The sequence below is a fragment of the Spiroplasma endosymbiont of Glossina fuscipes fuscipes genome (genome assembly GCF_049669535.1).
Lineage (GTDB): Bacteria > Bacillota_I > Bacilli_A > Mycoplasmatales > Mycoplasmataceae > Spiroplasma.
Genome location: NZ_CP187162.1, coordinates 1095759 through 1153429, shown reverse-complemented (window position 1 = coordinate 1153429; position 57671 = coordinate 1095759). Strand labels below are relative to the sequence as shown.

Annotated in this window: 73 protein-coding genes, 1 other RNA gene and 8 pseudogenes (2 of these 82 cut by a window edge); 45 read left to right on the top strand and 37 right to left on the bottom strand. The window is 26.2% G+C overall.

Features of this window, described 5'->3' with window-relative positions; translation table 4 throughout:
- Window positions 1-254 carry the 3' end of a phosphate acetyltransferase gene (gene pta / locus ACOBWH_RS06910; RefSeq protein ID WP_424526265.1) on the top strand. Its footprint begins 715 nt before the window's first position, so the window shows 254 of its 969 coding nt (coding positions 716-969); the start codon falls outside the window, past its left edge; it ends in the stop codon at window positions 252-254.
- A gap of 32 nt (window positions 255-286) precedes the next feature.
- Window positions 287-1474, top strand: coding sequence for an acetate kinase (locus ACOBWH_RS06905; protein ID WP_424526264.1), 1188 nt, complete (start codon window positions 287-289; stop codon window positions 1472-1474).
- Between the two features lie 40 nt (window positions 1475-1514).
- On the opposite strand, the gene ACOBWH_RS06900 is transcribed toward ACOBWH_RS06905, so the two are convergent.
- Both ACOBWH_RS06900 and ACOBWH_RS06895 read right to left on the bottom strand, forming a co-directional pair.
- On the bottom strand, window positions 1515-2117 hold the full coding sequence (locus ACOBWH_RS06900) for a phosphatase PAP2 family protein (RefSeq protein ID WP_424526263.1): 603 nt from the start codon (window positions 2115-2117) through the stop codon (window positions 1515-1517).
- A 174-nt stretch (window positions 2118-2291) separates the two neighbouring features.
- On the bottom strand, window positions 2292-2654 hold the full coding sequence (locus ACOBWH_RS06895) for a hypothetical protein (RefSeq protein WP_424526262.1): 363 nt from the start codon (window positions 2652-2654) through the stop codon (window positions 2292-2294).
- A gap of 251 nt (window positions 2655-2905) precedes the next feature.
- Between ACOBWH_RS06895 and ACOBWH_RS06890 the strand changes: the two genes are divergently transcribed.
- From ACOBWH_RS06890 to ACOBWH_RS06825, 14 genes and pseudogenes are all read left to right on the top strand, one after another.
- Window positions 2906-3625, top strand: coding sequence for a hypothetical protein (locus ACOBWH_RS06890; protein ID WP_424526261.1), 720 nt, complete (start codon window positions 2906-2908; stop codon window positions 3623-3625).
- A 96-nt stretch (window positions 3626-3721) separates the two neighbouring features.
- On the top strand, window positions 3722-4873 hold the full coding sequence (locus tag ACOBWH_RS06885) for a Vmc-like lipoprotein signal peptide domain-containing protein (protein WP_424526260.1): 1152 nt from the start codon (window positions 3722-3724) through the stop codon (window positions 4871-4873).
- A 106-nt stretch (window positions 4874-4979) separates the two neighbouring features.
- Complete coding sequence (gene rmuC, locus ACOBWH_RS06880) at window positions 4980-6149, top strand: DNA recombination protein RmuC (RefSeq protein WP_424526259.1); 1170 nt, start codon at window positions 4980-4982, stop codon at window positions 6147-6149.
- Window positions 6139-6414 (top strand): hypothetical protein, encoded by a 276-nt coding sequence (locus ACOBWH_RS06875; RefSeq protein WP_424526258.1) that lies wholly within the window; start codon window positions 6139-6141, stop codon window positions 6412-6414. Before rmuC ends, ACOBWH_RS06875 begins: the two co-directional genes overlap by 11 nt.
- Entirely contained in the window at window positions 6408-6899 is a 492-nt protein-coding gene (locus ACOBWH_RS06870) for an alanine racemase (RefSeq protein WP_424526257.1), read from the top strand. The genes ACOBWH_RS06875 and ACOBWH_RS06870 overlap by 7 nt, the downstream gene beginning before the upstream one ends.
- A gap of 182 nt (window positions 6900-7081) precedes the next feature.
- Window positions 7082-7234, top strand: coding sequence for a hypothetical protein (locus tag ACOBWH_RS06865; RefSeq protein ID WP_424526256.1), 153 nt, complete (start codon window positions 7082-7084; stop codon window positions 7232-7234).
- A 495-nt stretch (window positions 7235-7729) separates the two neighbouring features.
- The gene (locus ACOBWH_RS06860; RefSeq protein WP_424526255.1) at window positions 7730-7879 is read left to right on the top strand and encodes a hypothetical protein; all 150 of its coding nucleotides are present in this window, start codon (window positions 7730-7732) and stop codon (window positions 7877-7879) included.
- On the top strand, window positions 7879-8130 hold the full coding sequence (locus ACOBWH_RS06855; protein WP_424526254.1) for a hypothetical protein: 252 nt from the start codon (window positions 7879-7881) through the stop codon (window positions 8128-8130). Before ACOBWH_RS06860 ends, ACOBWH_RS06855 begins: the two co-directional genes overlap by 1 nt.
- Before the next feature lie 544 nt (window positions 8131-8674).
- Window positions 8675-9115: pseudogene (locus ACOBWH_RS06850) on the top strand (DUF3627 domain-containing protein).
- A gap of 152 nt (window positions 9116-9267) precedes the next feature.
- Window positions 9268-9471 carry a DUF2649 family protein gene (locus tag ACOBWH_RS06845; protein ID WP_424526253.1) on the top strand — a complete coding sequence of 68 codons (204 nt, stop codon included), beginning with the start codon at window positions 9268-9270 and terminating at the stop codon, window positions 9469-9471.
- Window positions 9471-9827: pseudogene (locus ACOBWH_RS06840) on the top strand (hypothetical protein); the annotation flags it as partial. The gene ACOBWH_RS06845 and the pseudogene ACOBWH_RS06840, both read left to right, overlap by 1 nt.
- Before the next feature lie 402 nt (window positions 9828-10229).
- Window positions 10230-10631 carry a Panacea domain-containing protein gene (locus ACOBWH_RS06835; protein WP_424526252.1) on the top strand — a complete coding sequence of 134 codons (402 nt, stop codon included), beginning with the start codon at window positions 10230-10232 and terminating at the stop codon, window positions 10629-10631.
- Between the two features lie 19 nt (window positions 10632-10650).
- The gene (locus ACOBWH_RS06830; RefSeq protein ID WP_424526251.1) at window positions 10651-11046 is read left to right on the top strand and encodes a hypothetical protein; all 396 of its coding nucleotides are present in this window, start codon (window positions 10651-10653) and stop codon (window positions 11044-11046) included.
- 68 nt (window positions 11047-11114) lie between these two features.
- Window positions 11115-11615, top strand: coding sequence for a lipoprotein (locus ACOBWH_RS06825; protein WP_424526250.1), 501 nt, complete (start codon window positions 11115-11117; stop codon window positions 11613-11615).
- A 17-nt stretch (window positions 11616-11632) separates the two neighbouring features.
- On the opposite strand, the gene ACOBWH_RS06820 is transcribed toward ACOBWH_RS06825, so the two are convergent.
- The 3 genes from ACOBWH_RS06820 to ACOBWH_RS06810 are packed head-to-tail and all read right to left on the bottom strand — an operon-like array spanning window position 11633 to window position 15967.
- Window positions 11633-14551, bottom strand: a complete 2919-nt coding sequence (locus ACOBWH_RS06820) for a hypothetical protein (RefSeq protein WP_424526249.1) — start codon at window positions 14549-14551, stop codon at window positions 11633-11635.
- Window positions 14551-14943, bottom strand: coding sequence for a hypothetical protein (locus ACOBWH_RS06815; protein WP_424526248.1), 393 nt, complete (start codon window positions 14941-14943; stop codon window positions 14551-14553). Before ACOBWH_RS06815 ends, ACOBWH_RS06820 begins: the two co-directional genes overlap by 1 nt.
- Window positions 14918-15967 carry a hypothetical protein gene (locus ACOBWH_RS06810; RefSeq protein ID WP_424526247.1) on the bottom strand — a complete coding sequence of 350 codons (1050 nt, stop codon included), beginning with the start codon at window positions 15965-15967 and terminating at the stop codon, window positions 14918-14920. Before ACOBWH_RS06810 ends, ACOBWH_RS06815 begins: the two co-directional genes overlap by 26 nt.
- A gap of 59 nt (window positions 15968-16026) precedes the next feature.
- Here ACOBWH_RS06810 and ACOBWH_RS06805 point away from each other — a divergent pair, with 59 nt between their 5' ends.
- Window positions 16027-16932: a hypothetical protein gene (locus ACOBWH_RS06805; protein ID WP_424526246.1), complete on the top strand. Its 906-nt coding sequence runs from the start codon at window positions 16027-16029 to the stop codon at window positions 16930-16932.
- Between the two features lie 22 nt (window positions 16933-16954).
- On the opposite strand, the gene ACOBWH_RS06800 is transcribed toward ACOBWH_RS06805, so the two are convergent.
- From ACOBWH_RS06800 to ACOBWH_RS06765, 8 genes are all read right to left on the bottom strand, one after another.
- Window positions 16955-18877 carry a hypothetical protein gene (locus tag ACOBWH_RS06800; RefSeq protein ID WP_424526245.1) on the bottom strand — a complete coding sequence of 641 codons (1923 nt, stop codon included), beginning with the start codon at window positions 18875-18877 and terminating at the stop codon, window positions 16955-16957.
- Window positions 18878-18880: 3 nt separating this feature from the next.
- Window positions 18881-19351, bottom strand: coding sequence for a hypothetical protein (locus tag ACOBWH_RS06795; RefSeq protein WP_424526131.1), 471 nt, complete (start codon window positions 19349-19351; stop codon window positions 18881-18883).
- A gap of 66 nt (window positions 19352-19417) precedes the next feature.
- Window positions 19418-19717, bottom strand: coding sequence for a hypothetical protein (locus ACOBWH_RS06790; protein WP_424526244.1), 300 nt, complete (start codon window positions 19715-19717; stop codon window positions 19418-19420).
- Window positions 19698-20012, bottom strand: a complete 315-nt coding sequence (locus ACOBWH_RS06785) for a hypothetical protein (protein ID WP_424526243.1) — start codon at window positions 20010-20012, stop codon at window positions 19698-19700. The genes ACOBWH_RS06790 and ACOBWH_RS06785 overlap by 20 nt, the downstream gene beginning before the upstream one ends.
- 27 nt (window positions 20013-20039) lie before the next feature.
- On the bottom strand, window positions 20040-20324 hold the full coding sequence (locus ACOBWH_RS06780; RefSeq protein WP_424526242.1) for a hypothetical protein: 285 nt from the start codon (window positions 20322-20324) through the stop codon (window positions 20040-20042).
- 5 nt (window positions 20325-20329) lie between these two features.
- Complete coding sequence (locus tag ACOBWH_RS06775) at window positions 20330-20503, bottom strand: hypothetical protein (RefSeq protein WP_252156700.1); 174 nt, start codon at window positions 20501-20503, stop codon at window positions 20330-20332.
- Between the two features lie 2 nt (window positions 20504-20505).
- Window positions 20506-21852 carry a phage terminase large subunit gene (locus tag ACOBWH_RS06770; RefSeq protein ID WP_424526241.1) on the bottom strand — a complete coding sequence of 449 codons (1347 nt, stop codon included), beginning with the start codon at window positions 21850-21852 and terminating at the stop codon, window positions 20506-20508.
- Entirely contained in the window at window positions 21852-22211 is a 360-nt protein-coding gene (locus ACOBWH_RS06765) for a hypothetical protein (RefSeq protein WP_424526240.1), read from the bottom strand. Before ACOBWH_RS06765 ends, ACOBWH_RS06770 begins: the two co-directional genes overlap by 1 nt.
- 224 nt (window positions 22212-22435) lie before the next feature.
- Here ACOBWH_RS06765 and ACOBWH_RS06760 point away from each other — a divergent pair.
- Window positions 22436-22672 (top strand): annotated as a pseudogene (locus ACOBWH_RS06760) (IS30 family transposase); the annotation flags it as partial.
- Between the two features lie 260 nt (window positions 22673-22932).
- Here ACOBWH_RS06760 and ACOBWH_RS06755 read toward each other — a convergent pair.
- Both ACOBWH_RS06755 and ACOBWH_RS06750 read right to left on the bottom strand, forming a co-directional pair.
- A pseudogene (locus ACOBWH_RS06755) lies at window positions 22933-23604 on the bottom strand (IS30 family transposase); the annotation flags it as partial.
- Between the two features lie 172 nt (window positions 23605-23776).
- Window positions 23777-24760: pseudogene (locus ACOBWH_RS06750) on the bottom strand (IS30 family transposase).
- Window positions 24761-24894: 134 nt separating this feature from the next.
- On the opposite strand from ACOBWH_RS06750, the gene ACOBWH_RS06745 reads away from it, so the two are divergent.
- The 6 genes and pseudogenes from ACOBWH_RS06745 (at window position 24895) to ACOBWH_RS06720 (ending at window position 28440) form a co-directional block, all read left to right on the top strand.
- Entirely contained in the window at window positions 24895-25185 is a 291-nt protein-coding gene (locus tag ACOBWH_RS06745) for a transposase (protein ID WP_424526239.1), read from the top strand.
- Complete coding sequence (locus tag ACOBWH_RS06740; RefSeq protein ID WP_424527439.1) at window positions 25166-25915, top strand: IS3 family transposase; 750 nt, start codon at window positions 25166-25168, stop codon at window positions 25913-25915. Before ACOBWH_RS06745 ends, ACOBWH_RS06740 begins: the two co-directional genes overlap by 20 nt.
- Before the next feature lie 76 nt (window positions 25916-25991).
- Complete coding sequence (locus tag ACOBWH_RS06735; protein ID WP_424526145.1) at window positions 25992-26267, top strand: transposase; 276 nt, start codon at window positions 25992-25994, stop codon at window positions 26265-26267.
- Between the two features lie 41 nt (window positions 26268-26308).
- Window positions 26309-26914: a DDE-type integrase/transposase/recombinase gene (locus ACOBWH_RS06730; protein WP_424526238.1), complete on the top strand. Its 606-nt coding sequence runs from the start codon at window positions 26309-26311 to the stop codon at window positions 26912-26914.
- Window positions 26892-27098, top strand: a pseudogene (locus ACOBWH_RS06725) (IS3 family transposase). The gene ACOBWH_RS06730 and the pseudogene ACOBWH_RS06725 overlap by 23 nt, the downstream one beginning before the upstream one ends.
- A gap of 466 nt (window positions 27099-27564) precedes the next feature.
- A complete protein-coding gene (locus ACOBWH_RS06720; protein WP_424526237.1) occupies window positions 27565-28440 on the top strand; it encodes a lipoprotein in 876 nt (291 codons plus the stop codon).
- Between the two features lie 16 nt (window positions 28441-28456).
- Here ACOBWH_RS06720 and trpS read toward each other — a convergent pair whose 3' ends face one another.
- Complete coding sequence (trpS, locus tag ACOBWH_RS06715) at window positions 28457-29479, bottom strand: tryptophan--tRNA ligase (RefSeq protein ID WP_424527437.1); 1023 nt, start codon at window positions 29477-29479, stop codon at window positions 28457-28459.
- A gap of 182 nt (window positions 29480-29661) precedes the next feature.
- Between trpS and eno the strand changes: the two genes are divergently transcribed.
- A complete protein-coding gene (eno, locus tag ACOBWH_RS06710) occupies window positions 29662-31038 on the top strand; it encodes a phosphopyruvate hydratase (protein ID WP_424526236.1) in 1377 nt (458 codons plus the stop codon).
- Window positions 31039-31053: 15 nt separating this feature from the next.
- Here the strand turns inward: eno and glpK are convergent, their stop codons facing one another.
- From glpK to ACOBWH_RS06620, 18 genes and pseudogenes are all read right to left on the bottom strand, one after another.
- Window positions 31054-32565, bottom strand: a complete 1512-nt coding sequence (gene glpK / locus ACOBWH_RS06705; protein WP_424526235.1) for a glycerol kinase GlpK — start codon at window positions 32563-32565, stop codon at window positions 31054-31056.
- An 18-nt stretch (window positions 32566-32583) separates the two neighbouring features.
- Window positions 32584-32961 carry an FAD-dependent oxidoreductase gene (locus ACOBWH_RS06700; RefSeq protein ID WP_424526234.1) on the bottom strand — a complete coding sequence of 126 codons (378 nt, stop codon included), beginning with the start codon at window positions 32959-32961 and terminating at the stop codon, window positions 32584-32586.
- Window positions 32849-33664 (bottom strand): FAD-dependent oxidoreductase, encoded by an 816-nt coding sequence (locus ACOBWH_RS06695; protein WP_424526233.1) that lies wholly within the window; start codon window positions 33662-33664, stop codon window positions 32849-32851. Before ACOBWH_RS06695 ends, ACOBWH_RS06700 begins: the two co-directional genes overlap by 113 nt.
- Window positions 33665-33797: 133 nt before the next feature.
- Window positions 33798-34545: pseudogene (locus ACOBWH_RS06690) on the bottom strand (MIP/aquaporin family protein).
- A 377-nt stretch (window positions 34546-34922) separates the two neighbouring features.
- Window positions 34923-36344, bottom strand: a complete 1422-nt coding sequence (locus tag ACOBWH_RS06685) for a spiroplasma phage ORF1-like family protein (RefSeq protein WP_424526232.1) — start codon at window positions 36342-36344, stop codon at window positions 34923-34925.
- A gap of 16 nt (window positions 36345-36360) precedes the next feature.
- Window positions 36361-36600: a hypothetical protein gene (locus ACOBWH_RS06680; RefSeq protein WP_004027929.1), complete on the bottom strand. Its 240-nt coding sequence runs from the start codon at window positions 36598-36600 to the stop codon at window positions 36361-36363.
- The gene (locus tag ACOBWH_RS06675; RefSeq protein WP_424526231.1) at window positions 36600-36884 is read right to left on the bottom strand and encodes a hypothetical protein; all 285 of its coding nucleotides are present in this window, start codon (window positions 36882-36884) and stop codon (window positions 36600-36602) included. Before ACOBWH_RS06675 ends, ACOBWH_RS06680 begins: the two co-directional genes overlap by 1 nt.
- Before the next feature lie 2 nt (window positions 36885-36886).
- Window positions 36887-37093, bottom strand: a complete 207-nt coding sequence (locus tag ACOBWH_RS06670; protein WP_424526230.1) for a hypothetical protein — start codon at window positions 37091-37093, stop codon at window positions 36887-36889.
- On the bottom strand, window positions 37086-37895 hold the full coding sequence (locus ACOBWH_RS06665) for a hypothetical protein (protein WP_424526229.1): 810 nt from the start codon (window positions 37893-37895) through the stop codon (window positions 37086-37088). Before ACOBWH_RS06665 ends, ACOBWH_RS06670 begins: the two co-directional genes overlap by 8 nt.
- 1 nt (window position 37896) lies before the next feature.
- Window positions 37897-38094, bottom strand: a complete 198-nt coding sequence (locus tag ACOBWH_RS06660) for a hypothetical protein (RefSeq protein WP_004027932.1) — start codon at window positions 38092-38094, stop codon at window positions 37897-37899.
- Window positions 38095-38273: 179 nt separating this feature from the next.
- On the bottom strand, window positions 38274-38480 hold the full coding sequence (locus ACOBWH_RS06655) for a hypothetical protein (RefSeq protein WP_101519332.1): 207 nt from the start codon (window positions 38478-38480) through the stop codon (window positions 38274-38276).
- Window positions 38481-38569: 89 nt separating this feature from the next.
- Window positions 38570-38743, bottom strand: coding sequence for a hypothetical protein (locus tag ACOBWH_RS06650; RefSeq protein WP_424526228.1), 174 nt, complete (start codon window positions 38741-38743; stop codon window positions 38570-38572).
- 1 nt (window position 38744) lies between these two features.
- A complete protein-coding gene (locus ACOBWH_RS06645; protein ID WP_424526199.1) occupies window positions 38745-38933 on the bottom strand; it encodes a hypothetical protein in 189 nt (62 codons plus the stop codon).
- On the bottom strand, window positions 38926-39102 hold the full coding sequence (locus ACOBWH_RS06640) for a hypothetical protein (RefSeq protein ID WP_424526227.1): 177 nt from the start codon (window positions 39100-39102) through the stop codon (window positions 38926-38928). Before ACOBWH_RS06640 ends, ACOBWH_RS06645 begins: the two co-directional genes overlap by 8 nt.
- A gap of 3 nt (window positions 39103-39105) precedes the next feature.
- Window positions 39106-39327, bottom strand: a complete 222-nt coding sequence (locus ACOBWH_RS06635) for a hypothetical protein (protein ID WP_424526226.1) — start codon at window positions 39325-39327, stop codon at window positions 39106-39108.
- Between the two features lie 125 nt (window positions 39328-39452).
- Window positions 39453-39800: a hypothetical protein gene (locus ACOBWH_RS06630; protein ID WP_424526202.1), complete on the bottom strand. Its 348-nt coding sequence runs from the start codon at window positions 39798-39800 to the stop codon at window positions 39453-39455.
- 403 nt (window positions 39801-40203) lie between these two features.
- On the bottom strand, window positions 40204-41133 hold the full coding sequence (locus ACOBWH_RS06625; protein ID WP_424526225.1) for a rolling circle replication-associated protein: 930 nt from the start codon (window positions 41131-41133) through the stop codon (window positions 40204-40206).
- A 153-nt stretch (window positions 41134-41286) separates the two neighbouring features.
- A complete protein-coding gene (locus ACOBWH_RS06620; RefSeq protein WP_424526224.1) occupies window positions 41287-41490 on the bottom strand; it encodes a hypothetical protein in 204 nt (67 codons plus the stop codon).
- A gap of 235 nt (window positions 41491-41725) precedes the next feature.
- Between ACOBWH_RS06620 and ACOBWH_RS06615 the strand changes: the two genes are divergently transcribed.
- Both ACOBWH_RS06615 and ACOBWH_RS06610 read left to right on the top strand, forming a co-directional pair.
- On the top strand, window positions 41726-41869 hold the full coding sequence (locus ACOBWH_RS06615) for a hypothetical protein (RefSeq protein WP_424526223.1): 144 nt from the start codon (window positions 41726-41728) through the stop codon (window positions 41867-41869).
- A 230-nt stretch (window positions 41870-42099) separates the two neighbouring features.
- Window positions 42100-42618, top strand: coding sequence for a hypothetical protein (locus ACOBWH_RS06610; RefSeq protein WP_424526222.1), 519 nt, complete (start codon window positions 42100-42102; stop codon window positions 42616-42618).
- 44 nt (window positions 42619-42662) lie between these two features.
- Here the strand turns inward: ACOBWH_RS06610 and ACOBWH_RS06605 are convergent, their stop codons facing one another.
- Window positions 42663-42857: a R3H domain-containing nucleic acid-binding protein gene (locus tag ACOBWH_RS06605; protein WP_424526221.1), complete on the bottom strand. Its 195-nt coding sequence runs from the start codon at window positions 42855-42857 to the stop codon at window positions 42663-42665.
- 111 nt (window positions 42858-42968) lie between these two features.
- Here ACOBWH_RS06605 and hpt point away from each other — a divergent pair, with 111 nt between their 5' ends.
- The 11 genes from hpt to ACOBWH_RS06550 all read left to right on the top strand — a co-directional run bounded on the left by hpt (window position 42969) and on the right by ACOBWH_RS06550 (window position 50612).
- A complete protein-coding gene (gene hpt, locus ACOBWH_RS06600; RefSeq protein WP_424526220.1) occupies window positions 42969-43556 on the top strand; it encodes a hypoxanthine phosphoribosyltransferase in 588 nt (195 codons plus the stop codon).
- Window positions 43557-43599: 43 nt separating this feature from the next.
- Window positions 43600-44250: an ECF transporter S component gene (locus ACOBWH_RS06595; protein WP_424526219.1), complete on the top strand. Its 651-nt coding sequence runs from the start codon at window positions 43600-43602 to the stop codon at window positions 44248-44250.
- A 482-nt stretch (window positions 44251-44732) separates the two neighbouring features.
- Window positions 44733-45419 (top strand): SGNH/GDSL hydrolase family protein, encoded by a 687-nt coding sequence (locus ACOBWH_RS06590; RefSeq protein ID WP_424526218.1) that lies wholly within the window; start codon window positions 44733-44735, stop codon window positions 45417-45419.
- A 38-nt stretch (window positions 45420-45457) separates the two neighbouring features.
- Window positions 45458-46033 (top strand): dephospho-CoA kinase, encoded by a 576-nt coding sequence (gene coaE, locus ACOBWH_RS06585; protein WP_424526217.1) that lies wholly within the window; start codon window positions 45458-45460, stop codon window positions 46031-46033.
- Window positions 46033-46755, top strand: a complete 723-nt coding sequence (locus tag ACOBWH_RS06580) for an RsmE family RNA methyltransferase (protein WP_424526216.1) — start codon at window positions 46033-46035, stop codon at window positions 46753-46755. Before coaE ends, ACOBWH_RS06580 begins: the two co-directional genes overlap by 1 nt.
- Before the next feature lie 12 nt (window positions 46756-46767).
- A complete protein-coding gene (locus ACOBWH_RS06575) occupies window positions 46768-47340 on the top strand; it encodes a hypothetical protein (protein ID WP_424526215.1) in 573 nt (190 codons plus the stop codon).
- Window positions 47341-47383: 43 nt separating this feature from the next.
- Window positions 47384-48043: a lipoprotein gene (locus ACOBWH_RS06570; RefSeq protein ID WP_424526214.1), complete on the top strand. Its 660-nt coding sequence runs from the start codon at window positions 47384-47386 to the stop codon at window positions 48041-48043.
- Between the two features lie 52 nt (window positions 48044-48095).
- Complete coding sequence (locus ACOBWH_RS06565) at window positions 48096-49091, top strand: Gfo/Idh/MocA family protein (RefSeq protein WP_424526213.1); 996 nt, start codon at window positions 48096-48098, stop codon at window positions 49089-49091.
- Window positions 49078-49740: a deoxyribose-phosphate aldolase gene (deoC, locus tag ACOBWH_RS06560; RefSeq protein ID WP_424526212.1), complete on the top strand. Its 663-nt coding sequence runs from the start codon at window positions 49078-49080 to the stop codon at window positions 49738-49740. The genes ACOBWH_RS06565 and deoC overlap by 14 nt, the downstream gene beginning before the upstream one ends.
- A gap of 31 nt (window positions 49741-49771) precedes the next feature.
- Window positions 49772-50278, top strand: coding sequence for a hypothetical protein (locus ACOBWH_RS06555; protein ID WP_424526211.1), 507 nt, complete (start codon window positions 49772-49774; stop codon window positions 50276-50278).
- Between the two features lie 67 nt (window positions 50279-50345).
- Window positions 50346-50612 (top strand): hypothetical protein, encoded by a 267-nt coding sequence (locus tag ACOBWH_RS06550; RefSeq protein WP_424526210.1) that lies wholly within the window; start codon window positions 50346-50348, stop codon window positions 50610-50612.
- A 525-nt stretch (window positions 50613-51137) separates the two neighbouring features.
- On the opposite strand, the gene ACOBWH_RS06545 is transcribed toward ACOBWH_RS06550, so the two are convergent.
- On the bottom strand, window positions 51138-51929 hold the full coding sequence (locus ACOBWH_RS06545; protein WP_424526209.1) for a Pr6Pr family membrane protein: 792 nt from the start codon (window positions 51927-51929) through the stop codon (window positions 51138-51140).
- A 230-nt stretch (window positions 51930-52159) separates the two neighbouring features.
- Here ACOBWH_RS06545 and ACOBWH_RS06540 point away from each other — a divergent pair, with 230 nt between their 5' ends.
- Together ACOBWH_RS06540 and ACOBWH_RS06535 are read left to right on the top strand one after the other, a co-directional pair.
- On the top strand, window positions 52160-52432 hold the full coding sequence (locus tag ACOBWH_RS06540) for an HU family DNA-binding protein (protein WP_424527435.1): 273 nt from the start codon (window positions 52160-52162) through the stop codon (window positions 52430-52432).
- A 27-nt stretch (window positions 52433-52459) separates the two neighbouring features.
- Window positions 52460-53020 (top strand): DnaD family protein, encoded by a 561-nt coding sequence (locus ACOBWH_RS06535; protein WP_070407013.1) that lies wholly within the window; start codon window positions 52460-52462, stop codon window positions 53018-53020.
- Here the strand turns inward: ACOBWH_RS06535 and ACOBWH_RS06530 are convergent.
- Window positions 52995-53478 (bottom strand): annotated as a pseudogene (locus tag ACOBWH_RS06530) (Holliday junction resolvase RecU). The gene ACOBWH_RS06535 and the pseudogene ACOBWH_RS06530 sit on opposite strands and share 26 nt — an antisense overlap.
- Window positions 53479-53568: 90 nt before the next feature.
- Here ACOBWH_RS06530 and ACOBWH_RS06525 point away from each other — a divergent pair.
- The 5 genes from ACOBWH_RS06525 to ACOBWH_RS06505 all read left to right on the top strand — a co-directional run.
- The gene (locus tag ACOBWH_RS06525) at window positions 53569-53895 is read left to right on the top strand and encodes a DivIVA domain-containing protein (protein ID WP_424526208.1); all 327 of its coding nucleotides are present in this window, start codon (window positions 53569-53571) and stop codon (window positions 53893-53895) included.
- A gap of 69 nt (window positions 53896-53964) precedes the next feature.
- An RNA gene (gene rnpB, locus ACOBWH_RS06520) (RNase P RNA component class B) lies at window positions 53965-54333 on the top strand.
- A 149-nt stretch (window positions 54334-54482) separates the two neighbouring features.
- Complete coding sequence (locus ACOBWH_RS06515) at window positions 54483-55409, top strand: hypothetical protein (protein ID WP_424526207.1); 927 nt, start codon at window positions 54483-54485, stop codon at window positions 55407-55409.
- A gap of 98 nt (window positions 55410-55507) precedes the next feature.
- Window positions 55508-57415, top strand: a complete 1908-nt coding sequence (locus tag ACOBWH_RS06510; RefSeq protein WP_424526206.1) for an ABC transporter ATP-binding protein — start codon at window positions 55508-55510, stop codon at window positions 57413-57415.
- A gap of 135 nt (window positions 57416-57550) precedes the next feature.
- Window positions 57551-57671 carry the start of an alpha/beta fold hydrolase gene (locus ACOBWH_RS06505; RefSeq protein WP_424526205.1) on the top strand. Its footprint extends 815 nt past the window's final position, so 121 of the gene's 936 nt are visible here — the first part of the coding sequence; its start codon is at window positions 57551-57553; its stop codon lies beyond the right edge, outside the window.

Genomic DNA, 57671 nt, shown 5'->3' with positions numbered 1-57671 from the left:
CATGAGATGATACGATTCGTAATAAGAAAGCACCAACATCAGCTTTAACAGCTCCAGCCGATATTTTTGTTTTTCCAAATTTAGATGCTGGGAATATTGGATATAAAATTGCACAACGCTTAGGGGGATTTGAAGCAGTTGGTCCAATTGTGATTGGATTAGATCGTCCGGTTAATGATTTATCACGGGGAGCAACAATTAATGATATTTATAATACTGTTCTTGTTACAGCATATTTATGTGTGCATAAATAATAAAAATAATTAAGTGAAGGAGAAAAAATAGTATGATTTTAGTAATAAATGCTGGAAGTAGTTCAATGAAATTCCAACTGTATAAAGTAATTAATAATAATTATGAAGTAATTTGTAAAGGTTTAGCAGAACGAATTAATATTGATGGAATTTTTGCAATTAAATTTAATGGCCAAGAGTTTCAAACAAATGAAGATTTACCAGACCATAGTGCAACAGCAAAGGTTTTAATTGCTAAGTTAAAAGAGCATAAGATTATTCAAGATTTTGCTGATATTCAAGGAATTGGACACCGTATTGTTCATGGCGGGGAAAAGTTTACACAATCAACAGTTATTACTGACGAGGTGTTTGGTGAAATTAAACGAATGGTTACTTTAGCACCATTGCATAATCCACCTGCAATTGCGGCAATTGAAGCGTTCCGTAATATTGTTTCAGTGCCAAATGTGGCTGTTTTTGATACATCGTTTCATACCACAATTCCAAAGGAAAACTACTTATATTCAGTGCCATACGAATGATATACTGAACATCAAGTTCGTCGTTATGGTTTTCATGGAATTTCATATCGTTACATTACAAAACGTTTAGGAGAGGTTTTACAAAAACCTGCTGCTAACCTTAATACAATTATTTGTCATTTAGGGAATGGGGCTTCTGTTTGTGCGGTTAAAAATGGAAAAAGTTTCAATACTTCAATGGGATTAACACCATTAGAGGGGTTAATTATGGGAACACGTAGTGGGGATATTGACCCTTCAATTCATCAGTTTATTACCAACCAAACTGGTACTACATTAGATGACATTACTAATACGTTAAATAAAAAATCTGGTTTATTAGGAATTTCAGGGGTATCTTCAGATTTACGCGATGTTTTTAAAAGTAGCAAAGATAATAACCGTAGTCAGTTAGCTTTAACAATGAGTGCAAAACGAATTGCAAAGTATATTGTTGCTTATGCTAATGATTTAGGAACTAATCTTGATGCAGTTGTTTTTACGGCCGGAATTGGTGAAAACTCAAGTGATATGCGACAATTGGTAATTAATGAAGTTAAACTTTTAAATTTAGAATTATCAGCGCAAGCAAATCAAAGTTCATATGAAAATGAAAATTTAATTTCAACACCACAAGCAAGTTGTCTAGTGTATGCAATGCGAACAAATGAAGAAGTGATGATTTGTGAAGATACATATCATTTAATTAATAAATAAAAAATTAAAAAGGGTTTAAAATTTTAAACCCTTTTTCTTATTACAAAATAAGATGTTTAGCAAAGATTTTATTAATGCTAAAATGAATAATAATAATTATGAGCGTTGAGAAAATAAAAGTAAAAGCAGTGTCTGAAATTCAGTGAAATCTCTCAACAATAAGGGCAAAATTCATTGATAAAATATGGCTTAATCATAAGACAAAGCATAGTTTTATTTTTCAATTAATTTTATTATTATCCTTATTTTTTAAAAATAAGAGCATTATTGAACCACTGCAGTATGTTGCATTAATATGGCCACTAGGAAAAGCATATTCTCACGGTGTTTTAAATGTTGGCATATTTGGGTTATTAAATAAGGAAAATGCTGGTTTTCATCATGGATATTGTCATTCTGGGGGAATATTATTAAGATATCCATTTCCAAGATTATAACCATAATGAAAAGATGATTGTAAATAGTGGTCTAAAAAGAGAGGGTGTTCTTGTATTAAATCACCAAAAATAGCATTATAATAGTAAATTCGATGGGTTGCCCCCTTCATAATAACAATGACAAAATAAGACACAATTAAAAAACTCAAGGCTTTTACTGCCTTTAATCAATGTTGTTCAATTAATAATCGTTGTTTTTTGACCAAGCAATAACGAATATAGTATAAACCAAGACTTAAGAGAATTGTTTGATAAAAGAAAACTAAAATTGCACTTGTTAATTTATAATGGTAATTATCAAATAAGATAAAATCAATTCCAGGACCAAATCCTTCATCAGTACTAGGAATTAATGTTAAATTTACGATATTCCCGATTATTTAGGCGCTTAAGCCAAAAAGATAATAAGTAGTTGTTATTCAATAGTATTTTTCAAATTTCATCTTTTTTTGATTAATTTTTAACAAAAACCATGTTTCAATTAAAATGGCAAGGTAAATAATTACAACTACAATTAATTCTGTATTTCCTAATTGATCATAAAAACGGACTCAATATTTTGCAAGCTCATTTGTTAAACCTTTTGCAAATTCTTTGGCAATTTGATAATCAATAGTATATCATCCTGTTGCAACTAAAACACCAATACTAACAACAACAACAATAATAATTAATAATGGGATGGCAAAAAATAAAAAAATACCACGTTTCTTTATAAAAAAACTTATTTGTTTTTGGTGCATATATTGGCTCCATTCTTTTTTAGGAAAAAGTTATCATTATTATCTTTTCCATTATATGTCAAAAAAGCATCATAAAAAATTATTTTTTTCGTTTATTTTAAAAATTTTCACGGTATAATTATTCTGAACATTATTATTAATAAGTAAAATAATTGTTAATTGGTTTTAACTATTAGTTTACAAGGGTTTTTTAATTAAATAAAGTTAGATATAATAAATATTAATTATGCAACGTTATATAGGTGATTAAAATGAAAACAAATTTTAAAAAGTATTTTCAAACATTTTTTAATATATATTCAATATTATTTATTTTATATTTTGCAATTTCATTTTTTTTAACTCGTTTTATTCGTCATTATGCTAATTGGGCTTTTATTAATGTGACCTTAAATTTAACTTATATTATTTTAATAACGAGTGCTTTTTTATTTTTCTTAGCAATTTTAATTCAAGTTTTACAAAATTTTAAGCATTATAAACGAATTATTTTGCAATGAGATAATATTTTGAAAATCAATATTATTGTACTATTATTATGAATAGCTAATATTTTATTATTATCATATAAGGTTTATGTTAATACTTCTGCAACAGTTTTGTTTAATCGATTCACAAAATTTTGCTATCAGTTTTATCAATTAATTTTAATTTCATTTTATTTCTTTTATGCTTTATTTGTTATTACCTTTTTTGTTACTTTGATTATCTTTCGAGTTTATTTAGTTTATTGATATAAAATTAATGATTTAATTTATTTTAATCCGTTGATGGATTTAACATTGTTTTTTATTGTTTTAGGGTCATATGCTTTTGTTAAGTATCGATTTAATGATTTAATTATTTTTTTATTAAAGAAATTAATAATTATATCGCTTTTAATTGCCAATATAATTAAAAGTTATCGTTTACTTATTTTTAAAAAGGAAACAACCCCACCACAAATGTTAATACTTAATCTGATTTTATAAAGGGAAATATTTTTATTAAAACTTGATTTATTATTTATGTTAGTTAATAGTTATAATTAAATTTATTAAAATGAAAACAAAGGAGAGATAAAGAAAATGAAAAAATTAATGATAGTTTTAACTTCTTTAGCATTAACAGCACCAATTGCGGGGGCTGTAGTTGCTTGCAAGGATGTTAACAATAAAGGTGGGCAAACGGACGGAACTTTTCCAACAGTTTCTAATATTAAAGCAAAATTAAAACAAGAAGGTTACAATGTTGATAATTTAGATGTTGATTTAGCACCAGGAATGAAAACAGCAACGATTCGTTTCATGCCAGATGCACCAAACAAGCCATATTTAACAAAAAAAATGGATTTAACATGACCAACCAATGATATTACTAAAATTATTACAGTGACATCAATGCCATATGATGCTGCAATGGGAAAAACTTTGCCAGCCCAAACTGTATTAGCTGCTGTTAATGGTTTAAATGGAACAAAATTTACGCTTAATGATGTTGACGTTAAAGTTGATCAAACTAGTTATAATTCAACAATTACGCCAAAAGCGGGTGGAAATTTTACGGGAGAAGCAATAGCAATTGTTAATGAACCAATTACCTTTTCAGAAGCATTTCCTTTAACAAATATTGGTGATATTTATATTGCTGAAGAATTATGAAATGCTTATAAAAGCAAACCGAGCGATGAGGGAATAAGAACAAAATTGACAGCTGCTATTATGGAATTTGTTGGTGATCGTAACCGTTTTGCCGCTTTATATAAAGGTACAATGATGGCAGTAATGGTGGATGCAATGAGTAATAAAGGAATTAGTTTAACAATTAATACAAATAATGGGGTCGGAAGTTTAAAAATTGAAGCAAGTGCGGCAGGAGTTATTAATAAGTCAGTATTAACAGCTAATTTTACAATTCATTCAACACCACGAAAATTTTTAAATACCAATGATGCTAAACCGACAAATGGTAGCACAATTAATGTGACATTAGATAAGAGTTATAGTGCAGAAACAGTTGATAACTTACGTTATGATCTTGTGGCAAAATTATTAGGACAACAATTTGCAGATCAATATAAAGATATCTGATATGATGAAATTTGAGTAATCTTTAAAGAAGATAAGTCTGGGGCAACGGTTAATGCTAAGCCAGGATCAAAAATTTTGGCAGCATCAGATTCATTAGCATCATTGATGACAGAGATTCCATCGTATACTTTAAATGTAACTTTTTCTTAAAAGAAAAAAAGAAACGCATGTGTTAATGAGTTTCTTTTTTTGTTAAGACAGTTTATAATTAAAAGGACATATTAATGATCGTTTGTAAAATTAAAGGGGGAGCATAATGACAACAATTTCGTATGTTTTATTAGGAATTATTTTATTTATTTTAGTTGTTTTTTTAGGGATTTATTTGTTTAAATCAAGTAAAAAAACAATGGCCAATAATGATTCAGCATTATTACAAAAAGATATTCAAGCATCAAAAGAAATTTTAGAAAAACAAGTAACAATGTTACAAACACAACTTATAGAACAAAAACAGGAGTTATTAAAATTAATTAGTGAGTTTCAACGCTCTTCAACAGACAATGATAGCCAGTTTAATCGTAATATTGCAATTTTAAATGAGGGTTTAAATAGTTTTAAAAGCAATTTGTCAAAGCAAGACAGTGATTTAAAAAATAACTTAGATAATCAGGGTCAATTTATTTCAAGATCGTTTAGTGATGTTTTATCAAATCTAAATGTTCTAAAAGAATCCTCAGCAACTTTAAAAGAAGTGGAAGAAAAAGTTAAAGCATTAAATGATATTTTTTTAAATAATAAAAAACGAGGTAATTTAGGAGAATATTTGTTAGAAAAAGTATTGAGTGATATGTATGGTGAAGGGCACCAAGGGTGAGAACGTCAGTATCGTTTACCAACAGGGACCCTAGTTGATGCGTTAGTTAAAACTGGTGGGGCAAAGGAAAATATTGCGATTGATGCTAAGTTTCCGTTAACAAATTATAATAAATATTTAGAAGCTAGTGAAAAAACAATTAAAGATAAATTTTTGAATTTATTTAAACAGGATTTAAAGGATCGTGTTAATGAAGTTGCAAAATATATTAACTTAGAAAACGAAATTTCAAGTGCAATTATGTTTGTTCCCTCAGAAGATTTATTTGCTTTTATTTATGGGCAATTTCCAGAAGAAATTATTACTTTTGCCTTTCGAAAGAAAGTATGAGTTACTTCACCAACAACTTTGTCGGCTATTTTATTTGTGCTCGAAAAACATATGCGTGAAGTTACTTTTAATAAAAACCTAGAAGTTATTAAAAATAATTTATTACGAATAAAAGGTGAATTTGATCGGTGAGTTGAACGATGAGAAGAATTTACAAAAAACTTTATAAAATTAAATGGTAATATTGATCAGTTGAATACTACTCATCATAAAATTCATAGTCAATATAACAAAATTTTAAATGACCAACAATTAGAACAACCGCTTGATGAAAACTAAAATAAAAGAAAGAATAGAAACTATGTATCCAAAACTAATATGAAATTTAGCCCGTATTAAAACAAATTATCAGATAATGGTGCAAGAATGTTCCGCTAGGAACTTGGACCTTGTTGGCGTTGTTAAATTAGGGGCAGGCCAACAAAAAATTGTATCAACATTAATAGAAAGTGGAATTAAAACAATTGCAGATTCTCGAATTTTAAACTTACAGCAATTTGCTTATTTGCCAGTTAAAAAATGTTGTTGCGATTACCAATGTTAAGTGAAGTTTCAACGGTTGTTAACAATGCTGATTGTGCTTTGGTTTCTGAAATTGTGACAATTAAGGCTTTAAATCAAGCAGCACAAGTTATTAATAAGAAATTTGAAATAATCTTAATGATTGAAACTGGTGATATTCGAGAAGGATTTTGAGATGAAGGATTAATTTTTCAAACAGTTGCAACGGTATTATCGTTATCACATATTAAGTTAACTGGCTTAGGAACTAATTTTGCTTGTTTCGGTGCAACAGTTCCCACCGTTCAAAAATTAAATCAATTGGTACAATTAAAACAACAATTAGAACAATATTTTAATATTAAATTACCAATTATTAGCTGTGGTAACTCAAGCCATATTACAATTTGAGATAATCCGCAATTGAATCCAGCAATTAATCAAATTCGGAGTGGGACAGCTTTATTAATGGGTTTAGGATTAAATGATGAACCAATTCTTTTTTACAACAAAATAATTTATGACTAGAAGCTGAAATTATTGAATTATAAACAAAACCAAGTGCATCAATTGGTGAGCGAGGATTAGATGCTTTTGGTCGGATAAAAGAATTTGATGATATTGGTGAACGGGTAAAAGCAATCATTGCATTAGGACGACAAGATTGTCCTTTTGAAGAATTAACACCTTTTGAAAAAGGTATTACTATTTTGGGACAATCAAGTGATCATACTATTTTAGATGTTACTGATTATCATGCAGAATTAACCGTTGGTAGCGTTATTAAATTTAAAACAACGTATTTAGCGAATTTAATGTTGGGAACTAGTTGTTATGTTCAAAAAGAATTTTTAGAATCATAATAGTTTAGGTAACTAGTACAAGGCAAAGGATACAAAATAGGTATTATTTAGGACGACAATTTTCAAGTTAATTAATTAAAGGGACAATATTTCTTAATTAATTTAATTGTGTTTACTTACGTATGGTAAAATGATATTACTAAATCAAAGAAGGTTTAGGTTGTTTTAGTGTAAATTGTAAATGCCAAACCATAAAAAGTTAACTATCAATTTAGTTAACTTTTTTAAGTTAGTTTTAAGGAGTTGAAATTATGCAAACAAAGCAATATTTTATTTTGTGGTCGTTAGTGAAAAAGTATGGGAAAGATAATGTTATTAATACTGTCAATAAGATTACAAATGATATTGAAATTAAAAAGTAAAAGAATAAATTATTCCGCGTAATTTATTAGCGGGGTAATTTATTCAATAATGTTTTTTAAGTGGAGCAAAGCGACAACGAGCGGAGCGAGTTTGCAAATTTCAATTTTTTAATTTATTGAAAGGAGATATATTATGCCAGTTTGATTAACGACAATATTTAGTGTTGTTATTATATTAGGTATTTTTGCGTGAATTGGTTTGTCAATTTATCAAAAAATTTGCCAAATTCGAGGTAAGAAAAAAGATAAAAAAGAAATTGAAAACAAGGAGGATAAGAAATAATGTTAGGGATGTATTTAACAACAGCAATTAATTTTTTAACAGCAGATACGCCACCTACTATTTCAGATGGAATGGGTTCTATTTGAAGTGGTTTAGGACAAGCAATGATGAAAGTTAAAGATGCTGTTTATGTTGTATTACCACAATTAATGACCTTTTTAGGTGATGCATGAATTATTTTAATTCCATTTGGTATTTTTGTTATTGTTAAGATATTAAACTTTTTCCGTGTTATGGTTAAAGGATTTTAATATTTATTACAACTAATCATATATTTTAGCTGTGGCACACTAGCTTTTATGTGAGTTGAATAAATAATTTTGTTGTTTATTTTTGCACTATACACTGTCTACAAATTTATTTTTAAATAAATTTAATTATTTTGGTTATTATTGATAATGTTGACTGAAATAAATATGACTATATCGCCAATAGTAGTTACATTTATATTGTTTATTGCTCATAATATTGAGTTTATTAGTAGGATTTAATATAAATAATGTTGTAAAAAATATTTCTTTTTCTAAAAACTTGTAGGCAGTATATAGTGTAAAAATATCGACTTAATTATAAATTATTAATTTTATATTTTAATAACTATTAGTTATAAATTAAATAGTATTTTTTAGTGTGTCAATTTTTATTATTTTATATATTTAACAATGTTTATTACAATATATAAACATTATTAAACATCAGATATAACAATGTTTATTTAACAATAGATAAGCAATATTTTAACAATATTTATAACATTGTTAATTAGAAACAATGTTTATTAAGGAGTTGATAAAATTGAGTAATTTTGTTAAGAAAAATCAGAATATAGCAAATTATTTTATTGGTAAGGAATTTATCCCTTTTAAGACAGATAAAGCAAGCTTTATAAATTTATCTAATCATAATCGCCATATTGGTTTTTGACTGAGTAATAAGTTTATTTATCCGAGTGAAAAACATTCAGAACAAGTATCAATCGGTTTGATTTATGATAATTCTTATCTTATTGTAAAATATAATGAAAATTTAAAACGTTGTGTGTAAAAATATTTAACTGGAACAGAATTGATTAATTTGTATAATCAATATAAACAAAATTATTTTAACAGTATACACAAAGCATTATTTTTAAATGAACCTAAAAAAGTAAAAGCAAATAATAACAATAATAATTTAACAAATTGAAGTGTTGAAAAAGAGCAAGAATTAATTAATGATTTAGAAAGTTTAAATTAAATGAGTTTATATAATTATTGAGTTCAATTTGTTAGTTATATTATTGGTTCAAATGCCCCTGAATTTTTATATGTTATATCGTTTGTATTATTTATCGTTTTATTTTTGGGTATGTTTTTTAAACTTATTCAAAAAATGTGGAGTTTTTAAATATGCAAAATGATTGAGAAAAACTAAAAGAGTTTTTTATTCATATATTTTTGTTTATAGATAAAATAAATGTTGAAACTATTACAACTTGGACTTTGACACAGAATGAATATTTAACTTTGATGGTTGGTGTTTGAATTGTTATTTTATTTTTAACTTGGTTTTTGTTATGAATGATTTTTAAAATAGTTGGGTATTTTAAATAATGAAAAAGTTTGTATTTTTCTTAAAAAATTATTGTTATATTAATGGTTCAATGATTTTGTTTAGTTTAATTGATTTGTTATTTTGAATAATTTCATTAAATTATACTGGTTTAGTATTCTGATTATTGTTTGCTTTGCAATGTGTTTATTTTGTATGATGAGTTTGAAAAAACATATTTTATCAGTTAAATGCTTTTCGGTTAGTAAGTTTTGTTTGAGATAATCCGTTATCAGTTATTATTGGTAAATTAGGAACCGGAAAAACTTTACTTTTAACTTATTTATCACAAACTATGAAATTATTAACAGATAAAATTTATAGTAATTATCCGTTAGAAGATACTAAACTTAATATATTTTATTGCTAATTTAGTCCTTAAAACAATTAATAAAGGTATTTACAAATATTTATATTTATATATAATTTAATTACAGATAAGTCAAAAATTAATAACATTTCTGTTCTTTTTATATCATTTAAAGAGTTAAATATAGACTTGTCAAATTGTCGGCCAGAGTCTAGTCGGTAAATACTTCTAGAAACAAAGTTGCTGGTGTGTTCTTAGAGAGCAGGCAAGCTGCCCGACAAAAAAGAGATTTAATTATCTCTTTTTTATTTTTTATTATATAATTTAGTAAAGAAATAAAAGAGGGAACGGAAAATATGAAAAGTTTAAATAAAAAAAATAAATAATGAAATTATTTTTTCTATATCAAAATATTTAGTTGAAAAATACGATATTAAACAATCAACTAAGTTGCAAAAGATTTTATATTTTTTATATTTAGATTATTTAAAACAATATGGTAAAAAATTATTTGAAGATGAATTTGAAGCATGAGTTTATGGGCCAGTTATAAGAAAAATTTTTAACCATATGAAAAATAACGGTTGCATTTTTTCACTAATTGAAGAATATGATAAATATGAATTAACTGAAATAAAAGAATTGGATGATGAAGATATTAAAAATTTTATTGATGAAGATATTAAAAAATATTTATCATTATCACCAATAGAGTTAGTAGAAAAAAGTCATAATACATTACCGTGAAAAGAAACCCGTGGAGAATTAGAATATGATGAGCCATCTGATAAAGTTATTTCATTTGAGTTAATAAAAAAATTTGTAAAAAGTGAAAAATTTAATAAACTATAACAATTTTATTTATGGTTGTATGGATTTTAAAAAATATGGTATTAGATATACATACAAAACAGATAAAAATTTAATTAAAAAAATTATTAAAACATATTTTGATAACTTTATAACAATTTCTAAAAACAATCGTTTTCATAGTGAACTTTCTAAGGGAAATCATAATCATTTTGTATCTGACTTACAAAAAGAAAATTTAAGTTATATTTTTAAAGAATTTAATTATAATGATGAATGAATATCTCAAAATATAATTAGCGCAAATATATTTCAATGTGGTTTATCTGGGAATAAACCTAGATTATTTTTTAGTACAATTAACGATAACAATTTAGGTATTTTTATTATTACTCCCTTATTTTTAGATCTAAATCATGCTATTTATAAGAGTAAAAATAAAAACTTATGACAATAAATACGATATTTGTTTAATATGCAACGAAAAAAGATGTGAATAAAATAGATAAAAGAGGGAGAATACATATGAAAAAATTATTAAGCATTTTAGGAGCAATCGGATTAATAGCAACAAGCTCTACAAGTTTAGTTGCTTGTAATAAAACACAACAAGAATATACAAAGGAAGAATTAGAACATTTAAAAAAAGAAAACAAAATAAATACAAAAGACCAAACTATTAAAGATAATTTAGAATGAATAGCACCACAAGAAAAACCATTTAATACAGTTGATAATAAATGATATTATGTTGTATGACGTGGTGATAAAAATAGTGATTGAAGAATTATTAAATTTAAACATTTTGAACAAAAAGAAAAATTTTTAGATAAATATGATGAATATGAACTTAAAACATCTCATTTTGGCGGTGATTTATTTATTTATAAAAATGGATTTGTAAGTTATGATTGAAATAAAGATGATGGAACTTATTTTAAATCAGTTTATCGTTGAAATTTAGATACAAATGAACCTGATTTAATTATTGAGAAAAACGGTAATGTAAAAGTTAAAGGTGAATAAAAAATAGGATTTTACTCCTATTTTTCTTTTAATTTAATATATGCTAGTGGATTAATTTCAATTTTAAAATATCCAACCATATCTTCAAAATAAGAGGGAGGTCTAGCTCTATTACCACATCTTAAAAATAGTTCATAAAAAACTCGCATTTTTAATTTAACACCCTCATTATAAAATATAATTTGAGTTTTAAAATGATAACCTGAAAACCTTTCAATTCAAGGGTAATCTTTTTCTTCTAAATAATTAAAAACATTAAATCCAGAATTATCAATATCTTTAATTTTCATTTCACGATTTACTCCCAACACTGTATTAATATAATCTTTATCTTGTCCACTACTTTGACTTGTATCTCCTCATATTCTTACTTTTCCAGATTTTGTGCTAATTGTAAAACTATCATAATTATCTTGTACTTGTTTTCATTCGGTTGCACCAAATTGTGAAAAATCAAATAATAAAATATTTTGTGAATATGTTTTATATTCAGGAATTAGTTCTCCAGTTCATGTTGCTTGACTTTTCATATTAAATTCAGTATTTGCTTTACTTAAATTAATTTGTACTGGATAAAAATTAATACTTGGTGGTGGGTCTGGTAATTTAACAGGTCAATCGTGTACAATATCATCATCTATGTATTGGTCTAAATAACTAAGTGAATAAAGAGTTAATCAATCACGAACTGAATTATTATATAAACTTGTAGTTTGTAAACTAACAAAATAACTCATAATTGAATATGGATCAAATAAATCAATATCATCTGAAAACATATAAATACGACATGCAGTTTTACCTAAATTATAAAAACCAACTGCATCAATTATATATTTACCACTACCAACAATATCAGTTAATAAATTTTCACTTTCCATTGTTGGTAATGATACACTTTTTTCATTAATTAAATAAATACTATCTTCACTATTAAATGCTTGTGGTATCATAACACTACTAATTCTATAATTTTTGCCATATTCTGTTTTAGTTTTTTTAGATCAACTTGAGGCTGTTATTTTATCAGTTAAAGTAAATGCTCAACTTGTATTACTTGCACTAGCACCAATAATATCATTTACTTCATCTTGTGTATTATATCTAAAAGCATCTAAGGGGATATTACCTTGATTTTTTGCTTGTGGACGCGTACTATCTTCAACAATATGTCAATAACTTTCATCATAAAATGTATAATTTGCTTTACCAATAAATAAAGGAATACCATTATTAATATTTGGATATAAATTATTAGTATTATTATCAATAGTTTTTCAATAAATCGGAATACCTAAACTTATTGCATTTAAAAATTTACCAACAATAGGGATATTACGCTGAGTTCATGCAATACTTTCTGTAATATCTATTGGTAAACTAATAATATGATTAACCATAATACTAAATAAATTAAGCATATCTTTTAATTGTCCACGATTTTTACTTGGATTAATAGTATTATGTCCTATTGCTTCATTATATTTAAAATAACCATTTGCTCTAACATCATAATCACGATTAATAATACCATTACCTTTATAATTTAAAGCAACATCCTTAACAGTTAAATTATTAGGATTAGTTGCTTGGGTTAATTTTCTATCTGTATTCAAATAACCCTCATAATTCTTTTTAATTTCTTGGTTAGATTGACCTTGTTTTCTTTTTAATCAATTATCATATTGACCATTAATAGCAGGAATACCATTTGTTAATAAATAAGTAGTTAATGGTTTAGATGATTTAGTTAATGAATCAGCAACTGGCATTTTTAAATCGTCAATAAATAATCTTCGTTGTGGATATACTTTTTCATTTCATTTCCCTAAATTTTCAATAGGGCGACCAAAAATAACAGGAGCAGTAAAACCATTATTACCTAATAAAGTTAATTGAATACTTTTAATGCCATTATCCCCAACAAATTTTTCATTAATTTCATAATCTTTTGGAATACCTAAATCATCTCATATTATTTTAGGAATTACATAGCCTTCACCTGGTGCTGAAAATTGTACGAATTGCTGAATAGTTTGCCCAGTAGTATTAATATAATCTTTAACATAACTAAAAGTAATATTTCAATATACTAATTCATTTAGGTCATTATATTTTGGTTGAGCATTTGATATAAACATTAATAAATTATCATCAACATCTTCTTTATCAGATTGTAAAGGAACTAAATAAAATCTTAAAAAATCTTCTCTTTGAAAATTATAAGTAGTTTCAACCGTAATTGTACGATCAAGATATCAAGCATTATATTCGCCAAAATATTCTTCACCACCTAATTTAGAAAACTCAACAGTATCATTAATATTAACAATATGACATTTATAAGCATCACCTTTAAATTTTCTTTTAATAGCAAAATTATCTAATGCTTTATTAATTTTTTGTAAATTTATAACATAAACATTATAATTTAAATATTCATCTGAATTAATTCAATTTCAAACATCATTAACACTAAAAGATTGATTAATTTCTGAATTAGTAAATATTTGATCTTTTTCATTTCATAAATAATTTAATTCACCATTATTAAAATAACTTATTTTATCTGTTAAACTTTTTTTAAAATCATCAATAGAATAAGTAAATCAATATTTTTCTTTTTGTAAAAAATCATAATTTCAAATATCAGGGATATGTCTAGATTTAATTTTAATTGCATTTTTTCATTGTGCTATTATTCCTTCTTTACCAGTAAATATTTGCGACATTTGTGTAAAGTTTTGTGGTACTCCATTATTAGGTTGAAAACCTTTATCAGTAATATTTACTAAACCAGTTTTAATAATAAATGGGAAAAAGAAATAATTACTTTTAATATCAATATCTAATTTAGTTAAATCAGATCGAACACTATTATCAATTATTCTTTCATTTAAGTTTTTAAAAATACTATTAATATTAGGTACTTGCATTATTGTATATCTCCTTTAATATCTTCTTCTCTTGTTTGATTATCATCATCAATATAACTCATTTCTTGCTCTAATTGTTCTTTTTGCTCTGTTTTAATTTCTTCATACATCATTCTTGCTTTTTTAGTTGTCACCTTATCTTGCTTATGAATTGCCTCAATATGAGTAATAGTTCCATTATTTAATCGTTTATCAATAACATCAGCTTGTGTAATATCATCAACAATATCAATATCTATAAATTCTATTGTATAAGGTCTAACATTATCATTATTTGGATTATCATCATTTAAGTTATCTCATTTTTTATAATCTCTAAATATATAATCAAATAATCGATATAATTTTGGTAATCTTAATGTTCTTTTATTTTTTTGTAGTTTGAATATCATTTTTACCATTCATTAAAGATTGAGTTTTATTAGTATAAGTTTCACCAGTAAAATTATCATAATCATATCCTGCACCATTAAATATCATTTTCATAGAATAATCACTATCAATAGTTATTTCAGTATAATTTTGTTGAGCATGAATTAAACCCATTCCACTATTACCAGTTAAATTAGCATAACTTTGTACTGTACTAGTAATAATAGCATCAGCACTTACTAATTCTTCTGAACCTTTACCGTTATCAACAAGTGAATGAGTAGTATCTTTTTGTCCTATAAAATGAGTACGGTTAATAATTCTTTCAATTCTTTTATAATAAATATTATCTTGAACATCTTTAATTAAATTAAATACTGGTAAGCAATCAGGAACACAATCAACAGTAGTTTTAGTACCATGCACTAATTTAGGCAAATTAATAAATTCAACAATAGGTAAAATATCAATACCAGTGTCGTATTCCATTGTAGAAACTGGTTTTAATTTACTTTCTAATTCACCATAAGTTTGTCATACCCCAATTTCTAAATCTTTTGCTGTATAGTAAGTTATTTTTGCTTTTCTAGGATAAAATTGTACTCTTTGATATCACATATAATCAGATTGTGCAGGTAATATTCACATTTCCGCATATTGTTCTATTTCGGAATATTTAGCAATACGAACATTTGAACCAATCGGGGCAACATCAATCGTTAAATCATCAGTTTCTGTTTTTAATAAATACATTACACTACGCCCGTATAAACTATTTGCTAATTCATTTTGATATAATTTTGAATAAACATAGTTTTTCTCATATCATTCTTCTATTCAATCTTGCGTATCATCATTATCACAATTAAACATTAAGCCTTGTCCAATAGTTAACGGTGCCGCTTTTCTATTAGCAATAATTCAAGGAATATCAATATAATATTTTTGTTCTTGCAATATTTTATATTTTCCTGTTTCTAAATAACTTAAATATTCAGGCTTATTAATTAATTCATTAAAATTTATTTCTTGTTTATCTTGCATTTTTACACCTCTTTTTGTCATCACCCATTATATAATCACCATAAGGAGAGTGTCAAAAAATGTGAAAATTATTAACATTAATTACTAGTATTTTAGAAAACCCCAAAATAGCATTAAGAATTATAAAATTATTAGAAAAATATGGTAATTCTAAAATAAAAGCAATTTTACAAAGTATTCAAGATATTGAACATCAATTAGCACAAATTCAATATTATTTAAATCCAAATGTTTTAAATGATCTTTTAAAAAAAATACCTCGTAGTTTAGAAATACAATTATTTAAAGATATTAGTTTTTTAGATAAAAATAAATATAAAGAAATTGTAAAATCATTAACTCCAACAGAAAGTAATTGAACTATCTTATCTAGTAGTTGATGTAAAAAAGGATTTTTTCAAATAACTAATAAACAAAAATTAATAGGTAATTTAACTATTTTAATTCAATCAGATAATGATAAACAAAAAAGATGATATGGACCATATACTTACCCAAAAGTACATATCCAAGTATGACAAGCAATGAAATCAGCAACTGGTAAAAATGGAACTGGGGCAGGATCAGTATTATGAAATATGTGATTACATGTATGATTACGCAGTGAATTAAGAGAATATGTTAATTGACAAATATATACAAAAGAAAATAAAGGTGGCGGTGATGTTAAATTAAGAGCTAGTCGTATTAATAAAAACCTATTAGAATTAAATAAAGAAATTAATAAATATAGTACTAATTTTTATAATTTAAAAGATAGTAAATTAAATAAAAATAAACAATATATCGATAATAAAAATTGATTAAATCAACAAAGAGAATATGCTACTAATTTAAAAACAGGATATAAAAATTTACATACTAAAATAATATCAAAACCAAAAACAATTAATCTTTATAAAGAACTTAAAAAAGGAATTAATATAATTAAACATCCAGTAAATAATATAAAAAATAAAAAATAGGTTAATTCCTATTTTTTATATACTATGAATTTTTAATTACTACATCAATCGGATTTGTTTGACCAGTAGCGTTGTTTTTACCTTCAATTTGAACTGCAACTGTTTTATCATTTGTAATATTAATTGGTCAGTCTTCACCTTTACTTTCAATAAAGTAATCAAAATCACTTTCAATTAAAGAACTATTTACTGCTTTTACTGCTTTTAAAACAACATCTTTAAATTGTGGTTTTAACTGTTCAGCTGTTGCTTTTGTTGGGACTGCAATATGAATAGTAGGTTTATCTAATTTATTAATTCCACTAATATTTATTTTAGAATTACCTTTAATTAATATTTTTTTATCATTAATATTTTGATTATCAATAATACCTGCATTAATATGTAAATAAATATTACCACTTACAATTTCATTAACTGGTAAATAAATACCTGCTGAATTTGTTTGAATTGGATAATCATTTTTGCCATCACTTAATATCATAATAGAACGCATAAATGCTAAAACTCGTTTTTTCTGTGGTGTAGTTAAATTATTATCTAAAATTTTATCAAATAATTTTTTAATTTCTGCTGTGTCAGGAGTTGTTGGAGTAATTCCAAAAAACTCATTATATTTTTTAGATACATCCATATTTAATGCTGTTTGATCTACATCTAAATTATTAATATTAGTAATAGTATTTTGAATTGCAGTTTTAAATGTAGGATTATAAAAATCTTTATAATTTGGATCATAATCTAATAATTGATAAGTTAATTCATTTTCTCATTCACCAGTAAATTCATTATATTTTTGTCATGAATCACCAGTTGGATCTGTATTATCTCACATACGAGCAATAGTATCCATTTGTTCTTGTTCTGTAAACATTTCTTTAACAATTAAGAAACCTAATTCAGGTCTTGTTAAAGCAAGTAATGAAAATAATACACGACTAGTAAATGCAGGTTCTTGTGTATCATTATCAACATAACTAATATTTTCAGTAAAAATAGTAATCATTGCGACATTATCTCTATGAATAACTAATGCTTCTATTTTATTATTAATAGATAAATCAAAGCCACGAGTTCTATTCATTCCTTGTAAATTAATTTCTAATTGTCCATTTGATGTTTTACCATGTAAAGGTTTAATATTTTGACCAAGCCATAATGATTTAGAAACCATATAACCTAAAACTTTATCTTGGAATAAAGTACCAGTTACCATTGTATTTGCTGAAATATTTTCACCAATTAATTGAGTATATGCTCGTGTTAAATCTAAATATGAATGTGGTTCTCAAATCATTTCTCAATCACTAGTATTTGTCCCAATTTGAGATGCATTAATTTTTCTTGTTTCATCTGTCATACGATGCCCTAATTTATACATTAAATCTAAGGCATCTTGTTGAGTTTTAATTTTAGTTGTATCATAAACAAAAGCATAATCTTTATTAAATTTACTACGAGCAATATAATTATCAATTACACCTTTTAAAAAGTATAATTCTAAATTAAACATCATATTTTCTGTAATTGAACCTGTTCATTTTGCTACTAATTCACCTCGTAATGATGGATCAGTATTTTTTAAACGAGATAAATCAAATCGTCTTCATTGTGTTTTTAAACCAATAGTATGATCAATTACTAAACGACCACGCTTAGCATTTTGATTTTGTTTTGGGTTTCCTTTTTCGTGATTTCATTCACTATCTCCATAAAATAATCGTTCTGGAATTGTATAAATTGCTACTGCATAATCAGCACTTTCCATATTAGGACTTGATTGTGCTGTTGCTGTTAAACGATGAAATGTATAATAATCAGGGTTTGATAAAATATCTTTAACTCTCATTTCTTGTGCTGATAATAATAAATGTCCTTCTGTTGTTAGATTTGCTACACCATTACCAATAACAAATCCTTCATGTAATCCTATAATTGATGCCATATTTTATTTTCCTTTCTGATATTCTTTTTGAACTAAATTTTTAATTCTTTCTTTAACAGGAATATCTTTATTTTCATCTAAACTAGTTTTAATTTTTTGTGTTAATTCTTCAATAAACATATTTTCATCTTTAATTTGAATTCCACCATTCATTAGATTTTTCATATCTAATATTGGTTTTTTCTCAACTAAATCTTTAAAATTAGTTTTAATATATTCCATATCTTTACCACTATTTAATAATTCTTCAACTATTTTACGATTTTCTTGTGGTACTTGTGATAACTCATATTCTCTTATTTTTGACTGATAACTATTAATTTTTTCTTCATATTGTTTTTCTGTTTCAGTTTTAATACGAGTTTCTGCATTTGGTAAAACACTAGATAATACTTGCTTTTCTTTTTGTTCTAATAAAGCATTAATTTCATCTTGTGTCATATTTTCTTTATAATCATATTTAAAGTTTGTCATACTTTAATCCCTCCATTATTTTTTATAGAAAATTTCAAAAACTATCGTCACCATCTTACCATCATTTTAATTTTTGTAAACTTGTGGGTATTTTTTCTTAATTTCAGTTCTAGCTTCTTCAATTCCTTCTTTAAAACCTTTTTCATATTGATCTAAATATTCTTTTTTATTATTTACACCATAATCATAAGTTTCTTTCATTAATTCTTGAAATATTTTAGTATGTTCTTCACAAGCAGGAACACCAATACCATTTCAATTTTTACTTACTTTTTTAAAACACTCTTTACCATCAATTATCATCCAACAAATATTTTTATTCATTCGCATTTTTTCAATATTTCTTTTAATTTGTTTTTTTGCCATATTTTTTATTTTCCTCTCGTAATATTTTTAAAGCTTGTTTTTGAACTATTAATTCTTTTTGTTTTTCTATTTTTAATTTTTTATTTTCAGCATGTTTAGCAATATTAATTGATTTTTCATTTTCTCTTGCTTTAAAATATGCTTTCATTTTTAAAATAAATCAAATAAAAATAGTAAGAATAATAACTGGAATAATTTTAGTTGCAATATTAGTTAATAATCTTATCTTTGCATTTGGAATAATTTTAGGTGCTTTTTGATAAATAAAACTAGCACTAGACGGAATAATTAACATTAATAATGCATTTCCATAATTATTTTTTTAATCAACATTTTCTAAACCACATTTTAAAAATTGTAAATAATTAGGTAATTCTATTACTTGCGGTAAAATAGATCACAAAGCAACAATTATACTTAATAAAACTGCACTTGTTCCAGTAATTCCTTTATCAGTATCATAAGCTATAATTCCACTTTCACTTAAAAATTGCTTATCATATCTTTCACGATCTTTTTTATAATCTTTTGCACCTCTTGTAAAAAATAATAAAGAATAGTATCATTTTCATTCAGGTTTAGATAATAAAGTATTTTCATTATTCATATTTATTAACCTCGCTTTCCAAATTGTTTACTTATTAAAAATGGATTATCTAATGTTTTTATAAAATATTCCATTATATCCATAACAGCATAAGTCATAGCATCAAAACCATCATCAAATAATTTATTATCTTCTAATTTATAAGTAGATTTATTTGCTGGTGGTTTTCTTCATTCCATTTTTAACATATCCTTAAATAACTCTGCTCTGGTGTTAATCGTTGACTAATTTGTAAATAATTCTTATTTAGCAGGATGATTATAGCATCAATTCTATCAGTTCGATATCAAACATCTTTTACTACTGGTTTAAATCTTAATCAATTAGCCTCAGGAAAATATTGTCGCCTAATATTATTTAATGTATCAATAGAAACTAAACCACCATTTCCATAGTTAACATTTACATCTAAACCATCTTGTAAATACTCTCACTGTATGGAAGCAGTTATATAAAAGTGTACTATTTCAAATAAAATCTTAGTTGTATCTTTATGTATCATTTCAGCATTACTATGTTTATATTCCATTAATGGTGTCATTTTTTTATAATCTCTATCTAGTCCCATTAAAATAGCATGAGTTGCATGTCCTAATGGACTATCTGCATAACCTAAATCTAAACCTGCTTTAAAATTAACTGGTTCAAAATCATATAATTTACTAAATAAATAATTAGCAAAAATACTACCATCTAATGCACCAGGCATTCCTATACCTCAAACCTCATATTTTTTAGGTCATTCTGCTTTTAATTCATATAATTTCATTAATTCATCATAATTTAAATTATCTTTATTAATTAAATAATTAGTATAATGATTAATTACTTTTTTATCATATGCTTTTTGACCTGTTTTAGGGTCTAATACTGGAATTACTAATTTAGATATTTGTTCACCTTTACTTTCTAATTCTTTACGATTAAAAGGCATTAATTTATTTAAATAATCGATATGATCTTGATAAATACTATCAGGGTTAGTACTTGTAATTAATATTAATTTTTTATAATCACGAACTGCTTGCATAATTGCTTCTTTTTCTGATTTACTAAATTCATTAGCTTCTTCAAGTCAAATAATACATAAATCAGCACCATTTGCTCTAGCTGTTCCTTTACCTAATACTTGCGATGAATTACTTTTTCTTGCTCCTTGTAATTTAATAAAACTACCATTAGGAAATGTTCAAGTAGGTTTATTAAAACGAGCATTATATTGATAATGACCACCTTTTCATTTTTTAGTAGGGTTAAGGATTAAACCAACTTTATCTAATGCATCTTGAATATCTTGTTGCATTTCAGCAGTATCAGCACTATTTAATCTAAAACCATATATAGCTATTTTTTTATCTTTATTTGCTAATACAACACAACTTAATAATGCTATTAATTCATCAATAGAATATGTTTTACCAGCTTTACGACTACCTGCTAAATTAATCTCATCTGCTATATATTCTTTATTATTTAATAAACTAACTACTATTTCATTAAGATAACTATATTCATACAACATTGCCATTATATCTTTCTCCTATCTGTTATGTTAATTACTGGGGGAGTATAATTTATTTCAGTTTCATTTTCACGGCCATAATACTGAGCATACACGGATACACCCCCCTTAGTTTCGTTTAAGAGATGTAATTTTATATTATTTTCTAGTATTCTTATTTTCATTTTAAGTTCATTAAATGCTAATAAATTAGCGTCTTTTAAGGCATTATATTCATCTTCTTCTAAATTACAAAAGATTAATAATGTTTCTTTTGTGGCAAGTTTTATCTTATTTTCTTTACAATATTCGTCAAATTTTGTTAATTTTTGCTTTATTTTTGTTAAATTTGCCATTATTCATCACTTTTTATCTACTTTTGCCATCTTTTTTACCTCTTTTTGTCATCACCATTCTACAAAAAAATATAAAAAAGTAAAATAAAAAAAGACTTTTTCAAGTCTCTATTTTTAGTAATTTTTAAACAAGTGATTAAGGGCTAGAAAATCCTACTTGTATTAAATTACATCACCATCCTAACATCTTTTTATAAAATGTCAACAAAATTTTAATTTTAGTGTATAAATAATTTTAAGAAAGGGTTAGATAAATGGAAAAGAAAAAATATAAGCATTTTAAATTAGCAGATAGAAATGACTTAAAAGAATATTTAGAATGTGAAAAATTTAAAAAGAAAAATGGTATGCCTAATTATTCTAAAATAGGAAAAGCAATGAATAAAAGTCGTAATACAATTAGATTAGAGGTTAACAGACTTAAAGAAGAATACAATCTTAAAAAAGCAAATGATGATTATAAAAATAAAAGAAAAAAATCAATAAAATATACAACAATTACAAAAAAAGTTGTAAATCATGTAATAAAAATTTTAAGTAAAAAAATCTATTCACCAATGTTAATTATTCATGAATATGTAAAGTAAAGATGCAAATAGGACATTTAACCCTTATTAATTTGATAATATATCTTTTATTAAAAAATGCAATACTTTTTTTGAAAAAAATAATTTTTTTTAAATATAAGTTAATATTTCAGCACGCAAAAAAGGAAACTTTGCTACAAATATATAATTCATATTTAAAAAAATTAAATATTAATATTTTGTAAAAATACATCTTTGGAAGATAATCAACTTAAACTGGGTCGTGGCTTTTCATTAATAATTTTCATAACTTTATTAATTTCTTTTTGAGTAATATTATTAAAATCAGTTCCCTTAGGTAAATATTCTCTAATATCTCTATTCATTCTTTCAACTTTGGGTTTTTGTGTCGGAGTTCCAGCATCACAAAAATAAACATTAGATCTAGTAATTTTTTCAATTTCTTTTCATTTACTAAATTCTTTACCTTGATCAGTTATAATTCCTTTTATGTTTTCTTTATAAAGTTTATTTTTAAAAATACTTTTAATGGCTTTATTAACTTCTTCTGAATTATGATGATCTAATTTAAAACAAATAGTATATAAACTCTTTTCTTCGGTAAAAGTTAAACAAGCAGATTGATGTTCTTTTCCAACAATACAATCCATTTGAAATCAACCAAAAGTACCTTTTTTATGTTCTGCTTCTTCAATAAATCTAATATTAGTTAATTGACCACGATCATCTTTTCTCTTTTTTGTTTTAAATTTTTTACCTTTAAATGGTAATTTTTTCTTAATTTCAGTATTTTCATCATCAAAAACACCATGATCAATATATTTGTAAAGTGTCACATGTGAAAATGGATTTTTTTCATTATATTTTTTTTTCATATTGTAAAGTAAAGATGCAAATAGGACAATTCGCCCTTATTAATCCAATAGTATATCTTTTATTAAAAATTGCAACTATTTTTTCAAAAAAAATATTTTTTTAAATTATGTAGTTATTTCAGCACCACGAAAAATAATTTTTGTTAAAAATCTAAAATTAATAATTAAACTATTAAATATTTTGTAAAAATACCTCTTTGGAGGATAATCAACCTAAACTCGGTCGTGGTTTCTCATTAATAATTTTCATAACTTTTTTTTTTTTTTTTGACTAATTTGATTAAAATCTGTTCCCTTATTCTCTAATATCTCTATTCATTTTTTCAACTTTGGGTTTTTGTGTTGGAGTTCCAGCATCACAAAAATATACATTTGCATTAGTAATCTTTTCAATTTCTTTTCATTTACTTAATTCTTTACCTTGATCAGTTATTATTCCTTTTATGTTTTGTTTATAAAGTTTATTTCTAAAAATACTTTTAATGGCTTTATTAACCTCTTCTGAATTATGGTGGTCTAATTTAAAACAAATCGTATATAGACTTTTTTCTTCTGTAAAAGTTAAGCAAGCAGATTGATGGTCTTTACCTATTATACAGTCCATTTGAAATCAACCAAAAGTACCTTTTTCATGTTCTGCTTCTTCGATAAATCTAATATTAGTCAATTGACCACGGTCATCTTTTCTCTTTTTTGTTTTAAACTTTTTTCCTTTAAATGGTAGTTTTTTCTTAATTTCATTATTTTCTTCATCAAAAACACCATGATCAATATATTTATAAAGTGTCACATGTGAAAATGGATACTTTTCATTATATTTTTTTTCATAATCAAAGATAATTAACATTGGTGAATAGATTTTTTCACTTAAAATTTTTCTTATATGATTTACAACTTTTTTTGAAATTGTTGTATATTTTATTGATTTTTTTCTTTTATTTTTATAATCATCATTCGCTTTTTTAGGATTGTATTCTTCTTTAAGTCTGTTAACCTCTAATCTAATTGTATTACGACTTTTATTCATTACTTTTCCTATTTTAGAATAATTAGGTGTACCATCTTTCTTTTTAAATTTTTCGTATGTTAAATATTCTTTTAAATCATTTCTTTCTACTAACTTAAAATGTTTAAATTTTTTCATTTCTTTTTTCATAAGACAACTTAGCCCTTTCTATTAAAATATTTATACACTAAAAATTAAAATTTTGTTGGATGGGTTAAGATAAATTGGACAACAATAATGTAGAGTAAAAGATTATAATTAAGTTACAATGGAGGTGTAATTATATGGCAAAGAATCATTATACCGATGAATTTAAACAACAAATTGTTGGTCTTTATAAATCAGGCAAAACATCTGGTCAATTATCTAATGACTATCAAATTGGTAAATCCATTGTTTGAAAATGAGTGCATGAATTTAACAATTCAGGATCATTTAAAGCTAAAGACAATCGCTCTGTTGAAGAAAATGAACTTATTCAGTTGCGAAAAGAAAACAAACAATTACGAATGGAAAATGATATTTTAAAGCAAGCAGCACTGATAATCGGCAAAAATAGTAATTATAAAAAATAACAAAGAAAAGTATAAAATTACTAATTTATGTAAAACACTAAAAGTTGCTAGATCAATATTTTATTATCAATTAAAATCAAATAAACTTAGTCAAGCCCAACATATTGATAATACTATTATCAGTATTTTCTTAAAAAGTAGAAAAAATTATGGTACAAGAAAAATTAAAGTTATGTTAGCACAACAAAATATTATATTGTCACGAATAAAAATTAGTCAAATAATGCAAAAATATAATTTAATTTCAAATTATACAAAAATTAAATATAAACATCATAATAACAAAGATATCACTTACAAATATAATAATTTGTTAAATCAAGATTTTGATAATTATAAATTACATGAAGTTGTTGTCAGTGATTTAACTTATGTTTGAATTAATAATCAATGATATTATGTATGTTTATTGATTGATTTGTTTAATCGTGAAATTATTAGCTATGATGTTAGTTCTCATAAAGATGCAAAATTAGTTGAAAGTACTTTTAACAAACTTAATTTTTCTTTAAAAAATATTAAAATATTTCATACTGACCAAGGAAGTGAATTTAACAATAGTACTATTTATAAACTTTTGACTAAGAACAATGTACAAAAATCTTATAGTAAACCTGGATATCCTTATGACAATGCAGTAGCTGAATCTACTTATAAAATTTTAAAAACTGAATTAGTCAAAAATAAAAAATTTAAAAGTATTGAAGAATTTAAATTAGAATTTGGATAGGTTACAATAACTTGGACCATATTTATGTAGACTGTAAAAAATAAGCTAAAATTATTAGGAAAGCAGGAATATAAAAATGGCAAAAAACCAGTACACCGATGAATTCAAGAAACAAATCGTAATGTTATATAAAAATGGTAAAAGTAATATTGAAATTGTTAACGAATATAAAATTTCAAAGGCAGTTCTTTATCAATGAGTAAAAAAATTTGAGAATTCTGGTTCTTTTAAAGCTAAAGACAATCGCTCTGTTGAAGAAAATGAACTTATTCAGTTGCGAAAAGAAAACAAACAATTACGAATGGAAAATGATATTTTAAAGCAAGCAGCACTGATAATCGGCAAAAAGTAATATTAATTACTAAAAATAAAGACAAATATTTAGTGAGGAAAATGTGTCAAATATTAAAGATAGCAAAATCAAAGTATTATTATCAAATTAATAAGATCACTAAAACTGAAATTAATATTTATGAAAATGAAGTTATCAGTGCATTTAAAGAAAGCTATAAAGTTTATGGTGCTAGAAAAATTAAAATTATTTTAGCAAGAAAGAACATTATTTTATCTCGACGAAAAATTAGAAGAATTATGGCAATAAATAATTTAGTATCAAAATATACTAAATTAAAATATCGCAATCATAAATCTCCTGTAAATAATGATCAAATTAGTAATATTCTAAATCGTGAGTTTAGTAATAAAAGACAAAATGAAGTTATTGTGAGCGATTTAACCTATGTTCAAGTTGGTTCAAAATGACATTATATTTGCTTACTAATTGATTTATTTAACCGTGAAGTAATTGGCTATAGCGCTGGAACAAATAAAACTGCTGAACTAGTTCAGCAGGCATTTTATAAAATAACATGACCACTAAATCAAATTAGGTTGTTTCATACAGATCGTGGTAATGAATTTAAAAATAAAATTATTGAAGAAATTTTATTAACATTTAATATTAAAAGATTATTAAGTGCAAAAGTGCCCTTACGATAACGCAGTAGCTGAAACAACCTATAAAGCTTTTAAAACTGAATTTATTAATGGTCGAAAATTTAAAAATTTAGAACAATTAAAGTTGGAACTATTTAATTTCATTAATTAATACAACAATATTCGAATTCATGGTAGTTTGAATTACTTAACTCCAGTTGAATTTAGAAATCAGAAGTCTACATAAAAAGTGTCCTAAAAAGTGTTGCCATTCCAAGAAGAATTAATGACAATTAGTGAAGTTAAACCAATGGTTAATCAAATTGAATTACATCCAGGTTTAAACAATACTGCTGTTGTTCAATTTTGCCAATAAAATGGGATTATTGTTGAGTCATGAGCAACATTAATGTAAGGAAAATGTACGACAAATTCAACAATCCTAAAAATTGCTGAAAAACATCAAAAAACCCCGGCACAAATTTGTTTAAAATGAGCAGTGCAATAAAATATTGTTGTTATTCCAAAATCAACGCATAAAGAACGTCTGATTGCTAATACGCAGTTAGATGATTTTATGTTAGATGAGGAAGATATGACAACATTATTTGCATTATCACAAGAAAGATTGGGTCCTGATCCGAATCATGTTGATTTTTAAAATTATTAACCATTTGTTATAATTTACAATATAACTTAACAAAAGGAATGATATGATGAAAAAAATAATTAGTGTATTGGGAACTATAACAATGATTGCAACACCTGTTACAACAATAATTAGTTGTCAACAAGAAGTAAAACATTATGTTCCAACGCGAAATACCGATATGGAAGCAGATGTTAGTCAGTTTTTATCACAATTTACTTTGCAAGCATTTAACGATGAAGGTGATTATTGAATCAAACATAATAATGATGATTTAATTTTTACAACTTTTAATAAAGATAAAGAAGCGCATACCTTAGCGCCAATTATTAATTATGCCTTTAATAATTCAGAAACAGTTTCAGCTTTTGAATTATCAAAACAAAATGTTTTATTTAAAACATATCTTGTGACAATGCCATCAAAGTTACCAGCACCAGAACAATTGTATCATGATTTTCAACTGTTTCCTTTAATTCGCGACACGACTGCATATAGTTATACAACGGGTGAAACAACAATGCAAGAAACTACAATTGAAGGAGAGCATTTAACAACAACAATTTATTATTTAACAATTAATTTAAATAGTAATGTTTTTTGAAATTATGAAATTAATAAAGATTTATCAAGTTATTTAATTAATTATATTCAAACTAACCCAAGTTTTATTTTTTCACAAAACATAACTGACGAAGCAATTATGACAAGATGGTTAACAAATGTTTATACTGATTCTAATAATTTTAAAATTAGCAATATTAAAACAATTAAAAATATTTCTGATTTAGTTGTTTATTTAACAGATAAAATTAATTTTCAGTTTAATAATTTAGATACTAAACAAATTGGTAACCAAGGGGAATTTAATTTTAATGTTAGTAATCAAAAAAATAATTATCGTTGACAATTAAACAAGTTAAAATATGAAATTCAGTAAGAATAATTATTGTATTTTATTTTCTTTTATAATTTAAACCAACTGTATTTTTAACTTTTGTTAATTTTTTATTGGCAAGATAACGGGCTTTTTCTGCGCCAGCATCAATTAATTGGTCAATGGTGTCATCTTTAATTAATTGGTGATATTTTGTTTGAATTGGCTCTAAGGTTGCAATAATAGCTGTTGCTACTTCTTCTTTTAACTGTCCATAATCACAATTACTTAATTCTTTAACAGTAGATTCAATTGTAATGTTTTTTAAAACAGCATAAATTGTTAAAAGATTACTTACTCCTGGTTTTTGTTCAGGATCATAAGCAATTTTTCCATCAGAGTCAGTTATTGCTGAACGAATTTTTTTACGAATAACATCGGGTGCATCTAATAGTCCAATAAAAGATTTCGGATCATTTGATGACTTACTCATTTTTTTAGTTGGGTTTTGTAAATCCATAATTTTACCACCAACTGGGGGAATAAAATCATTAGGGAGTTTAAAAAGTTCTTGTTGGTAACGATTATTCATTCGTTCGGCAATGTTTCGTGTTAATTCAATATGTTGTTTTTGATCTTTTCCAACCGGAACTAAGTCAGCATCATATAATAAAATATCAGCGGCCATTAAAGTTGGATAAGTTAATAGACCAGTGGGAATAAATCCCGTGCTATTTTCAGCTTTCATTTTAATTGACTTATCTTTAAATTGAGTCATTCGTGATAATTCCCCAACAGTGGTATTACATAATAAAATATGACTTAATTGTGTTAATTCTAAGACATCTGATTGGACATAAATAATTGCATTGTTGGGCTCTAATCCACAAGCATAATATAACGCAATCATATTTTTAATATTACTTCGTAATTCTTCTTTTCCAATAGGGATTGTAATCGCATGTAAGTTTGCAACAAAAATAATTAAGTTATTATTTTTTTGTAGTTCAATAAAATTTTTAATTGCGCCAATATAATTTCCTAATGTTAATTGTCCAGTGGCAGTAATTCCTGAAACAATTGTTGGTTTTTTTCCGTCCATCTTTTTTCCGTCCTGTTCTAAAATTAATACTATATTAGTAATATCATAGCAAATAATTTTCTCTTTGCCATCAAAAAACATCGAAAAATGATGTTTTTTCTTGATTTTTTTTGTAATTTATTTACTATTGTTTGAACAAATAATATAATACCTGTATAGACTTAGAAGGAGAGTACAAAATTATGTCAAAAATTGAGAAAATTTATGCTTGTGAAGTAATTGATTCACGAGGTAATCCAACTGTTCAAGTTGAAGTTTGAACAGAATTTGGAGGATATGGTTCAGCGATGGTACCATCAGGAGCTTCAACCGGAAGTCGTGAAGCATTAGAATTAAGGGATGGTGATAAAGGACGTTACCAAGGGAAAGGCGTCTTAAAAGCTGTCAATAATGTTAATACAAAAATTGCCGAAGAACTTGTTGGAATGGAAGCAACTGATCAAGTTGCAATTGATAAAGCAATGATTGCTTTAGATGGGACAGATTTTAAAAAGAATTTAGGAGCTAATGCAATGTTAGGAGTTTCAATGGCGGTTGCTAAAGCAGCAGCTTGTGAAGTTGAATTACCATTATATAAGTACCTAGGAGGAGTTAACGCTAAAAAACTACCAGTGCCAATGTTAAACATTATTAATGGGGGAGAACATGCTGATAGTGCAATTGATTTCCAAGAATTTATGATTATGCCAGTTGGAGCACCAACTTTTAAAGAAGCGTTACGATGAGCATCAGAAATTTTCCATACATTAAAAAAAATCTTACATGATAAAGGAGATATTACTGCTGTTGGTGATGAAGGGGGATTTGCACCGCATTTTAATTGAGCATATAAAGATCAATCATTAGCATCATTCCAAGTAAAAACACCAGCAGAAGTTGCTTTAGATTTAATTGTTGAAGCAATTAAAGCAGCAGGGTATAAAGCGGGTGAAGATGGTGTGATGATTGCAATGGATTGTGCATCATCAGAATTGTATTTTGAAGACAAAAAATACCACTTTAAAAAAATTGAAAAGGTAACTGGGAAAGAATATGCAATGACAACAGAAGAATTAATCAAATATCTTGCTAAATTAGTTGATACATATCCAATTATTTCAATTGAAGATGGTTTAGCAGAGGCAGACTGAGCTGGTTTTGAGTTACAAGTTAAAACAATGGGACACAAAATTCAAATTGTTGGAGATGATTTATTTGTTACAAATCCAAAAATTACGGCGGAAGGAATTGCTAATGAAGCTGCTAACTCAATTTTAATTAAATTGAACCAAATTGGGACAGTTACTGAAACAATTGATACAATTCAATTAGCACAAAAAGCAGGATGAACAACAGTTGTGTCACATCGTTCAGGAGAAACCGAAGATTCAACAATTGCTGATTTAGCAGTTGCTTTAAATACTGGTCAAATTAAAACGGGAAGTATGTCACGAAGTGACCGTATTGCAAAATATAATCGTTTATTAGCAATTGAAGATGAATTAGGAACAGTTGCTGAATATGATGGAATTAAAACATTCTATAATTTGAAAAAACATGTTTTACATTTAAAAAAATAACCTTACGGTTATTTTTTATTCAATATCTTTTAGTCAATTTAATGTTCGGTTAACAGCAACTTTTCAACCTTTTAGTAATTTTTGAACAATTGTTTGGTCTAACTTAGCATTATATTTTTTATCAACCATTAGAATTTGTTTAATTTTATCATGTGATGTTCAGAAATTAACAGCTAAACCAGCTAAAAAGGCTGCGCCCATTGCTGTTGCTTCAATGCTTTTCGGGCGAATTACTTCCACTTGCGTAATATCAGCTTGGAATTGCATTAAGTATTCATTACGACTAGCACCACCATCAACCTTAATTCTTTTAATTGGTTTTTTCAGATCTTCAGTCATTGCCATAATAACATCATATGCTTGATAAGCTAATGATTCTAATGTTGTTTTTACTAAGTGTTCACGTTTTGTTCCGCGTTCTAAACCAAAGATTGCTCCTCGTGAATAAGAATCCCAGTATGGTGATCCTAATCCAGTAAAGGAAGGAACAACATAGACTTGTTGGTCATCGTTAACAAGATTTGTGTATCAATCAGTTTCACTGGCATGATAAATAATCTTAATTTGATCACGTAGTCATTGCACAGCAGCTCCCGCCGCAAAGACAGAACCTTCTAAGGCATAAGTTGTTGTTCCTTTATAATTAAGCGCAATCGTTGTTAATAAACCGTTATTTGATTTAATTGGGGTTTGTCCAGTGTTCATTAAAATAAAACATCCGGTTCCATAGGTATTTTTAACTTCTCCTGGTTCTAAGCAAAGTTGTCCAAACAAGGCTGCTTGTTGATCACCAATAGCACTAGCAATTGGAATCTGAATGTCAGTATCTTTACTTAATAATCCTGGAAAAGTATGACCATAAACTTCGGAAGAAGATTTTACTGTTGGTAAAATTCCTTTTGGAATATCCATTAAGTTCAATAATTCTTCATCTCATTCTTTAGTATGAATATTAAATAGCATTGTTCGACTAGCGTTCGTTGAATCGGTAACATGTGTTTTACCACCTGTTAAACGATAAATTAATCAAGTATCAATTGTCCCAAATAGTAAGTTATTATCGTTTGCCAATTGGCGCGCACCTTCAACATTATCTAAAATTCATTTTATTTTTGTCGCCGAAAAATAGGGGTTAATAATTAAACCTGTTTTTGCTTGAACTAATTCACTTTTTCCTTGGGCAATTAATTCATCGCAATATTTGGTAGTACGGCGATCTTGTCAGACAATAGCATTATAAATTGGTAAACCAAAGCGTTTATCTCACATTACAACTGTTTCACGTTGGTTAGTAATTCCAATCCCGACAATATCTTCGGGTTTAATTTTTGCTTTATTAACTGATTGTACTAATGTTGTTCGTTGTGAGTTTCAAATTTCAACAGTATCATGTTCAACTCAACCAGCTTTTGGGAAAATTTGACTAAATTCTAATGCATCACTTGCGACAATTTCACCTTTATAATTAATAACAAGCGTACGACAACTTGTTGTTCCTTCATCTAAACTTATAATATATTTTGACATTATAAACGTTTCCTTTCGTTAAATTGTTGGAATAATTTCAGTTTGGATAGGATCAAAATGCGGGTTTGTGATTAATTCACAGCCAGCAGCTGTTAGTAAATGACAAATATATTTGGCAATCGCAGGAGCACTACTTAATCCAGGTGATTTTGTTCCAGCGACATTAATAAAATTTGGATTGTCATGTGCTGGTTTTAAATAAAAATCTTTGGATAGAGGTTCAATTGGGCGTGATCCTGCAAAAGTTTGACATGTTTTTTCCATTTTAAGGTTTGGAATAATTTTAGTTCCAATTTGACCAATTTTTTCATACATTGCTGGTGTTACAAGGTGCGTTTCTGCCTTTGGAATATTGTCTTCCGCAGTTGGGCCAACTAAGAGGCGGTCATCTAACATTGGGGCAACAATAACACCTTTGTCATGAATTGTTGGGACCATAAAAATAATATTTTTTACTAAGTTGCCCTCACTTTTTTTCTAAAACACGATATTCTCCACGCTTAGTAACTAATTCATAATCAGGATAACCAGCTTTTGCAGCAAGAATATCACAGTAATGACCAGCAGCATTAATTAAATATTTTGCAAAATAAGTAACTTCTTGTTCTTGATGCAAAGTTGTAATTTCAAAGTGTTTCTGATCAGAGTGGTACTGAATATTTGTTACCAGGTGATCTAACCGTAAATGTTGATTATTTTTAATACTATTTGAAAAAAGACTTTGTGTTAAGACTACGGGGTCAACAACATATGAAGAAGTACATAATAATGCTCCTTGAACTTCAGGACTTAGATTTGGTTCTAAGGTATGAACTTCTGCTTGATTAATAAGACGTAAATGCTTTGGATCAACATTGTTTGTAATTCCACGTTGATATAGCATTTCTAGGTGTTTTTGTTCTTCATCATTAAACGCAATAACAAGCGAATTAACTTGTTGGTAGGGAATAGTAAGTTCCTTAAAAATTGTTTGATAAAGGTGATGTCTCTCGACATTTAATTTTGCTGTTAATTTCCCTGGCGTTGGATCAAAACCTTCATGAATAACGCCAGAATTTCCAGCGGAGGTTTCCATTGCTACTTTTTTATTTTTTTTCAATTGTAATGGTTGTTAATTGATAACGACTTAATTCACGACTAATTGCCGCGCCAATAACGCCACCACCAATAATACAAACATCATAACTAGGTTTTTTTCCATGATATTTATAATATCCTTTCTATTAAATTGATTAAAATAGTAAGAAGATTCCACCAGTAGCAAGTCCAGCACATGTTGGTGCTACAACTGGAATTCAACTATAACTCCAATCCGAGTGTCCTTTATTTTTTAATGGTAAGACAAAATGAACAATTCGTGGAATTAAGTCTCGAACAGGGTTAATTGCATAACCAGTTGTTCTACCTAATGATATTCCAATTCCAAAAACTGTTAAACCAACAAATAGTGGTTCTCATGACCCTAAACTAAATGTCTTATATTTACCAATTGTTAAAATTGCAGCAACTAACACAAATGTTCCAATAAATTCAGCAAAAAAGTTAAAGAAGGCAGGACGATAAGTTGGTCCAGTGGTATGTATTGTAAGAACAAAATCGGGGTTATCACTAACGGTGTCTTTGATATGTTTTCAATAAAAGATATTAACAATAATTTGGCCAATTAAAGCACCAGCAACTTGCCCTAATAATAAGGCTGGTAATAAAAAACAGCCATTGTTAATAAATCAAGTTTGTTGAACAACCATTGCAAATGTTACGGCGGGGTTTAAATGGGCGACACCCTTTAAAGCGCTACTAGCCATTGCCCCAACCAGTACCGCAAAACCTCATCCAGCGGTAATTGCAAAAAAACCTTGTCCATTTCCTTTTGTTTTTTAATAAAATGTTAGCAACAACACCATTTCCCAAAATAATTAGGAGCATTGTTCCAAACAGTTCTAAACCAAAATGTTGAAAAAATAATTGGGTATTTGTCATGTTTATTTTCCTTTCAAATTTGTAAAGTGTGATGTTTCAATCAGATTTTATTATGTTTTAAGTTAATAATAAATTCCCCCTTTCTACAATAATTTAAATAAAAGAATTATCGATAACTTGCTAATAATTTTTAGCAAATTACTGGAAAGTAATTAATTTTTGGTAATAATTAAAGAAGATTTTTTCTTTCATATATCATAATTTTCTAAATTGTATAAGATTGTTGTTAGAATATGGATCAAGGAAAGGGGCTTCGCCCCTAGGTCGCTGCGCGACCTGTACCCCGCAAACAACACACGGGCAAAAATAAATTTTTTGCACCGTGGTGTTTGCTTGTTTTTTTCTTGGTCTATGTATGTATTTGTATCTTTTTGTTTTTATAAAAATCGTAAAATACCATTAAACATGGCAAGAGTAATAATTGCCCCAAGCAATAATTTAAAAGCAATATCAAAAGCAAAGAAATTACTTATATTATCTCAAAGTAAATTAACATTTTGCATTGTATTTACTAATGCATTAGCATACTTTCCAACCTCTTTAATACCAGGCAAAGTATTAAATGCTCAAATAAAACCATTTTTTATATGACAAAACACATTATATCAAGTACAAGAACTATAAGGTAATTTTCATATATCACCAGCATTAATTTCATCATTTCAATCCATAGCATTATAAATGCTAAAATTAAAACCCAAAATTGCAATGCCAATTTTTTCTGTTAATCTAGTCGTATTAAATCTAATTAAATTAAAACCTTGATATTTTGAATTATCTGCCATATCTAATAATTTTATTGATTGAGTATATTTATCATTATTAGAAGGCAAAACATCAGTTTTATAATCTCAATTTGAATAATAAGAAAAATAATCATTAGTATTATTTATAGTATAAGCATTATATAATTGCACTTGCGGTTCTAAATAACCCGAAACTGTATCCGGAAATCTTAAAATATTAAAAAGCATTGATTTTGGATATAATAAAAAACCATTTTTTATAAAAAATACAAAACCTAAATTACCATTATCAGATGAAAAATAAATCTGCTCTTTAAAATTTGAAATATCAAATATAGTTCTTAAAACATTAGAATAAAAATAATCTAAAATTTGAAATAAATTATCTAATAAATAAAAATTTTGTTTAACATCATTAATATAATAATTACTTTCAGATTTTTTAAGAATATCCATATTAATTATTTTTTTATAATTAAAATTTAAAACTAAATAGTTTATATCAAAATGCCGATAACTTTGATTACCAATAATCGGCATAAACAAATATGGTATTATTTCTCAATTAAAAGTGAATTCATATTTTACATCATTTTTATAAACAAAAATATTTAATAATTTAGTTGACATTTGATAATCTACAATTAATCTACCTACGGAACTCTTAGAACTATTTGCTAAATTTCAACTTAATCTATAATTTCAAGCACTGTTTTTAATTTTATTAAATCAATAATTATCATCATTTTTATCAGCACTCACATTTGAAATAAAAGGAGTTTCAACACCAAAACTAAACGCATAATTACTAAGGTCTAAACCTTGCATAAAATAGTCTTGTCGCAACATTAAACTAGATTGAAAATCATATTCACTCGCTTCTTTATAATTTCAATCTTTAAAAATATCATTACTTTTTAAATTTTCTGAATATAAAAAATTGGAATTAACTTTATTAAAATTATCTAAATTAGATGTTATAAAAACAAAAGGAGATATTAAAGAAAATAATAAAAAAATAACATAAAAATAAATAATAAAAACTTTTTTCATATTTGTATTTCCTTTCTTATCTAACTGCAAATATAACTCTTATAATCATTAACATAATTCCAAAAGCAATAAATAATCTAAAAATAGGATGAGTTGCTATAATAAATAAATGAGCGATTAATTTATAAAAATCATTTGAACTATTAAATCACTGTTTAATTGTCGCCATTGCTGTCTCTGACGCTAAAAAAATATTTGCAACAAATGTTATACCAATAATACTTGCTACGAAAAAAAACCATAATAATTTAACCATTATTTTTTCCTTTTTTTTGAAAACTCTTTATCTGTTTCATTTATACCAAGTTTTATTTTTCCAATTGCTCCTGCTGCTTGTTTAGTATTTTGAGACATTGTACTTAATTGTGGTGCAGAACCAACCAAACGCATAACAATTCCTAAAATACCCCCTATAATTCAAAGAACATATAAAGGTATATCTGTTGCTGGTAATTTTAAAGTTCACATCCAGTCCATAATTTTCATAAATATATCAATAACAACATTAAAAGCATCATCCCAACTCGTTAATAAATTCATAATTATTTACCTCCTTTTTGTAAATTTTCAACTAATCTTGTTGCTCCCATTTTTTCTAAATCTTCTAAACTATCAAAATTAACATAATCTCAATAAGTCAATGACTTATCTTTAACACTATCATTTTTAACATCTCTAACAAATTGCAAATATTTAGTATCATATTTCATTGCATCTAACAAAGAAATAGAAATTTTAAAATTACGCATACCAATAGAACTTGCATTTTTTAATTTTACTTTTTTTACCATTAGCAGAACGCTTAACACTTTCAGATTTTCAAATATCATAATTATCCTTATCATCAAAAATACCAATATGAAACTTAAACTTAGGAAAAAATCAAATAAAATACTTTAATATTCCTTTAAATTGAAAAGGTGGTTTTTTACAACTTAACGGCAACATTAACCCCGTCGCTAATTCTCTATATTCTACTCAATGGTGTTTTTCTCGTTGTCCAATAAATACAACATTAATATTATATTGTCGCATAAGAACTAAACTAGGAATAACACCACTATACTTTTTCATAGCACCATCTTTAACCTCATTAGCAGGAACATATAACGCCATTTCATCTAAAACAACCAAATTACTTTCACTATAAGGTATCGGGTTTTTTAAATTATTATTATCAAACATATCAAAAGTTGTTAATGCGATATCTTCATTTTTAATAGGGTAACTAGAATATTTAGTATCATATTTAGAATTAACTAATAAATGAGTTGCTAATAATGTTTTACCGCTCCCTAAACTGCCAATTACCATTGTTATAGGACTTTGTTTAATAGTTTTAAAAAATGCAAGTTGATTTCGTAAATCTTTAAAAAATAAAAATAATACAAACACACTAAATAAATAAGCAAAAATTAAAAAAACAATATTTAATCAACCTTTAAACATATTAGGTTTAAATATAATTAAACAATTTAAAACAATCATAATTAAAGTAAAAAATCAATTCATTAAATATCAATTTATAATTCATTTTCTAATATTTAACACTTTAAAACACCACCTTACATATTTTAGAAACCATATAAATAACAAATCATATAGTAAAGAAAATAAATAATCATATAACTATCATACAAACATAATATTCAACAGTTTTATCAACCAAACCTAATTTATTTGCTGGAATAAAAAAAGCAAACTGATATAAACCTTGATAAACTTTATCTAAAAACTGATTTCAAGTCATTAACTAAACCCCCTAAATATCAATCTAAATATTCAAAAAATAACAGCAATAATAAAAGTTAAAAATAAAATAAAACATATATAGGCTAATGCTGGGGGCATATCTGCACCGAATATAATTTGCATAAATTCAATATAAATTTTACTTTTTAACTTTTTAGAGGTTTAAAATTATTAATATTAATATCCGTGAATTAATTTTCTTAATGTTTCAATTCCAAGCACTAAAAACATTAAAACAATAGGAATAATTAAAATTGCATTTGCACCTAAAAATGTTAAAAATCAAGTCGTAAATTCTTTCGCTCAATTTGCAATAACACCAACTCAGGCCTCAATTGCTTTAATAATTCCGTCTGTTCCGCTATCCATTGCCATTAAATTCATATAGTAATTCCTTTCTAATTAAAAATAATATTTTTTAAACCCCTAAAAAGTTAAAAAGTAATATAAAAATATTACTAATAATTAACTTGTTAAATTTTATTAATAACTTGTTGCTGTTTAATTTGTTCTTTAAGAGACTTAATAATTGCACGATTATTTTGAATTTCTTTGCGATGTTTAAAGGCTATAATACTATCAACAAAATAAAAACCTAAAAGTAAAAACATTGTAATAAAAACCATTACATATAAAAATATAATCATATTATTTAACCTCCTTACTTTTTCTTTTTTCCAATTCAATTTGTAATTTTCTTATTTTCTTTTGTTGTCGTAAAATTATTGAACTTTCTTTTTTTCTAATAACATTTATTATTCCTGCAATAAAGTAAGCACAAATTGGAACCATAATAATTAATAAAATAATTTCAGATAAAATCGCCAAATTAATCACTCTCCATTTCTCTTTTTAACTTTTTAATTTCCAAAGATAATTTTTCGTTTTTTAATTTTTTATTTTCTTTTTGTTCTTTTGATGCAATACACAAAGAAAAAATAATTGAAATAACCAATGGAAATAAAAGCAAGCAAGATAATACAATACTTAAAATTTCTTTATCCATATTTTAATTATTCCTTTCTATACTTAAAAATTTATCTTTTAATTTTTCATTTAAAATCAAAAACTCTTTTTCTGTAAGAATTTGTAAATTAATATTTTCTTTTTTTAATAAATGTTTTAATGCTTTTCTTAACATAAATAATGGTATTTTACTAGGTAAACATTGATGTATAACATTAACTAAATATTCTAATCGTTGTTTATATAATTTAGTTTGTTTTTTCATTGTTTAACCTAGAATAATATTGATTAATTAAAACAACATTTTCATTAACACAGTTTCAGCAATAAGTAGGACCATTTTCTCAAACAGTATCATTAATACAAACCATACATAACTGTTGTTTCATATTAACTATTACTTTCTGATATTGTTGAACTATTAGAATATTTGTTAATAAAATCTTGCTCGCTATTATTTTCTACATATGGTTCAACTGTATTAATTTTTCCATCTCATTTAAGCGAAACATAAAATAAATTACCATCAACTAAATAAGGTTTTAATTTCAAATAATTATCATCAATTACTTTAAATCATTTTGACTTTGATAAATCTTTTGTACCTTTAACAGTACCATTTTCTAACTTAATAACTGGTGTAAATGTATAACTATCTCATTTACTTTCATTACCTTTATCATCCTTAATAATTTTATCAGTTGAAATATCTATCAACTGTACTAGAAATCCATTCATAAGATTTCTTCTTTTTCTTTTAAATAATTTAATTAAATTACTTAAAAGATTTCAGGTTTAAAACTTAAATATAAAAAATGATTAATTAAAAATAATAATACAAAATTAGTGTTTTTTATTTGAATAAGTTTTTATAAATAAAGCATAAAAAAACATTTAATTATATCTAAGTTTCTTAGCGGGAAACCTTTTAAGATTTGAAACTCAAACATAATCAAATGTTTAAGTTAATTTAATAATACAATAAAAATTAAAATTGTCAAATTTTCAGCACAAAAAATAAAGATATTATAAAATATACATCCCCAACTTTTTTTTTTTTTTTTGTTTTAATTAATTTGTGGCAGTTGTTTTAGCGGGTAACTGCCACTTTTTAATGAGTTTTTAACTCATTTTTTTAATTTTAACACCTTAAATTTTGACTTTTTTTAGCAGTAAAATTAGTATTTTTAACTAAATTTTTAAATATTTTTCTATCAACAGAAACATATTTTTTATATTCTCTAAACTTATCTAAACCATAATAACTATCACAACTAAAACCAATTTTATAACTGTTTTCATCGCCAAAAGCAAAATAATTTAAGTTATCTTTAACTGAATAAATTAAATCTTGTTCAGATAACTCAACAACTCCAACCTTTACTCTTGGGTTTTTACAATTTTTACTAAATTGATACGCTTTAATATTTAAATCATAATGATTTTGCGACTTATCATTATTAGCAGTTTTTACAATATATTTAGCAAGATATTTAACAACATCTTCATTAGAACCTGCACGAACTTTAATATTTTTATTAATACCATATTTTCAATATTGTTGTACTACACTATTAGGTATTTTTTGATTCAATATGATATGAAAGTGAACTGCTCCTCGTTTTTGATACTCATAAGTATACATATATTTTAAAATTCCTTTATGATGTTTAGAACGAATAGGATTGTTTCATCAACGATTAATATTATTAAAAAATAACTTTAAATCATTTTTACATTTTTTAACATCTTTCTCATTAACTGCATAAGTTAAAGTCAGAAAACTTAAATTTTTTGAATTTGAAAAATTATGATACGCTTTGCGAATACAATTTCCTTGGGTGCGAATGCGATTATTTCATAGTTTTTTATCATTTTTTCCAGTATTTTTAATTCCCGTTTTATTACGAGGGTTATTATTAATTAATTCTAACGGTAAGACAATATTTTTAACATAATTACCATAAAAGACTTTTTTTAAATAATATTCTTTTTTAACATAATTTAAATCATTCATAATTACATTATGACCTTTATTTGTTAAATTATCTTGAATAAAAACATTATTCATTTTTATAAACTCCTTCCAAATAAAAAAACACTTAATTACATTTAAAAGTTTCTTAGCGGGAAACTATAAAAAGTTTGAAACTTTCAATATAATTAAGTGTTTATATTTGAAAGTTATTTTTATTGTAATATATTATTTTTAATTTTGCAATATCTATTTTAGTGATGTGCAGTTATGATAGTTAATTAAATCAATTTTAACATAAGTTTTATTTTTATTAGTATCTTTTGCAATAGCAAGATGGTAGCCTTCCCGTGTAAAGGAAAAATATGTTGCAAATTTTAATTGGCTTAATTTTAAATGCATGCGAATGCTTTTTAAGCAATCAATAATTTTGTGATAAATTTCAATTTTCATTTTAGAATTCTCCTATTAAGTTTGTTACTACCTTTATTTTAACCAAGTTTTTTTTTTTTTTTTTGGAAAAATTATTAGAAAAATATAATAATATTTTCTTATTTATTAACTTAACTAAAATTGATGATTGTATAAAAGAGCATAAGTATTTATATATTGAAAAAATAAGAGAAAAGAGATGGAAGAAATCAAACACAATAGTACAATTAGAAATTATACTAATCATGTATTATAAATGAATAAGGGATGATGATCTAATCGCGGATATACAAGAATGTTCAAAAAATTAAGTGTTCAAAAAATTGATTATCAAAAACAATTAATTGATAAAGAATTACAAGAAAATAATATGGTTAATCACAAAAAACACATAAAATAGTAGTTATGTTAATAGTTAATAAGGAACATTTAGATAAATTTTTAACAATAATTAATAGATATAAAGATTTTCATTGAAGTTGAAATCTAAGATATAAGTGTCTTCTGAATAAATAACATTTTTTGTTTTATATAAAATATGTTATTATTTAATCAATAGATTTGTTGCACTTGCATTTACAATTTACATTATTAAAATCACTATGAAAATAATAAAGGAGAGAGTATCGGATGAACAGATTTTCAAAGACAATTTCAAATTTAAGTATTTATTATATGATAACATTATTACACTTTCTTATTATTGCAACTTTGTTAATTTTAATTAAAAGATTTATTAATAGCAAAATTGAAAAATTTTCTGGTAGCTTATTTCGGTGAATTCAAAATAGTTTACATGCTAGTTTAACTTCAATTCAAAACGTCGGAATTATTTTAACTGTTTTTTCGTTGTTTTTTATTGTAATAATATTAATTAATTCAAGAAAATCAGCTACACAAAGATTAGGTTATTTTTTCGGTATTGGCAGTGGTCTACTTTTATTGTGTGTTTCTTTTCTGCCTTTAATCTTTATCAAAACGGCTAATATTAGTGATGAATTAATGATTTTTGCTCTAGTAATGTTATTCATATTTTTTGGTTTTAGCAGTAGTTTACTATTAATTGGTTCAATATTTGGTATCATATCTGCAAAAACGGAAGCTAATAATTATGAACCTAAAGTAAAAATTAATAAAAATATTAGTTAATTTTAAAGCATAAAAATAAGCCTTGCTCTTGGTTAAGATAGTCCCTATTTCTTATAATTATATTTAAGAACAATTTCCCGATTGTTTTTCGCACCAATTGATTTTGAGATTACCTCCGGAAACTTTAAAACATTTTTATGGACTAATTTCTGGTGTTCTCTATTCATAACAGGTAAAATCTGTTCTTTTTTTGATGTCAAAACTTTATTAATAGCATTTTGTAAACCTTCAAATAACACTAATTTATCATAATTAAAAATAATAATAAATTTAATTTTAAAACTAAGGACCTTTTAATTGGGACTTGATTATATTATAATTAACTTATTAATATTAAGTGAGGCAAAAAAATGAAATTACATCCACTGGTAAAAGAAGTTTTAATTACTGTAGAGGAAATTGAACAAAGATGCTTAGAATTAGGACAAGAAATTAGTAGTTATTATCTTAATGAATATCCAGTTCAAGATAATACTATTTTATGTTTAGGGTTACTAAAAGGTTGTATTCCTTTTATGGCAAAATTTATTTCCCATTTAGTTAGGGTAGAATGTGAAACTGAATATATGGTTGTTTCATCATATTTTGGTGGGGTCAAAAGTAATAGTGTTCCACAAATTTTACTAGATTTACCAATTCCAGTCACAAACCGTGATATTTTGTTAGTAGAAGATATTATTGATAGTGGTAAAACAGTTAAAATGATTAAAGAATATTTATATTTAAAAGGAGCTCGTAGTGTTAAAGTTGTTACTTTATTAGATAAAAAAGCGGGACGGGAAGTGGATTTAGTTGCTGATTGATATGGCTTTGATGTTCCTCATGCGTTCTTAATTGGCTTTGGATTAGATTATGAAGATCGTTTACGAAATTTACCATATATTGCAATTGCTGATCCGGAAAAATTAAAAATATGACAATGAGGAACAAAAAAATAATTAAACAATAATAGTAAGTGTGAAATTATTATTGGAGGCATAAATGAAAAAAATTACAACAAGAATGATTACAATTAATAGTATTATTATTGCCATTTTTTTATTGTTTGCATTAGTTCCTTCATTGGGATATATTGCAGTTGGTCCAGTTAATCTGACTTTAATGCACATTTTATTTTTAATTGGAATGTATGCTTTATATGTCACAATGAATCTAAATTTAATTTGATCAGGTTTAATTTATGGTCTTGTTTTTGGTTTGTCTTCGTTAGTTCAAACATTTATTTCACCAGGAATAACAGCTTTTATTTTTATTAATCCGTTATTTTCTGTTGTTCCGCGGGTTTTAATGGGACTTTGTGTTGGCCTTTTAGCTTATTTTTTAACAAAGATTTCGGATAAAATTGAAGCAAAAATTTATGCGAACCAAGTTACTGAATTAACATGATATCAACACCACTATTTAAAAATTTATAATGTAATTATTGCTTTTACAACAGCAACCTTAAATACTATTTTTGTTTTAGTTTTTATGTATTTTATTGGTCCCTTAATTTATACTAATCCTGATCAACAAGCTATTTTTAAAACTTTTACTTGGCTTATTTTAGCAACAAATTACTTACCCGAGATGGCATTAGCGGTTGCAATTTTTCCGCCGGTGGCTTATGCTTTACGAAAACTTTATTTATAATTTTAATCTTATTAAAAAAATTACTTTTAAAAAAATAATCTGTATTGTCTTCTTACTAAGAACATTATAAAATTAATAATAAGAAAGAAGCGATAAATAGTGAAACAACCGGCAGGACTTATTTTTTTTGTTATCACCACTGTTATATTTTTGATATCTTTTATTATGGCTACTAGGCTATTTTTTAGCTCGATTTCACACTACAGATGAATTTTCTGATCAACTAGAAAACAATAAGACTGAGTGAGTAAATATTATGGTTGTGATGTTATTATGATTTTTTTGTTCTATCATTATTGCGCTAATATTTTTAATTTATACATTAGTCCAATATTTGCGAGTCTATCAGGATTTAAATAATGCATTACGAAGTTTATTTGGCTTAGCATGAATTATTTCCTTTTTTCAAAAAGTTTTAAAAATTAAAGCATAATTAATTATAAGTAAGATAAAATAATGGTATAGAGGAGAGAGTGGTTTCAATGAAGAAAAAAATTGCAATTTTAGGGGATTCATTAACATTTGGTTATTTACCAATGGGCATTGGTAAAATGTCAGAAACAGATAATTGACCAGCAAAATTAACAAATTTATTAACTCAACATTATCAAACAACAGAAATTGAAATTCAAACTGATGCCCAACCAGGGCGAACAATTATTAAACCATTAATTGATTTTGGATTTCCACAAGATAATGGGATGGACAATTTATTAGCGTTATATCAAAAAGCAAGTCCGTTTAATTTGTTTATTATTTTTTTAGGAACAAACGATTATTTTGCTTATGATGCATATGCAAAATTAAAAGAAATACCAGACTATCCAATTGAAAAAAAGATTGTTAGTTCATTAGGACAATTAATTAATCAAATGAAAAATTTTCATCGTGATAATCATGAAGAAATTAATTATAAAGTATTAGTTGTTTGTCCACCAAAAGCATTAACGATGCATGATGGTGAATTATTAACTTCATTACCAGGGGCTTATCAAGAACATTTTGCTAATTTAAAGATTCCTGTTGTTAATTTACAATTAACTGCTAATCCGCATTTAGAAGATCAAACAAAATATGATGGAATTCATTATACACCAGCGGAAACTTCAGCGGTAGCACAAGCCATTTTTGATATTATTGTTACTGACAATTTGTTAGCAGTAAATTAATCTATACTTGTCAAACATTTTGAAAGGAATAAATAAGAATGATTATTGGCATTTATGGTTATATTGGAACTGGAAAAACTAGCGCTTGTGAATATCTCCAAAATAAATATCATTTAACATATTTAAATGCTGATCAAATCACCAAAGAAATTATGCAAGAAAAAACAACTTTAATGTTCTTAAACAAAACTTTTCCAGGAGTTGTTAAAAATGAGGTTTTAGATCGTTCTTATTTACGAACAATTATTTTTACTAATCAAACAGCTAATACTAAGTTAAATAATTATTTGTGGCCAAAAGTAAGCGACAAGATATTAACAATAATTAATGATAATCCATTGCAAAATTTTTTAATTGAAGCGGTGGGAATTAATATTTTACCTGTAACTTTTAAAGCTAAGATTTTAATTACTGCTAGGGAGGAAACCATTTTAGCACGGATTGCGGTTCGTGATCAGCAACCAGCAGGACAAACAAAACAATTATTAAAAATTCAAAAGAATTTATTTAAAGATATTAAACCAGATTATCAAATTGAAACCACTGAATCATTGCAATTTTTATATGACCAATTAGATAAAATAATGAAAGAAATATTAGGAGATAAACAGTAATGCATCGTTTTTTTGCAACTACATTAGACAATGATTATTTTGTTTTAACAGTTGATGATGTTAAACAAATTAAACAAGTTTTACGTTTAAGAGATAATGAACAAATAATTTGTATTTATAATGCTGAACATTATTTAACAACAATTAAAGTTGTTTTGCCACAGAATTATTTGTTTAAATTAACAAAAAAATTGAAACAAAATCATGAAAGCCCAATTAAGATTCGTTTAATTGCTGGTTTAATTCGAAATACAAAATGAGACTATTTACTGCAAAAAGCTACTGAATTAGGGGTTAATGAAATCATTCCCTTTCAGTTTAAACGTTGTATGGTACAATTAAAAGGTGAAAATAACGTTAAAAAAATTGAACGTTGAACAAAAATTTGTAAAGAAGCTAGTGAACAAGCATATCGAAATCAGATTCCGTTAATAAAAGATGTTGAAAGTGATTTAAAAGTTTTTCAAAAATATCAAAGTGATGTAAATCTTGTTTGTTATGAAAAAGCTGCACCAAATTATTCACAATTAAAAAACTTTTTACACCAAGATTTTACAAGAATTACGATTGTAGTTGGACCAGAAGGTGGGTTTAGCGAAGAAGAAATTGCGGTTTTAACAACGTATGGTTATCATTCAGTTTCATTGGGGCAACGAATTTTACGGGCAGAGACAGCACCATTGGCTATTTTAACAATGATTATGTATGAAAAAGAGTTATAGGAGAAAGCAAGGATGACAAAAGTAGTATTGATTAAAGCACTAGTTAGTGTCGCAAATGTAATATTATATACCGGTTTAGTATTAATTTTTTTAATTCTAGGATTACAAAAATGAAATATTGCGGCAGTAACGGGATATAAAATTGGTTATGTCTTAATTGGTTTTGCAACTGTTATTTTTGTTATTTACCATTTAGTTCGAATTCATGAACTGAAAAAAACGCCATTTCAATTATTACGAAAACATATTATTTTTATGCAAGTTTTTTATATTGGACAATATTTAATTTTTGCTATTAGTTTGTTTTTTTTAATTTTAGCTAATACAAAAGTTTTAAATCCAGCTCAAATTTTTATTTTTTGATATGTTTGGTTTCCAACTGTTTTTGTAGGAACGATTGTTTTCTCAGTTTTAGAATCAATTGTTCGTGTTGAAGAACGAATTTTTATTGTCAAGAAAAATTGACAAGATTCTGAATTATGAGAAAAAGAACAGCAAAAAGATAATGCTGACTTAGCATTAGAAAAAGATGATTCTACAAAAAAAACACAAAATCCTTTTTTTGATGATAATAATAGTAATTAGTTTATAATTAGTAAAAAGATAATTAATAAAGGAGTATGAAAAAATGAAGAAATTTTTAGTTCTACTAACTAGCATTTCATTAGTAACAGTAGTTAGTACCAATGTTGTTGCATGTATACCTCAACCAAAAAATGGGAACGATGCTATTGGTGATAAATTAGATTTAAGTTTATTTGCTTTTGATAAAATGCAAAACAATAAATTTAGTTTGAAAAAAGATAATGTAATTGTAAATGATAAAATTAATTTAGAATCAGGGATAACAAAAGGAATTCAAAATATTATCCCAATTTATTTGCCTTGAAATGAAGTGGATGTTACAGTTACAATTGGTAAAACACCAGCAACTTTTAAACAAGTATATCTTAAAATGCAGGTAAAAGATGGGGCAAAATCAATTAAAGGTTCAGTAATGTGGGGAAACTTAGAAGCAACACCAAAAGCATATGTTGATCTTCGTCCTAACATAAAAGATTGACAACCAGAAGGACAAAGAACATTAAAAGTTAAAGCAGAAGGTGAATTAGAAACAGCAGCTTTTAACGCTTTAGGCGGATATGCACTAGGTAAAAGTGATTTAACAGGACTTGGTTTAAGAGGAACATATGATAAAGCTACTAATACTTTTACTGTTACAGCCGATGGTGCAACAAGTGAATTCTTTGCAACTAGTGATCTTGTTTTTAATACAGTTATTAATTAATAATTTTACCAACTACTTAACAAGAATGAAAGGTACATAGTGAGGTGCTTTTATGTTAAAGATTGGAACAATTGGAACTGGGAATATTGTTAGTGAATTTATTGAAGCTTGTCGGGAAGTATCGGGAGTTGAAGTTAGTTGTCTTTACTCACGTAGTTTAGAAAAAGCTAAAATTTTTGCGTTCAAAAATAATTTATCAGTACGAATAGTTGATAATTTTGAAGATATGTTAGATCATATTGATATTATTTATATTGCATCACCAAATGGGTTACATTATCAACAAGCAAAGTATTTTTTACAACAACAAAAACATGTTTTAATTGAAAAACCAGCAACTTTTTTAGCTCAAGAGTTAATTGAATTAAGAGAAGTAGCAATTATTAATAATGTTTTTTTAATGGAGGCTTTTAAGCCACTTCATTTACCAGCATACCAAGTTTTACAAGAAAATGTTAATAGAATACATCCGTTTTTAGCAACTTTTCATTGTAACCAATATTCAAGTCGAATGAAAGAAGTTTTATTAGATGATTATAATTCTGTTTTTGATAAAACCTTAGGGAAAGGTTCATTGTATGATATGTTAATTTATCCGGTAGAATTAGCAGTTGCTTTATTTGGCCCAGTTAAAGATGTCAAAGCAATGAGTCACAAGTTAAAAAATGGTGTTGATATTAATAACGTTGTTCTTTTACGTCATCACAATAATATTTTAACAAATATTGTTTGTTCAAAAGCAGCGGTCGGAATTAGTGATAGTGAAATTTTAAGTTACGATGCAACAATTAATTTTACTAATTTAACAAAATTAGAAACAATTATGATATATAACCGGTTAACAAACAAGACAATGATGTTTCCATTAGCAGCTGAACATCAGAATAAAATGTATTATGAATTACAACATTTTGTGAATATAATAAATACAGGGAATTATCCTGAAATGCAGCGGTTATTAGATTATTCTATTGCAGCAATTCGCATTTTAGAAGCAGTACAAGTTAACGAAGAACAACAGGGAGAACTATTAAATGAAATTAAATAGATATATTGATCATACTTTATTAAAACCAGATACTACAACTAGTGAGATTAAGCAGTTATGTCTTGAAGCAAAACAATATGATTTTGCTTCAGTCTGTATTAATCCAACATATGTGTCATTAGCTCATGAATTATTGCAAGATAGTGCTGTTAATGTTTGTGCTGTTGTTGGTTTTCCATTAGGAGCAAATACAACAGCAACAAAAGTAACAGAAATCACTAATGCTTTGCAAGAGGGAGCGAATGAAATTGATATGGTAATGAATATTAGTCAGTTTAAGTCAAACAATTATAATTTAGTAGCAGCTGATATGGCGGCATGTAAAAAAGCGGCGGGAACAGCTGTTGTTAAAGTTATTTTAGAAACATGTTTATTGTCAGAAGCAGAAATTATTAAGGCATGTCAATTAGCAGAACAAGCAGGACTTGATTTTGTTAAAACGTCAACTGGTTTTAGTAAAGCAGGAGCAACAGTGACAAATGTTAAATTAATGAAAGAAACAGTTGGTGATCGTTTACAAGTTAAAGCGGCTGGGGGTGTTCGTAGCAAAGCCGATGTTCTAGCAATGATTGCCGCAGGAGCAACTCGAATTGGAACTAGTGGTGGTGTTGCGATTATGCAAGATAAAACACACTTAGTAGGTTATTAATTAAAATAAATAGAACAGTGGGGGCAAAAGAATGTACATATTAAAAAATGATAATTTAGAGGTACAAATCAGTAAAAATCCTTTTGAACTAATTTCGTTAAAAAAAGTGGTAAGGAATATGTTTATCAGCAAGATAGTACTTGAAAAAAAATCATGACCAATTTGTTTTCCAATTACAGGAAAACTAATTAATGATCAATATCAACTTGCTGATAAAACATATCACATGACAGGACATGGTTTTTTTCGTGCTATTACTGATTGAGTTGTTGTGACACAAACAACTGATACGTTAGTTGTTGAATATGTTGCAACAAAAACTTTTTATGAACAATATCCTTTTACTTTTAAATTAGAAGTAACATACCAATTAGTAGGAACGGAATTAATTAATAAGGTTAAAATTACTAATCTTGATTCAGAACCATTACCTTATAATTTTGGATGGCATCCAGCGTTCATTTGTGATGATCATTTAGGAAAAATTATATTTGATCAACCCCAAACAGTTACCCATATTCCGGGTGGAGTTTTTTAGGAACAGCAATGACAACGGAGATCAAAAATGAAATCGAATTAGATGAGTATGATTTTACAACAGGACAATGTTATGCTTTGTTAAATCAAACAACCCCGAACAAGTATTAATTGTTGATCCAACACGGGTTGTTCGTTTAACAACAAAGGGATATCCTAATGTCTTGATTTGAAAATGTCAAAATGATGCAAAATATATTTGTGTTGAACCATGAGATGGACATCAAGATGATATTAATTATGCTACAACACCATTTGATCAAAAACCATGAATTAATCATCTTGCACCACACGTCACAAAAGAATATGTATTACAAGTTGAATTAAAAAAATAAAACCTCTTAAGAAATTAAGAGGTTTTAATCAATTAAATGAATATTATTTTAAAGGTTACAATAAACAAGCGAGGGGGATTGCCTGTTGCCTAAAGAAAATATTAGGTAGGAAAATATTGTCAATAGATTTTTATTGTAAAAAGTTTCTACTGTTTTTGATACAGTACTTTATAATATTCAGCAGCATAATATTTATTATAAAGTATTAACCATTTTTTCTTCATTCTTGCAGCATCGTTAGAATGAATTGGTGTCACATTATTATTTAATAAATATTTTAGGATTTAAAATTTAATATTTAAAGTAACAAAAGGTAACAAGAATGTATTCGGTTTTTCTTTGTAAGTAGTTCTTTATAATTAATTTTAAATAATAATGTTCTGATTATCACTTTTATTATCTCGCAAAAAGGTAAAAAATCATTTTCTTTTTTGAAGGGTTTCGGAATTATCAAATAATTATATTGGTTAAATTTAGGAAATTATTTTCATTTTTAAAAAAATAAAAACCATCATAAGATGGTTTTTATGTAGTACTTATTTTTTGCAAAGTTTGGTAAAATTTTGTTTTAATGATTTTATTATTACAGTAATTATATAAATACATACTACCAATTAAAATTCCTAAAATTGCGATAAAAGCAATGATAAATCACACATATCCTGGCAAACCAAAAAAGGTTCCGTGGACATTTAAAAAGAAATATGGATATCAACGATTTTCAGTTACGCCAGGTGTGTTTCTAGGTCAAGTAAAATGATCACCAGAAAGACGACGTAATTCGCCTCTAATCATTGCGTAAGCACAATATCCTAGTAAAACAAGGACATATTTTCAAAAGTTTGTGTGAAAAAATTGTTTTAATTTAATTTCTTGCTTGTTTTCCATAAAAAATAGGACATAAACGACAAATGCAATTGGATTTGTCATATGATCAATAACAGTTGTAATTCATCCCAAGGCACTTCCTGGCAAGGGTTGTGTTGGTAATAGTAAGCAATTATATATAATAAAAGTAATGGTAATATAACAAGCGGTGGCTAGCGCAACTGGATATGATTGAATTTTATTTTTATTTTCTTGATGTTGGCGAATTCCACTAATTAAGAATCAGAATAAGATTCCTAAGTTTGATAAACAAGTAAAAGTTGTAAAAAAATCTAATGTATATACTGTGTAATCACCATGGTAACGGTTAATAATATCATTTTGATTGAGAATCCCATTGACAAATGCTCATGTTAAGATGGCAATTCCAACTATTGCAAAAAATAGTTTATAAATCTGCTTTCAAATTAATTTTATTTTTAAAGTCATTTATAACTATTTCTCCTTGATTCTTGCTTGATTTGTAGTAATTCTAATATTTCTGCAATTACTACTATAAATATTGTAGCATTGATTAGTTTAAAAACTGGACAAATTAATTAAGATAAGAGGAGTCTTGCAAAATTAATGTTTTTTTTGAAAAAGGTATACATTTTAAATAAAATTCGGTAAGATAATATAAACCTAAATTATAAGGTTTAATTAGAAGAGGTGTAATGATGTCAAAAAAAGAACTAGCAGAGTTAATTGCAGGCCAATTTAATTTATCAAAATCGCAAGCGGGAGAAATTGTTGATTTTGCTTTTGATAAAATTAAAGAAACTTTAGTAAAAGGAAATGAAGTCGCAATTGCAGGATTTGGGAAATTTGCTGTATCAGTAAGAGCAGCAAGAGATGGAAGAAATCCAGCTACTGGGGAAACAATTAAAATTCCAGCTTCTAAAGCAGCTAAATTCAAAGCAGCTAAACAATTAAAAGATGCATTAAACTAATTAGCAGTTAGTTAAGGTTTAACTGTAATGTTAAATAATTTATTTAACAAGGGCAGTATTAATAAGTGGCGATTTTTGTTGAGCCATTACAAATTAATAAATTTGTCAGAAGAACAGTTAGTGTTAATCATGTTGATTATGAACTGTTCTTCTTCTGATAAAAGGTTCATCACTCCGTTAGAAATTGCTAATCATTCCAATTTTACTGAAACAAAAGCAAAAAATATGTTAGATCAATTAAAACAAGATGGTTTTATTGATATTAAGATGAAAAAAGATGTTTTGGAAATGGATTTGTCGCCAATTTTTAACAAAATTATTATTGCAATCGAAAATTTAGAGTTAAATGTTGAAAAAAAGATTTTGTTTGATCAAGTCAATCAAATTTTGCAAGAACCTTTAAATGAACACGATAAAGCTACTTTAAATACTTACTTAGAGAATAAAATTTCTGATTTTCAATTAACCCTAATTATTACTAATCATCAAGAAACAAAAATGACGTTTAAAGAACTTATTAAGTTTATTGATAATTATCTTAAAAATAAACCAAAATCATTAACTAAATACAATTGATTAATTGATTAAGAACTGGTTTAAAGTCAAGAAAATTAGGCAGGGTCAGAAAAAGTTCATAACCATTTTCTTCAAAAAAAGAAACTGGGATTTGTTTTGTTGATATTAGTTTTATTCATTCTGTTAATTTCTGATATGATAAGATGAAATAACGATCATAGTAATGAAAATAAATAATAATAAAACTAATGCCATGATGTTTTTTAACTAAAGCTAATTGTTTTAACTGATGTGTTTTAATATTGTTTAAGTTGAATTTTTGCTGGTTGGTTTTTTTGCTTCAAATTCGATATAATGGCCTTGATAAAGACCATAATAATCACAACCAGTTTTTTCTTTAAAATAACTTTTTGTGATTATATGCTGTTTTTTTCCAATGGAATAATATTGACTACTCGTTTAAAAAAGAGACCAATATTATGATCAAAATATTTTTGAATAGTATAATTAAGTAAAGTTTCTAAAAACATTCCACGATTATTGGGCAGGTGCATGATTGTTTCCTCCTTAAATATAATTAACAAAAAAGGACACTTGTTCCTTGTAAAAGAGGTGTTAAAATGAAAACAATTAAATTGCGAGCAGTTGATGTCATTAATAAGGAATTTCAAGTTGATTACCAAGGTTATGATCCGAATGAAGTTGATATGTTTTTAGATATGATTGCCACTGATTATCGAGTTTTTGAAGGAATTACGAATGATTTTAATAAAGAAATTAAATATTTGCGTCAACAAATAAATGATTTGCAAGACAAAAATGATGTTTTAAGAGCACAACTTGATGAAACAAAAGCCCAAAAAGCACGGTTAGAAGCAGAAGGTTTTTCAAAAGCTGATCTAATAAAACGAATCCATAATTTAGAAGGTAAGATAAATAATGACTAAATTTTAACAACTAGTTATTAGCAAAATTAACATTTTATTTTTAAGATATAGTATAATTATTATGAGTTATAACAGAACTAGTTGCTATTAACAACAGTTAATAGAGGAAACTCCACGCTCGCACAATCTGTGATGATTGTAGTGTTTGTGCTAATTTAATTCATAAGATTAGGCATAAGGGATCCTTATGACGGCTGAAAAAAATCCTAAGTTTTTTATTAATATGGAATTTTTTCTATAAAAGTGCCACAGAAACGAGTTTTTAAAGAAATTTAAAAAATGGAACGGGTAAACCCCACAAGCGAGAAACCTAAATTTTGGTAAGGGAACTTCTTTTTTCAAAGCAGAAGAAAATAAGAAGATCAATTTTAACAAATTGATAGATAAATAACTAGTATTTTATTTTATTAAATAAAAAACAGAACGTGGGTTATGATGTTATGACTTTGTAAATAAAAATAGGACTTCTATTTTTTTTTTTTTTTTTATTAAAATTGATTTTAATTTATTTTGTTAAAAATTTATTAAGGGCTTGACTTTTTAAAAAAATAAATTATAATTTTTATAAATAAGAAAGGAAAAAAAATATGAAGAAAAATAGTAACAATGATTTAACCGTGAAGAACGATAAGATTTGGGTTCGAATTAAAAAATCATTATTTCACAAAGAATTATATAATCAAAGGTCGATTACTTTTAAAATTACAGTATCAGCAATCTTTTTAGCAGTTGCTGTTTGTTTGAGTTTATTAGAGATTTTTAATATTCCGACCCCCTGAGGAGCAACTTTTGGGTTACGCTTTTTTGATACATTAGTGATCATTTATTCAATTTCAATTGTTGGATTAGGGCTTGCCTTATTAGAGGGGATAGCTTTACCTTGGATTCATAATCTAATTGATGGTCACCACACCTGAATAGAAATGGCGTTTTTTATGATTTCTAACATCCTGGTTATTTTTATTACATGGTTTATTTATTATATTTTGTTTAATGCTTATTACAAAGTAAAGGTTCCTGAAGATGTTGGTGATCATGCAATTCATGAATATCATCATGTTAAAAAAGCTCATGATCACCATCATAAAATTATTAGTATTACTTGAACCAAAAAAATTTTAGCGTTTGTAATTATTATTCCATTATGTGCTTTAGTTGAAGCATTATCGTTTCTAATTGTTGCAAAAATTTTAGTAAACACTGGTCATTCACATTTAGAAGAAGAACATGTTCATATGATTAAACACGGGATTAATATGTTAGCACCAACAGTTAGCACACCGAATGAAATTATTAATTGATCAGATGGTGTTAGTGTTGCTCATGCTGGCCATGACCATGATCATGACAACAGTGGAATGGCTTCCATTTTTGAATTATGACAGCACACCTTAATTTTTATTGGAATTTTCTTTGGAATATTTACCGCAAAATATATTGTTAATGCTACATTATTTTTATTATTAGAACGACGAACAAGACAGTTGGTTGATCGATATGGAATATATGTCTAAAAAACTTTTTTAAAACATTAAAAAAGTTTTATTTTTTGTTATAATGCAATGATAAGAAAGTTTATTGATAAAACTTATTTAGAATAAGAGGTGAGTTTATGGGTAAAATTAAAGAGTTAATTGATATTAATAAGATTGAAAAAAACTTGGAGTATAACGAATTAGACCACAAAAATCAGACTCGTAAGCAGCAAACGCCATTAGAAATGATGAAGGAGATTAAAGCACCGCGAATCGGTTTTTTTAAGTTAGTTGCAATTTATTATCGTCGATATTTATTACGTTCATTTACAATTTTATTTACTTTAGTTTTAAGTTCAACATCAATTGTAACAATTACCCTTTTAATAAATAAGTTAATGACCCAAATTTTATTTGAATTTGGAAATGACCCGGGGGCAGTAACAACTGGATTAGACTGATGAATTTGATTAATCATCATTGGTGTTGTCTTGGTAATTGGTGTTGTCACAACAAACATTCGTGAACGGGTTGGAGGAATGTTGGGGCGGAATATTGAGATTGATGTTCGAAATGCCGTTTTAAATAACTTAGTTAATTTAAACATTGGTTATTATTCTGATAAAAAAATTGGAGAAACAATGACAAAATTAATTAATGATACGCAAATTATTGGAGATGAATCACAATTAACGCCAGCTAACTTAATTAGTATTCCAATTATCTTTATTGGAAGTGCAATAGTGTTGTTGAATATTGATTGAAAATTAGCATTAATTTGTTTAGGAGCAACCAGTTTATTTATGGCAGCAGTTGCTGTAACATTCCGTTCACAAGCATCAGAAACAGAAAATGTTCGTGCTAAAATTACTGATGTTAATGGGGATGTAACTGATCGCATTGCTTCAATTGCTTTAATCAAAGCAACAGGAACAGAAGAATATGAACGTGTTCGTTTTGAACAAATTCATAAGGAATACTACCGTATTAATCGTCGTTTAAACCGCATTCAAGCACGAATGACAACAATTATTATTCTTTGTGCATTAAGTTTAACTGTTATCGTTGTCTTATCAAGTATTATTTTATATGGTAATAAGGGGACAGAAAGTACTAACCACATTATGAAAGTTTTACCAGCTTTTATTACGGGGGTTAACACTTTAGCCTTCCCAATTTGAACATTAACTGGATTAGTGCCAGGATTAGCGCGGGCAACAGCATCAACAAAAAGAATTATTCAACTAATTCGTGTTGATACAACAATTGACCCAAACCGTGATGCATCTAATGTTAATGAAATTACGGGGGATATTGTTTTTAAAGATATTATTTTTGAATATCCAGAAAAACCAGGAGTCATTATTTTACCAAAAACAACGGTGAAATTTGAAAAAGGAAAAAGTTATGCTTTTGTTGGCGAAACTGGAAGTGGAAAGTCAACCATTTCAAAATTATTGTTACGTTTTTATGATCCAACCAGTGGAGAAGTTATTATTAACAATACCAATTTAAAAGATTTAAATTTAGCAAGTTATTTAACACATGTTGGTTATGTTGCACAAGAACCAAAAATTTTATTTGGTGATGTTATTTACAATGTTCGTTATGGAATGTTTAATGCAACCGAAGAAGAAGTTATTGAAGCTTGTAAAAAAGCTAATTTACATGATTTAGTTATGGGCTGAAAAGATGGTTATAATACTATTCTAGGTGAACGTGGATTTATGTTGTCTGGAGGGCAAAAACAACGATTAGTTATTGCACGGATGATTTTAAAAAATCCTCAAATTTTAATTTTAGATGAAGCAACAAGTGCGTTAGATAATATTGTTGAAAAAGAAATTCAAGCTGAATTAGAAAAAATTATGGTTGGTAAAACAACAATTTCAATTGCCCACCGATTGAGTACGATTAAAAATGTTGATAAAATTTTTGTCTTGGGAAAAGGACAAGGAATTATTCAAAGTGGAAAATATGATGAATTAATTACAATTGATGGTCCGTTCCGTGAACTTCATCGTGCTGGAAATCAAGGCCGTTAAAAAGAGAAGTGTTAAATGACACTTTTTCTTTTTGTTTAGTTGAAATTACTATTTTTAAATAAGATGCTTTTAATAGTAATATGAAAATGGTAAAATATAGCAAATTTATTTTTAAATGAAAGGGTGGTAAAAAATATGAAATTCAAAGAGTGAAAACAACAATTACGTGATGGTTCAGAATTACAAATGTATGAATGAAAACCTGCAAACGACAAAGACATTAGGGGAGTGGTGCAGTTAGTTCATGGTAGTGTTG